Genomic DNA, 57,397 nt, shown 5'->3' with positions numbered 1-57,397 from the left:
GCCGCCGGAGAGGTAGCGGCTCGGGTCCCGCAGGTCGGTCGTCATCACACCGCGCACCGAGCGGTCCAGCTCGTCCTCGCCGCCGAGCAGCAGCAGGCCCAGCGCGTCGGTGTCCAGCAGTGCGCGCAGCCGCATCTCAGTTGCCGCCGTTTCTGTGTCTCGAAACCTACGATGGATCTCCGGAGGGTGACGGGGGAGTGGCCGTTTCCTCGGGAAAACGGAGAGGTTACCGATGTCCTCCGTTCATACGAATCTACAAGATGCTTCCCCTGGCCAGCGAACTCCTTCATGGTTTCAGTGACTGACCCCGTCGGAGCACACGGCGGTGTACTGACTCCACTCCACGTCAACACGACAGGAACGAGCCGGGCCCGCCGCACACGGATTGGCTCAGATCCGCAGAACCCAAGACGAAGAAGAGAGCCGGTTCATGGACTTCCTTCGCCCCGCCAGCTGGGAGGAGGCGCTCGCCGCGAAGGCCGAGCATCCCACCGCTGTGCCGATCGCGGGTGGCACCGATGTGATGGTCGAGATCAACTTCGACCATCGCAGGCCCGAGTACCTGCTCGACCTCAACCGCGTCGGCGATCTCTACGAATGGGAGTCCGGCGCGGACGCCGTGCGGCTGGGCGCCTCCGTGTCCTACAGCACGATCATGGAACAGCTCCGTGCCGAGCTGCCGGGCCTCGCGCTCGCCTCGCACACGGTCGCCTCCCCGCAGATCCGCAACCGCGGCGGCGTCGGCGGCAACCTCGGCACGGCCTCGCCCGCCGGCGACGCCCACCCCGCCCTCCTCGCCGCCGGCGCCGAGGTCGAGGTGGCGTCGGCGGCGCGCGGCACCCGGATGATCCCGATCGACGACTTCTACACCGGCGTCAAGCGCAACGCGCTCCAGCCCGACGAGCTGATCCGCGCCGTCCACGTGCAGAAGGCGGACGGCCCCCAGCAGTACTCCAAGGTCGGCACCCGCAACGCCATGGTCATCGCCGTGTGCGCCTTCGGCCTCGCGCTGCACCCGGGGACCCGCACCGTGCGCACCGGCATCGGCTCGGCCGCGCCCACCCCGGTGCGCGCCAAGGCCGCCGAGGAGTTCCTGAACGCGGCCCTGGAGGAGGGCGGCTTCTGGGACAACGGGAAGATCATCACCCCGTCCGCCGCCAAGCAGTTCGCGGACCTGTGCGCCGCCGCCTGCAACCCGATCGACGACGTACGGGGCACCGCGAGCTACCGCCGGCACGCGGTCGGCGTCATGGCCCGCCGGACGCTGACCTGGACCTGGGAGTCGTACCGCGGCGCCCGCCACACCGAGGGAGCTGCGTGATGCGCGTCAACTTCACCGTCAACGGACGCCCGCAGGAGGCCGACGACGTCTGGGAGGGCGAGTCCCTGCTCTACGTGCTGCGCGAGCGGCTCGGCCTGCCCGGCTCCAAGAACGCCTGCGAACAGGGCGAGTGCGGTTCCTGCACCGTACGGCTCGACGGCGTGCCGGTGTGTTCCTGTCTGGTCGCGGCCGGACAGGCCGAGGGCCGGGACGTGGTGACCGTCGAGGGCCTCGCCGACCACGCGCGGCAGCGTTCCCACGGCGGCTCCGACGGCGTCCCGCTGGACGCGGCCAAGGGCTGGGCGGCCAAGGGCGGCACCGACTCCCAGGCCGGCGAGGGCATCGAACTCGCCCCCGTCCAGCAGGCGTTCATCGACGCCGGCGCCGTCCAGTGCGGCTTCTGCACCCCGGGTCTGCTCGTCGCCTCCGACGAACTCCTGGAGCGCAACCCCAACCCGTCCGACGCCGACATCCGCGAGGCGCTGTCCGGCAACCTGTGCCGCTGCACGGGCTACGAGAAGATCATGGACGCGGTCCGCCTGGCCGCCGCCCGTCAGTCCGAGGGGGTCTGACATGCCGTCTCCCGCATCCGGCGTCGCTCGCGCGAGCGGTGCCCCCACCGGCCTTCCCACGAAGATCACCCAGGGCTCCGGCACCAAGGGCGGCATCGGCGAGTCCACCCTGCGCCCCGACGGCACCCTCAAGGTCACCGGCGAGTTCGCCTACTCCTCGGACATGTGGCACGAGGACATGCTGTGGGGCCAGATCCTGCGCTCCACCGTCGCGCACGCCGAGATCGTCTCCATCGACACCGCCGAGGCCCTCGCCCTGCCGGGCGTGTACGCCGTCATGACGTACGACGACCTGCCCACCGAGGTGAAGCACTACGGCCTGGAGATCCAGGACACCCCGGTCCTCGCGCACGGCAAGGTGCGCCATCACGGGGAGCCGGTCGCGATCGTCGCCGCCGACCACCCGGAGACCGCCCGCCGCGCCGCCGCCAAGATCAAGGTGGAGTACCGCGAACTCCCGGTGATCACCGACGAGAAGTCGGCCCTCGGGCCGGACGCCGTGCTCGTCCACGAGCACCGCGACGACCACCACATCGGGCATGTCGACCACCCGAACATCGTGCACCGCCAGCCGATCCTGCGCGGCGACGCCGCCGCGGCCGCCGCCCGGGCCGATGTGACCGTCAAGGGCGAATACACCTTCGGCATGCAGGACCAGGCGTTCCTCGGCCCGGAGTCCGGGCTCGCGGTGCCCGAGGAGGACGGCGGCGTCCACCTCTACATCGCCACCCAGTGGCTGCACTCCGACCTGCGCCAGATCGCGCCCGTGCTCGGCCTGCCCGAGCGCAAGGTGCGGATGACGCTGTCCGGTGTCGGCGGCGCGTTCGGCGGCCGCGAGGACCTGTCCATGCAGATCCACGCCTGCCTGCTGGCGCTGCGCACCGGCAAGCCCGTCAAGATCGTCTACAACCGGTTCGAGTCCTTCTTCGGGCACGTCCACCGCCACCCGGCCAAGCTGTACTACGAGCACGGCGCCACCCGCGACGGCAAGCTGACCCACGTCAAGTGCCGGATCGTCCTGGACGGCGGCGCCTACGCCTCCGCCTCCCCGGCCGTCGTCGGCAACGCCTCCTCGCTGAGCATCGGGCCGTACGTCGTGGACGACGTCGACATCGAGGCCATCGCGCTCTACACCAACAACCCGCCCTGCGGCGCGATGCGCGGCTTCGGCGCGGTCCAGGCGTGCTTCGCGTACGAGGCCCAGATGGACAAGCTGGCGAAGGAACTCGGTCTGGACCCGGTGAAGTTCAGGCAGCTGAACGCCATGGAGCAGGGCACGATCATGCCCACCGGGCAGCCGGTCGACTCCCCGGCGCCGGTCGCCGAACTGCTGCGCCGCGTCAAGGCGATGCCGCTGCCGCCCGAGCGCCAGTGGGAATCCAGCGAGGGCGCGGACGTACGGCAGCTGCCCGGCGGCCTGTCCAACACCACCCACGGCGAGGGCGTCGTCCGCGGCATCGGCTACGCGGTCGGCATCAAGAACGTCGGCTTCTCCGAGGGCTTCGACGACTACTCCACCGCCAAGGTGCGCATGGAGGTCATCGCGGGCGAGCCCGTCGCCACCGTGCACACCGCGATGGCGGAGGTCGGCCAGGGCGGCGTCACCGTGCACGCCCAGATCGCCCGCAGCGAGCTGGGCGTCGCCCAGGTCACCATCCACCCCGCCGACACCCAGGTGGGCTCGGCCGGTTCGACCTCCGCCTCCCGGCAGACGTACGTCACCGGCGGCGCCGTCAAGAACGCCTGCGAGCTGGTCCGCGAACGGGTCCTGGACATCGGCCGACGCAAGTTCGGCTCCTACCACCCCGCCTGGGCCACCGCGGAACTGCTGCTGGAGGGCGGCAAGGTCGTCACCGACGGCGGCGAGGTGCTCGCCGATCTGGTGGACGTCCTGGAGGGCGAGGCCGTGGAGCTGGAGGAGGAGTGGCGGCACCGGCCGACCGAAGCCTTCGACCTGCGCACCGGGCAGGGCAACGGCCATGTCCAGTACTCCTTCGCCGCGCACCGCGCCGTGGTCGAGGTCGACACCGAACTCGGCCTCGTCAAGGTCATCGAGCTGGCCTGCGCCCAGGACGTCGGCAAGGCGCTCAACCCGCTCTCCGTCGTCGGTCAGATCCAGGGCGGCACCACGCAGGGCCTGGGCGTCGCGGTGATGGAGGAGATCATCGTGGACCCGAAGACCGCGAAGGTCAGGAACCCCTCCTTCACGGACTACCTGATCCCGACCATCCTCGACACGCCGACCATCCCGGTCGACGTCCTCGAACTCGCCGACGAGCACGCCCCGTACGGGCTGCGCGGCATCGGCGAGGCGCCGACCCTGTCCTCCACCCCGGCCGTCCTCGCGGCGATCCGCAACGCGACGGGCCTGGAGCTGGACCGGACGCCGGTACGTCCGGAGCACCTCACGGGCACCGCGTAACGCCCACGCTCGTGTCCCCCCGCCGCCGCGGGCGATCGCGCCTTGCTCAGAGCCTTCAGGGCCTGAGGGGGGCCGACTCCCGGGCGGCGCGGGTGGACGCGGTCACACCTTGACGCCGGGCAACCGCTCGCCCCGGCCCTCACCCCCCATACGTGCCACACCGGGCCGTCCCCCGGGTTATGTGCACATCCCAAATCCCGCTCAGCTCAAAGGAGTTGACCGGGTGCCCCTGTGAACCTTGGGAGACGGCACCATGACCCATCCATCAGTGGAGCCCAGGACCATGGCCGAGGACGCCGGCGACGGCAGCCGCGTCCCGGCCGGCCGGTCCTGGCTCGACCGGTACTTCCACATATCCCGGAGAGGATCCACGGTCGCGCGTGAGGTCCGCGGCGGGGTCACCACCTTCATGGCGATGGCCTACATCCTCCTCCTCAACCCCCTGATCCTGTCCGGCAAGGACGTCCAGGGCGACACGCTCGGCCAGAAGGCCCTGATCACCGCGACCGCGTTCGCCGCGGCCCTCACCACCCTGCTGATGGGCTTCGTCGGCAAGGTGCCCCTCGCGCTCGCCGCCGGCCTCTCGGTCTCCGGCGTCCTGTCCGCGCAGGTCGTGCCCAACATGACCTGGCCGCAGGCGATGGGCATGTGCGTGGTGTACGGCGTCGTCATCATGCTGCTGGTCGTCACCGGCCTGCGCGAGATGATCATGAACGCGATCCCGCTCGCGCTCAAGCACGGCATCACCATGGGCATCGGCCTGTTCATCGCCCTCATCGGCTTCTACAAGTCCGGCTTCGTGCACCAGGGCAAGGGCGCCCCGCTGAGCCTCGGCCCGGTGGGACAGCTCACCGGCTGGCCGGTGCTGCTCTTCGCCGGCACCCTGCTGCTGATCTTCATGCTCCAGGCCCGCAACGTCCCCGGCGCCATCCTCATCGGCATCGTCTCCGGCACGGTCGTCGCCGCCGTCCTCAACGGGCTCGGCGTCATCGACCCCCGCCAGTGGGCGTCCGGCGCCCCCGAACTGCACGGCGGCGCCGTCTCGATGCCGGACTTCTCGCTCTTCGGGCACATCGGCTTCGGCGGCTGGGACAAGGTCGGCGGGATGACCATCGCGGTGATCGTCTTCACCCTGGTGCTCGCCGGGTTCTTCGACGCGATGGCCACCATCATCGGCGTCGGCACGGAGGCCGGGCTCGCCGACGACAAGGGGCGGATGCCGGGGCTGTCCAAGGCGCTGTTCATCGACGGCGCGGGCGGTGCGATCGGCGGCCTGAGCGGCGGCTCCGGCCAGACGGTCTTCATCGAGTCGGCGACCGGCGTCGGCGAGGGCGCCCGCACCGGGCTCGCGTCCGCGGTGACCGGACTGCTCTTCGCGGCCTGTCTGTTCTTCACCCCGGTGACCGCGATCGTCCCGCAGGAGGTGGCCTCCGCGGCGCTGGTCGTCATCGGCGCGATGATGCTGATGAACGCGCGGCACGTGGACTGGGGCGACCGGGCCACCGCGATCCCGGTCTTCCTGACCGTCGTCCTGATGCCCTTCACGTACACGATCACCACCGGCGTCGCCGCCGGTGTCATCTCCTACACGGCCATCAAGGTGGCGCAGGGCAGGGCGCGCGAGATCGGCGCGTTCATGTGGGGGCTGACGGCCATCTTCCTCGTGTACTTCGCGCTGCACCCCGTCGAGGGCTGGCTCGGCGTCCACTAGCGACGCGGCGAACCCCCGTTCCCGGCAACCATCTTGAGGAGACCGACAGATGCTGGACCTCGCCGAGGAGTTGAACCGTTGGGCCCGGCAGGGGCGTGACTTCGCCGTCGCCACCGTCGTCGCCGTCGGCGGCAGCGCGCCCCGGCAGCCCGGCGCCGCGCTCGCGGTGGACGCCGACGGCACCGCGATCGGGTCGGTCTCCGGGGGCTGTGTGGAGGGCGCGGTGTACGAACTGTGCCGACAGGCGCTGAAGGACGGCGACACCGTCCTCGAACGGTTCGGATACAGCGACGAGGACGCCTTCGCCATCGGCCTGACCTGCGGCGGCGTCATCGACATCCTGGTGGTGCCGGTCCGGGCGGACGACCCCGCCCGGCCGGTGCTCACGGTCGCGCTGGCCACCGCCGCCCGGGGGGAGGCGGCGGCGCTGGCACGGATCGTGGAGGGCCCGGCCGGCCTCCCCGGCCGCGCCCTGCTCGTCCGGCCCGACGGCTCGTACGACGGCGGTTACGGCGCCCACCCCGAGCTGGACCGCACCGTCGCCGCCGAGGCCCGCGCCCTGCTGGACGCGGGCCGCACCGGGACCCTGGAGATCGGCGCCCAGGGCTCGCGCTGCGGGGCACCGGTCACCGTCCTGGTGGAGTCCTCCGTGCCCCCGCCCCGCATGATCGTCTTCGGCGCGATCGACTTCGCCTCCGCCCTGGTCCGCGTCGGCAAGTTCCTCGGCTACCACGTCACCGTGTGCGACGCCCGCCCGGTCTTCGCCACCCGGACCCGCTTCCCGGAGGCGGACGAGATCGTGGTCGAGTGGCCGCACACCTACCTGGAACGCACCGGGACCGACGGCCGTACCGTCCTGTGCGTCCTCACCCACGACGCCAAGTTCGACGTCCCGCTCCTGAAGGTGGCGCTGCGCCTGCCGGTCGCCTACGTCGGCGCGATGGGCTCCCGCCGCACCCACCTGGACCGCGCCCGCCGCCTGCGCGAAGTCGGCCTCACCGAGCGGGAGTTGACCCACCTGCGCTCCCCGATCGGCCTCGACCTCGGCGCCCGTACGCCGGAGGAGACGGCCCTGTCGATCGCCGCGGAGATCGTCGCCGCCCGCCGCGGCGGCACCGGCACCACCCTGACCGGCGGCCACACCCCGATCCACCACGAGCCGACGCCCCGCCAACGGATCGACTCGGTGGCCTGAGCGCCACGCATCCCGAGGGCCCGCGTACCGCCCGCCCCCGCCCCGAAAAGCCATTGCCGCCCGCCCCGGCCCCTGTGTTCCATGAGGGCATGGTCCCTCCCGACCGGCTGGTCGCCTTCTCGGTGCTGGCCCTGCTGCTGATCGTGATACCCGGTCCGAGCGTGCTCTTCGTCGTCGGGCGGGCCCTCGCGCACGGCCGACGGGCCGCGCTGACCACGGTCGCCGGGAACACCCTCGGCGCGTACGTCCTCGTCGCCGCCGTGGCCCTCGGCATCGGACCGGTCGTGGAGCGCTCGGTCCTCCTCTTCACCGCGCTCAAGCTCGCGGGCGCCGCGTACCTGGTGTACCTCGGCGTCCGGGCCTGGCGGCAACGCGGCTCGCTGCGGGCCGCGTTCACCGGGTCCGGTCCCCCGGAGCGGGGCGGTCTGCGCACCCTGGGGGAGGGCTTCGCGGTCGGCGTGGCCAATCCCAAGACGATGGTGTTCTTCGCCGCCGTACTGCCCCAGTTCGTGGATCGCGCGCAGGGGCACGTGCCCCTCCAGATGCTGCTGCTCGGCCTGGTCTTCAACGTCATCGCGCTGGTCTCGGACAGCGTCTGGGGCCTGGCCGCCTCCGCCGCCCGCGACTGGTTCGCCCGCTCGCCCCGCCGGCTGTCCGCGGTCGGCGGCGCCGGCGGCCTGGCGATGATCGGCCTGGGCGTGACGGTCGCCGCGACGGGCCGCAAGGACTGAACTCCGCCCGGGAGAGGACCGACCCCCGTCCGGGCGAGGACCGAATCCCGGCCGGGGCGAGGGTCGAATCCCGTCCGAGCCGAGGACCGAATCCCGGCCGGGGCGAGGACCGAATCCCGGCCGGAGTACGGCCGTCCGACCCGCCCGGAGTCGGCTACCGCTCAAGCCCGCCTGAGCAACCGGTTCATCCCGCGCCCGAAGACGGTACGGGCCGTACGCGTCACCACACCGTCGAACGCCCGCGGCAGGAGACGCACCCGCAGCTCCTCCCGCCACACCACCCGGCTGCGGCCCCCCGGACCCGGCCTGACCTCGATCTCCGCCCAGCCGAGGACCACCCGGCCCCGCTTCTCCAGCCGGCACAGCCCGCCCTCGCCGCCCGCGGGCGGGCGCCAGACGGTCACCTCCATGGGGTCGTCCAGGCCGAGCGGACCGAAGCCGGAGCGCGCCGTGAAGCGGGTGCCCACCCGGGTCGGGCCGGGGGTGAGCACCCTGATCCGGGTCAGCGGCACGGTCATCCGGTGGCGGGGCCACTCGGTGATCCGGCGCCACGCCTCGTCCAGCGGGAGCGGCACGGTCCGGGTGAGGGTGAAGGTCGGCACGTGCCGATCGTAGGCAATGGCTCTCGCACGGCCGGGAGTTCCGCACCGGCTCACCCGGTCGGCCCATTCCCCGGTGCTCAGGGCCGGTAGACCTTGCCCGGCTCGGCCCTGCCGGGAGCGAGGAGCTGGGGGACCGTCACGAAGGTGTACCCGCGCTTCTTGAGGGCGTCGATGATGCCCGGCACGGCGGGCACGGTGCCGGCGTAGAGGTCGTGCAGCAGGATGATCCCGTCCCGGTCGGCCTGGTCGAGGACGCGCTTGGTGATGAGCGCCGAGTCGGTGGTCGCGTAGTCCTTGGCGGTCACGCTCCACAGGACCTCCGCCAGCCCCAGCTCCTTGCAGATCTTGTGGATGTTGGCGTCCGTACGGCCCTGCGGCGGGCGCATCAGCGTGGGCTTGCGCCCGGTGATCCGCTTGATCGCGTCGTTCGGCCGCCGCAGCTCGTCGCGCACCTGGTCGTCGGATATGTCCGTGAGGATCTTGTGGTCCCAGGTGTGGCTCGCCACCTCGTGACCCTCGTCCGACATCCGCTTGACCAGCTGCGGGTACTTCTCGATGTGCCGCTTGCCGAGCAGGAAGAACGTCGCGTGGACCTTCTTCTCCTTCAGGATGTCCAGCAGCTTGGGGGAGTTCTCGCTGGGCCCCGCGTCGAAGGTCAGTGCGATGCACTTGGCCTTGCGGCAGTCCACGCCGCCGAGACTCGCCGGCGCCCCCTGCGCCGCCTCCTTGCGCGCGGTGCTCGGCGAGGTGGTGTCGACCTGCGCGCAGCCGCTCAGAACGAGCGCCATGCCGACGGCCGCCGAGACGAGCGCGGCCGGACGGAACCCGCGGTGCCGTTCGCGCATCTTGCCTGGCGCGGACACCGGCGTACGGGATGTCGTGATCGAAGGAAGCATGCCGGGACTATACACACATTTTATAGTTCATTTGTTCGAATATGAGTGAACCTTCACGTCGGGCGGTCACCGTGGGCCGAGGCTGGTACGGGTACGACGACCGACCGACGAGGGGCCGCGCCCCGTGCCTGCTCCCGCCCCTCCCACCCCGAAGAAAACACCCCCGACCGCCCTGATCGTCGCCGCCGGGCGCCCTCGCGCGGACTCCTCGTACCGCCCCGGCGCCCGGGACACCGACGCGTGCGCGTCACCGCACACCGGTAGTTCCGCGCCGGTACAGGGAGTAGCCTCGGCACCATGACGCGCACGGGGGAGCGAGCCGTCAAGTCCCGCTTACGCACGCCGACATGGATCGCCCGCATCGAGGCAGCGGACGGCGAGGTGCTCGGTGCCGGGGTGCTGCTCGCCCCCGACCGGGTACTCACCGCGGGCCATGTCGTCACCCCGGGCACGCGGTACGCCGTACGGCTGGTCGGCGTACCCGGACAGGGCGCGGTCACCGCCACCGTCCGCCCCGACGAACACGTACCGGAGCAGGAGGACGCGTTCGGCGACCGCAGCGGCGACCTCGCCCTGCTGCGGCTCGCCGAACCCCTGCCCGCCGAACACACCACCCGTCTCTTCCGGTTGGCCTCGCCGCACGGACCGGTGAGCATGTACGGCTTCCCGGCCGGCGACGACGGCGGCCGCTGGCACGGCGCCACCCTGGTCGCCGCGCGCGGCCGGGACAGCCGGGTGCAGCTGCGCCCGCTCACCCCCGGCGAACTGGCCGCCCCCGGCTTCAGCGGCGGCGGAGTGGTCGACCACGCCACCGACCAGGTGATCGGCATCGTGCTCAGCGTGGACGAGGGACAGGTCTCCGCCTTCAGCCAGATGAGCCCCACCGAGACCATCCTCGGCCATCTGCCGCAGGCCGCCGCCTGGACGGACGGCGCCTTCGCGGTCGACCCCCGGCTGCGCAGCCGGGCACCGGACGGCGCCGGGCACCTCGACGTGCCCTTCGCCACCGAACTCGCCGGATGGTTCCGGGGCGAGGGCTGGCCGGTGCTCGTCACCGTCGTACCGGCCCGCGGCGACCGCGCCTTCACCCTGGAGCGCGCCGTCACCCTCGCGGACCGCGAACTGCGCACCCGGCACACCACCGGCGCCTTCCGTCACGACCCGCCCGAGACGGTGCCCCCGGCCGGTGCGCACGATCTCGCCCTGGACGTCGAGCGGTTGACGGCCGCGCAGGTCATGGACCGCATCGCCGAACGCCTCGGCATCCGCGACGACCCCCGGCCGGAACGGCTCACCACCCTGCGCGTCCCGCTCGCCGCCGTACTGGTCGGCGTCGACCGGAGCGCCGAACCCGACGCCCTGCTCGCCCTGTCGGACCGGCTCGCCCGGCACGGGGCCCGGCTGCTGCTGGTCCACCGCCGCCAGGGCGACCGCGCCGTCCTGGCCGCCGAGTCCCTGGTGCACCGGCCGCTGCGCGAGCGCTGGTCCCGGCTCGGCACCGAACTCGACCGCATCGTCGACGAGTTGGGGCCCGCGCTCGACGCCCGCCGGGACCGGGTGACGGCCGGGCCGGGCGCCGAGCCGCTGCTGGACCAGGCCGAGGCCGCCGTCGGGCGCAGCCTGATGCTGCGCGCCTGGCTCACCCACAGCTCGGAGCGGGACCGCGAACCCCGGCGCGCCGACCTGCTGTTCACCTTCGAGGACGCCGCCGAACGCCGCGGCCTGCGCCTGGCACAGGCCCTCGGCCTGCTCGACGCCCGGCTGCGCCGCTGGGAGGAACTCCGCGGCCGGGTCACCGCCCAGTGGCCGCTGTGCCGCCGCCGCGCCGAGCGGCAGGGCGACCGGGTCCTGGAGGCGTACCGGCTCTACGAGGCCGCGCTCGGCTCGCTGCGCGAGACACCCTGCGACATCGAACGGGCGGAGGCGGCGGCGGAGCGGTTCATCGGGTTCTGCGCGGGAGCGGCTGGAACGGCGGGAGCGGCCGGGTCGGCCGGGGAAGAGCGTGACGCGGAGCCGGAAGAGGGCCTCGACTCCGGTGTAGAAGCGGGGCGTTCGGGCGGCGGGGCCCCGCACGACCCCGCCGGACCGCACGCCGATGCCGATGCCGATGCCGATGCCGATGCCGACGCCGATCCCGAGCACGCCCGCGCCCCCGACCGGCTCCCGCGTCTTTGCCGCGGCGCCACCGACCCCCGTGAGGAGCGCGGCTCATGACCACCTCCTGTCTCCGCCCCGGATGCGCGGGCCACGTCATGGGGACCGGCTACTGCGACACCTGCGGGCACCGGCACACCGAGCCGCGCGGCGAACCCCGCGGCGCCCCGGCCGCGCCGCCGCCCGCCGTGGTCGAGGAGAGCCCGGGACCGCCGGCCGTGCACGCCGTGGCCGGGTTCGGCGAACTGGACCAGCACGGACTGGTCGTGCTGCCCGAGGTGCCCGAACCCGGCGATGTCCTGCTGGTCGAGGACCCGCGCCCGCCCACCGAGGGGCGCCGCTGCGGCACGGACGGCTGCGGCATGGTCATCGGGGTGGGGTACGGCGGTCAGCCCGCCCGCGCCACCGGCCGCTGCCCCCGCTGCGGCGCGCCGTACTCCTTCCTGCCCCAGCTGGCCCGGGGCGACCTGGTCGCCGGGCACTACCGGGTCCTCGGCTGCCTCGCGCGCGGCGGCCTCGGCTGGATCCATCTCGCCGAGGACACCCGCGCCGAGGGCCACCGCGTCGTCCTCAAGAGCCAGATCGACGCGGGCGGCGCGCTCGCCCGCCGTACCGCCGTCGAGGAGCGCCGCTCCCTCACCGACCTGCACCACCCGGACATCGTGCGGATCATCACGTACGCCGATCACCGTCCCCCGGGCGGGAGTTCCACCGGCTACCTGGTCATGGACTACATCGGCGGCCGCTCCCTGCAACAGCTCTTCGACGCCGATGCCGACGACACCGCGCGCGTCTTCCACGGCCGCCCCCGCCTCGACCACGTCCTCAGCTACGGCTGCAAGATCCTCGGCGCGCTGGACTACATGCACGAACGGGGCCTGCTCTACTGCGACATGAAGCCCGCCAACGTCATCCACTTCGGCCGGGCCGTGAAGGTCATCGACCTCGGCGCGGTCCGCGCGATCGGCGACCGCGCGTCCGCGTACGTCTACACGGCGGCGTTCGCGCCGCCCAAGACGGAGATCGACCGGCGCGGCTGGCACGTCGACAGCGACCTCTACACCGTCGGCATGACCCTCCAGGCCCTGGCCCGCGACACCGAACCGGCCCGCGGGCTCGCCCACGACTCCTTCCGCCGGCTCGTCGAACGCGCCACGCACCCCGAACCCCGGGCCCGGTTCCGGTCGGCCGCCGAGATGTCCCGCCAACTCTGGGAGGTGCTGCGCGAGTTCCGCTCGCTCCAGTTCGGCGAGCAACTGCCCGAGAGCTCCACCCGGTTCCGCGCCACCGGCGCCAGCCTGGACGCCGGGCTCGGCGCGATCCCCGCCCTGGACCACTGGACCGCCCGCCCCGGCGAGCGCCCGGCCGAGCTGGACGTGACCCCGCCCTCGCCCGCCGAGGTCGCCGGCGCCCTGCCGGAACCGGTCCCCGACCCCGCCGACGGCGCCGCCCTGGTCCTGGACACCTTCTCGCCCGACGCCCCCGACCAGGTGGCCCGCCAGTGGCCCCGCGACTCCCGCCTCGGTACCCCGGAGACCGCGCTGTGGCTGTGCCGCGCCTACCTCAGGGGCGGCGACCGGGAGGCGGCGGCCGACTGGCTCACCGAGGCCGAGACCCAGCTCGGCGAGCGCGCCGCCGCCCACGACTGGCGGATCGCCTGGCACCGGGGCGTCCTGCACCTCGGCACGGGCGAGACCGAACTGGCCGGCGCCCGGTTCGAGGCCGTGTACCGGGCGCTGCCCGGCGAGTACGTGCCCAAGCTCGCCCTCGGCCACTGCGCCGAGCACGGCGCCCGCACCGCACGCGCCATGCGCTTCTACGAGGCCGTGTGGCGGCGGGACAGCGCGCACACCGCCGCCGCCTTCGGCCTCGCGCGCGGCCATCTGGCGGGCGGCGACCGGGACGCCGCCGTCCGCGTCCTGGACGACGTACCGGCCACCTCACGCCACCACGACGCCGCCCGGATCGCCGCCGTCCGCATCCGCGCCGGCGTCATCGGCGGACTGCCGCCCACCCCAGCCGACCTGGCCGACGCGGCCCGGCGGCTGCCCAAACTGCGCCTGGACGGCGGCGCCGAGGACGGCGAGTCCCGCGCCCGGCTGGTCGCCGAGGTCCGCGAGAACACCCTGGGCGGCGCTGCTGCGGCCTGGCCGTCCGGGAGCCTGCTCGGACCCGGTGACGAGCGCGGACTGCGCACCCTCCTCGAACACTCCTTCCGCCAGCTGGCCGCGCAGGCCCGCACCGCACCGGAACACGGCCGGCTGCTCGATCTCGCCCATTCAGTACGGCCGCCGACCACCTTCTGAGGACACCCGGGACCCCCGCGGAGAGACGCTCATGACCCTCGCAGAGAGACACCGATGACCGTGGCCGAGGAGATCGAGGTGACGCTGGAGGTCGGTCAGGACAAGGACCTGGCCGCCGAGCCGTATGCCCGAGGAGCGGGCGTGGAACGGGAGATGCACGCCATCCTGGAGATCGGCGTGCGCGGCCACGGCGGTGCGGGGCTCGCCCAGGGACGGACGCCGGGCGGCGGACCCGCGCTCGCCGAGGTGCTGATCGTGGACACCTCCCGCTCCATGCTCTTCCCGCCGGCCAAGCTGCACGCCGCCAAGGACGCCACCGCGGCCGCCGTACGGCTATTGCCCGAGGGCACCGCCTTCGCCGTGCTCCGCGGCCACTTCCACGCCGCCGTCGTCCACCCGGGCCCCGACCAGCCGGGGCTCGCCGTCGCGGGACCGGGCGAACGCGCCGCCGCCGTACGGGCCGTGCGCATCCTCGACGCCGACGGCGGCACCGCCATCGGGACCTGGCTCGACCTCGCCCGCCGGCTGCTGAAGGACCACCCCGCGCCGGTCAAGCACGTCCTGCTGCTCACCGACGGCCGCAACGAGCACGACCACCGGGCCGCCATGACCCTGGAGACCGCGCTGGACGCCTGCGAGGGCCGCTTCGTCTGCGACGCCTGGGGCATCGGCGACGACTGGGACGCCGAACTGCTGCTGCGCATCACCCGGCGGCTGCACGGCCGCGCCGGAGCCGTCCGCGAGGAGACCGAACTGACCCGTGTCTACGAGGAGTTGATGACCGGACTGCTCGGCACGGCGGTCCCCGAACTGCGCATCCGGCTCACCCCCACCCCCGGCACCGTCGTCCGCCGGGTCAAGCAGGTCGTCCCCGGCGAACAGGATCTCCCGCCCGCCGGGGGCACCGGGCGCGGCACCGAGTACGTCACCCGCGCCTGGGGCGAGGAGGTACGGCACTTCCAGGTGGTGCTGGCCGCCGACCCGACCGGCCGGGAGCGCGGCGAGGACCTCCAACTGGCCGCCGTCGAGGTCGTCGTACCCGACTTCGGGCATCCGGTACTGCTGCCCCGGCCCCGCCCCGTCCTGGTGCGCTGGACCGACAGCCCGCTCGACGCCTCCCGCCGCCACCCCGGGGTGCACCGGCAGGACCTGTACCAGCAGGCGAGCGCCGCCGTGGCCCGCGCCTACCGGGCCTGGCTGCGCGGCGCCGACGGGCGCGCCGTCGCGGACCGCGAACTCGCCCGCGCCCTGCGTCTGGCGGGCGACCTCGGCGACCCCCAACTCCTCGACGCGCTGCGGCGGATCGAGGCCACCCCGGGCGGCGGCCGGATTCGCGCCGGCCTCAAGGACGTCGACTGGCAGCACCTGATCCTCTCCAGCGCCCTGACCACCCCGCCGCGCCGTCCGGCCGAGGGACCACCGCCCGCCCCCGACGTCTCCCCGGCCGCCGACGCCCTCGTGGAGTGCCCGGACTGCGGCTGGCTCGGCCCGGCCGACTCGGTCTACTGCGGCGGCGAGTGCGGCCGCCGCCTGAACGGGCCCCCGGCGTGAGCGCGGGCGCGGGCGCCGTCCCGGACGGCGGCGCATCCGCGACGGAGGGCGGTGGACGGCGGGCGCCCGGGGCACGGCCGGGCAGCAGTACGACCGCCCACGACCTGGCCGTCCGCCACCGCCTGCTGCTCGCCCTGTCCGCGCTGCTGACGCTCTCCCTCTTCCTGTCGTACGAGGGGGTGCACGGCGACGCCGATCCGCTGCGCACCGCCAGCGCCCCGGCGGTGCTCTCCCTCGACACCGCCCTGTACGCCCTCGGGCAGGCCGAGGCGGACGCCGGTGCCGCGACCCCCACCAGCGACTTCCAGAAGCAGATCTCGGTCGCCGCGCAGAGCGTCGCGGCCGCCGCCGGCGACGACGTCGGGGGAGCCTCGGGACGGCAGGCGCTCCAGACGGTGGCCGCGCTGATCACCGTCTACGCGGTCAAGGTGCAGCAGGCGCAACTCCAGCCCACCGGGAGCGTGTTGCGCGAGGCGTACCTCAGCTACGCGACGAGCATCCTGTCGGACGCGGGCTCCGGGATACTGCCCCGGCTGAAGGTCCTCCAGGCACAGCGGCGCGCGGCCGTGCACCGGCAGACCTCCTTCGGTCCGCTGCTGTGGTGCGGCTGGGCCGCGACGCTGCTGCTCGCGCTCGCGCTGGTCTGCTGCCTGCTGGAGACCCAGCTGTTCCTGCGCCGCCGCTTGCGGCGCCGCTACAACCGGGGCCTGCTCGGCGCGGGCGCGCTGCTCGCGGCCGGGCTCGCCGTCACGCTGCTGTTCACGGTGTGGACGCACGCGGGGATGGCGGACACCCGGCGGCTGCTCGACCGCCCGCTGTCCGGGCGCGAACTCACCGACGCGGGGCGGGCGACCGCCGCGTACCTGGCGGACACCGGTCTGCGCGCCGCGGCCGCCGGGTGGATTCTGATCGGAGGCATCCTGGTCATGGCACTGGCGGAGACGGGACTGCGGCGCCACCTCGACGAGTACCGGTTCAGGCCCCGGTGAGCGGGCGACCGCGAGGCCGCGCCCGGACGGTCGCCGTGCTGGCGAGCTGCCTCCTCCTGCTGGCGGCGGCCGTCGTGCTGGGCACCCGCGCGCTGGGCCGGGAGCCGACCGTCACCCTGCTGGCGAACTGGACGGGCCCCGACGAGGCGAACCTGCGCCGCGCGGTGATCGAGCCGTTCGAGCGGACGTACCACGTGCACGTGGACTACCAGGGCAGCTCGGCCGAGAGCCAGGTGCTCGGCGCCGATGTCGAGGCCGGGACACCGCCGGACGTGGTGGTGCTGACCGGCCCCGGCGAACTCGCCGGCTACGCGGGCCAGCAGCAGCTCCAGCCGCTCGACGGACTGATCCCCCGGGCGGACTTCGGTGCCTCCTGGGCGACGCCGCTCGCCGACGGGCATGTGTACTGGTTCCCGCTCAAGGCCGACCTCAAGAGCATCGTCTGGTACCCGGCGGACACCGGCGAACGGCAGCGCCGCGCGGCCCGGGACGATCCGGCGCAGTGGTGCGTGGGGATGGGCTCCGGCGCCACCAGCGGCTGGCCGGGCACGGACTGGATCGAGGACATCCTGCTCCAGCAGCACGGCGCACCCGTCTATCAGTCGTGGGCGAGCGGCAAGCTGTCCTGGCGCTCGCCGGAGGTGCGGCGGGCATGGACGACCTGGGGCCGCCTCATGGGCGCGGGCACCTCCGAGAAGCTGCTGCGCCGCACCCTGAAGACGGACTACGCCGAGGCGTCCGCACCGGTCACGGCCGGCCCCCGGGGCTGCACCCTCGAACACCAGGCGTCCTTCATCCGCACCCGGTCCACCGCCTGGAAGCGGGCCGACGGCCGCTACGACCCCTCGGCCGACCTCATCCCGGGCGCCACCGCCAAGGACACCTGGGAGGTCTCCGGCGACCTGGTCGCCCTCCTGCACGCCACCCCGCAGGCGCGGCGGCTGATCCGCTACCTGTCCTCCCCGGCCGCCCAACGCGCCTGGGCGGACGCCGAGTCCGCGTTCTCCGTCGACACCGGGGCCCGGGCCGCCGCCACCGGCCCCGCCTGGCACCGGAGCCTCGCCGATACCCTCCTCTCCCCGGCCGCCACCCACTGCTTCGACGCCTCCGACGCCATGCCGCCCACCGTCCGCGACGCCTTCGCCGAAGCCACCATCGACTACCTGGCCCACCCCGCCCGTCTGACGTCCCTGCTCAGCACGCTGGACACGCTGCGGACGGCACCGGGGCAGACCTGGCTGCCGTCCGTGTGCGACCAAGTGTCCTGACAGGAAGCCCGGTTCCAGGCGGCCGGTCAGCCCGTCGCCCACTCCGGCTTCAGCGTGCGCCCCTGCTCACGGCCCGCCCTCGCCGCCGGTTCGCGGGTCGCCGGGTCCAGCGGGTTGGCGCCGATCGCGGCGGTGGAGGCGTCGTCCGGGCCGATGACGAGGACCTCGGCGCCCTCGGCGCGCAGGGCCGCGACCGTGTCGTCCAGCGCGTGCTCGCTGGGCAGGGGCTCGACGGGACCCAGCGGCACGAGCACCAGGACGCGGGCGGCGCCGGAGGCGAGATCGGCGTTGGCGACCGAGCGGATACCGCCGTCGATGTAGCGGCGCCCGGCGATCGTCACCGGCGGCCACACCCCCGGCACGGCGCAGCTGGCGGCGACCGCGTCGACCAGCGAGACCCCCGAGTCGCGGTCGAAGACACGCGGGTCACCGGTCTCGGCGTCCACCGCGACGACCTTCAACGCCCGCCGGGGCCAGCCGTGTTCGGGCAGCCGGGACTCGATCACCGCGAGCCGCTCCGGCTCGCCGACCGTCCGCGCGGCGAGGGCCACCCGGCCGACCGCGCTGCGCAGCTCGGACGCCGAGGACGCCGTGGCCATCGTGACGCCGATCTCCGCGGCGAACCTCTCGATGTCCATCTCCGCCATGATCTCGCGGGCCTGCAACGAAGGGTCCACCTGCCGCGCGAAGAGCTCCTCCACGCTCAGCCCGCTGCCCAGTTGGGCCGCGACGGTCGCGCCCGCGGAGGTGCCCACCAGCAACCCGGCCCCGGTGACGTCCTGCCCGGCATCGGCGAGCCCCGCGAGCAGCCCGGTCATCCAGGCGATCCCGCCCACCCCGCCGCCGCCCAGCACCAACGCCTCGGTCATCACTGCCCCTCCAGCCTCCTCGACAGCGCACCGGCCGCGCCGGCGCCGGGAGGAACCCTTCCCTCCGCAACCCGCGTCCAAGGTCGGCGGCGGGTAAAGGCCCGGGAAGGATCGGACGGCACGGTGCGCGTGCGGGGCCGCCGGACGTGGAGAGGGGGGCGCTGCGGGCTGCTCGTGGTCGCTCGCAACGCCCCCCTGGCCTTACCCGAGGGGTACTCGGGAGATCTTCCGGGTCACGAGTTCACCTGTGCGGTGACCTGGTCCGAGAAGGTGGCCAGCCGGGTGTAGACACCCGGGTAGCCCGCCTCCGCGCACCCCTCGCCCCAAGAAGTGATCCCTGCCAGGACGCCCCCGATGAGCAGGGGACCGCCGCTGTCGCCCTGGCAGGTGTCTACGCCGCCGGAACTGAGCCCGGCGCACACCATGTCGGACTGCACGTAGTCCGAACCGTAGGCAGAACGGCAGCTCGCGTCGGACACGACCGGTACGGTCGCGGTCCGCAGCTGGTTGGAGGAGCTGCCGTTCTCCGAAGTCGTGCCCCAGCCGAGGATGCGCGCCGTGGTACCGGCCGCGTACACATCGGTCTGGGAGGAGGAGACGTACGACACCGGCTTGTACGGCATCGACGTCGAGAGGGTCAGCACGGACACGTCGTCGCCGTTGGTGGCGTCCGTGTAGTCCGGGTTCACCCAGATCTTGCTGACCTCGCTCACCGTGCCGTCGGTTCCGTTGAGCTTGGTACGGCCGCCGACGACGCGGACGCCGCCGGGGGTCTCGCCGGCCATGCAGTGCGCGGCCGTCACCACCTTGGTGGCGGACACCAGGGTGCCGCCGCAGAACTGGCTGCCGGAGGCGTCCGTGATCTGCATGACGAACGGGTACGCGGTGGTGGTCGTCGTCGTACCGCCGACAATGGGCTGGGGAGCGGCGCTCGCCGTGGGGGAGGCGAGCAGCGCGGTCGTCGCGGCGGCGGCGGTGGCCGTCAGGATCGCGGCGGTGCGTCTGGCACGTGGGGTCCCGAACATGAGTCTCCTCAGTGGGGTTGCACCGGTGGGGGGTTCGCACGGGTAGGGGGGTGTGCACGGTGGTGGGGGGTGGGTCCGACCCCCTGTACCCGGGCGAGCGGTACGCCCATTACGCTAGGTCCGGAACCTTCGGCTCCCAATGAGGGAACCCCCTAGGGGGTCGGGTGAGGGAAAACCCTCGGTCCGGTTCAGTTAACAGGCGCCCTGCTCAGTGCGCGCGCCGACCTGCGGCCAATCGGACGATGTCGACCCGCGACCGTATCCCGAGCTTGCGGTACACCCGGGTGAGCGTGGCCTCGACCGTCTTGACGCTGATGAACAGCCGGGCCGCTATCTCCCGGTTGGTGGCACCCTCCATGACCAGCGCGGCCACCTGACGCTCCATCGCGGCCAGGACGTCCAGCACGTCGAGCGCGTCCAGGGCGGCGGGCGCGGTCCGCGCGGGTTCCGCGTCGAGGGTGGTGAGCGCCTCGTCCACCTGGCGCAGCCAGGGCAGCGCCCGGCAGCGGCGGAACATCCGGGTCGCCTCGTCGAAGGCCGCGGGCCCCGGGCGCCGGCCGCGCAGCCGGGCCAGCGCGAACGCGGCCCGCGCCTCCTCAAGGCCGTAGCCCAGCTTGCCGAGCCGGTCCTGAGCCGACCTCAGCCGGTCGAGCGCCGCCTCGCCCGCGCCCTGCGCGGCCCGCACCAGCGCCTCGGAGCGGTCGAGCACGGCGAGCACGCTCTCCCGGCCGAGCCGCAGCGCGTGCTCCCGCGCGCTGTCGATGACGTCCTGCGCCTCGGCGGGTTCACCGATGCGGACCAGTGCCTCGGCGAGGTCGCCCTGCCAGCGGCCGCGGGCCGGGTCGGTGATGCCGAGCCCCAGCTCCAGGCTGCGCACCCGGCGCAGCGAGCGCACGGTGCCCGCCGGGTCCCCGGCCACCAACTGGGCGTATCCGAGCGCGCCCAGGGCCCGGGAGAGGTACATCTGGTCGCCGTCCCCCTCGGCGTGCTCCACCGCCTCCCGGGCGAGCGTGAGCGCCCGGTCCACGTCCCCGCCGGACGCCTCCGCGAGCGAGGTCAGCATCGCCGAGGCGGTCTCGCCGATCCCGGAGTCCCGGGCCAGCTTGAGACTGTCCCGGGCGAGGTCGAGGGCACGGCCGCAGTGCCCGGCGCGCAGTTCGGTCTCGGCGAGGCCGCGCAGGAAGTGCACCTCGCTCTCCACCGAGCCGCGCCGGCGCACCTCGCGCAGCAGCCCGGTGACGGTGGCCCGGGCCTCGGCCAGCTGGTCGCCCATGACCAGCCAGCGGAACCGGGCGCTGCCCGCCCCGTTGTGATGCCAGGCCACCCGCGGGTCCTGGGGTTCGCGCAGCGCCCGCTTGATGGTGCGCGGCGCCTCCGGATGGCCCATCAGGGTCTCGGTCTGCGCCTGGAAGGCGAGGGCGAGCAGCTCGGTGCGCCGGTCCTTGCTCCGCGCGGCCAGCTCGGCGGCGTGCGCGGCGGCGTCGCGGGCGGCGGTGAAGTCGCCCTCCACGATCAGCGCCCGCCAGCCCAGCTGGTAGTGGACCAGGGCGAGCAGCCGCGGATCGTCGCCGGCGTCGGCGAGGGCCTGCGGGAAGAGGGCGTCGACCTCGGCCATGGTGTGGCCCGCGGTGTCGATGACGATGATCCAGGCACGCACCCGTTCGGCGGGCACGCTCGCCCGTTTGAGCACCTCGCGGGCGATGTCCCGGGCGAGGTCCACCTCGCCCGCGGTGATGGCGTCCTCGGCGGCGCTCAGCCGGCGTTCCTCCGGGCTGGGCACGCTGTCCACCGGGGTGTGCCGGGCGGCCAGCAGCCCCAGCTGGGCGGCGACCGAGGGGGCGCCGCGGTCCCGGGCGAGGGCGGCGGCCTCGGCGAGCCGCGCGGCGACCTCGGGGTCGGCGCCGGTGGTGGCGAGGGCGAGGTGCCGGGCCCGCTCGATGGGGTCGGAGGCGGCCGTGGACAGCGCCGCGTGCGCGGCCCGCCGTTCCTGCGCGGGCGCCTCCGCGTACAGCGCGGCGGAGATGAGGGGATGCGCGAAGCGTACGGCGGGCGCGTCCGACTCCGTTGCCAGCAGCCCGAGTTCGGCGGCCTGGGCGCACTCCGCCTCGGCGTTCTCCCGGCCCGCCGCGTGCAGCAGCGACGGGGTGGGCCGGGCGCCGGCGCTGGCCACCAGCAGGGTGCGGCGGGCCTCCACGGAGAGCATGTCCAGGCGGCTGAGCACCAGGGCGCGCAGCGAGGTGGGCACCGGCAGCGGCTCGCCGGGCCGGGGCGGGGTGCGGCTCTCGGCGAGGGCGCGGCCGAGTTCGAGCGCGAACAGCGGGTTGCCGCCGCTGGTGCGGTGCACCTCGCGGACCGTGGAGCGGGGCAGCCCGCCGTGGCCGCGGTGGCCGAGCAGTTCGGCGATCCGGGCGTGCGAGAGCGGCCCGAGCCGTACGGCGAGGGTGTCCGGCGGGCAGGACCGCAGATGGCCGTCGTACTCCTGGCTGTCCTGGCCCTCCGTCCGTACCGCGCACAGCAGTTGGACCGGGGTGCCGCCGAGCCGGCGGGCGGCGAAGCCGAGCAGTTCGGCGCTCGCGGGGTCCAGCCACTGCAGGTCGTCGGCGACGACCAGGACCGGGCCGCGGACGGCGAGCGCGCGCAGCGCGGACAGCACCGCGAGGCGCAGGGCCAGGCCGTCGCGCTGGAGGCTGGACTCGCCGCGGCCGGTGAGCGCCGATTCCAGCGCGGTGCGCTGGGCGGCGGGCAGCTGCGGGCAGACGTCGTCGAGGACCAGGCCGAGGAGGTCGGCGAGGGCGAGGAAGGGAAGGTGGGATTCGGACTCGGTCGCCGAGCAGCGCAGCACGATGTGCGCACGCGCGGCGTATTCCTCGGCCAATGCCCGCAGGATGGTCGATTTCCCAATTCCGGCCGGTCCGTGGAGCAGCACACTGCCGCCGGAGGCGAGTCGGGCACGGGCGGCGGCGCGCACTTCCTCGCGGCCGATGACCAGGTCCGAGCGGCATCGGGCAGACTCCTGGAAGTCCCGTCGCACGGTCACCGCTCCCCTCGTATGTCGTGTCCGGACCAAATTCTAGGCAACGATCCTTGAAACACGGACGGAAGCCGTGGTGAGGGAAATAACAAACGGTCAAGCATGAGGAAATTCAAAGCATCCGCGCATGAATGGGAAGGTTTCCTTCATGTCTCGGGAGGCTACGGAAGCAGCCCCGCCCTGCGTGCCGCGGTCACCGCCTCCCCCCGCGTGTGTGCGCCCAACTTCCGCATGGCCGAACGCAGATAGCCCTTCACCGTCTCCGGGCGCAGCCCCAGCCGCTCGCCCACCGCGGCGTTGGTCGCCCCCGCCGCCACCCAGGACAGCACGTCCAGTTCACGCGGCGCCAGAGCCGGTCCGTCCGCCGGCCGAGGCGCCGTCAACAGGCCGCAGGCGGCGAGCAGATCGGCCCGCAGGACCGGATCGGCGATCCGGGGCGCGAGCGCCCGCAGCGCCGCGTGCGCCTCCCGCACCTGCTCCCAGGCGCCCGTACCGGCACCGGTCTCGGGGCCCCCGCACGGCCGCGCCGTCGCGCCGTCCAGGGGTACCCGCCCGGTCGCCGTCAGCAGCTCCCACGCCTCGTCCCGCAGGATCAGCGTCCGCTCCACGTCCCGGGCCACCGCCATCGCCGCGCCGAGTGCCCGGTCCCCGAGCGGCTGGGCCGAACGCAGCGCGCCGTAGAGCACCCCGCGCACCCGGCGCCGTACCACCACCGGCACCGCGAGCACCGAGCGGATGCCCTCGGCGGCCACCGGGATGTCGTACTCGTGGCTGATGTGCCGGGAGCTGGAGTAGTCCGTCACCGCGCACGGCCGGGCCAGTGCCACCGCCTTGCCGCCCAGTCCGCTGCCCGAGCTCACCGCGAGCGAGCGCAGCGCGGCCGTCGCCGTGCCGCTCAGCTCGCTGATGCGCACCTGCGGCCGGCCGGGCTCCACCAGCCCGCCGAAGGCGACCGGCAGCCCCGTCGCGCGCCGCAGCCGGAGCAGCGCACCGCGGATCTCCACCACCCTGACGGCCTCTGCTGTCACCTCATCGCTCCTTCGGTGCGGCTGATGTGCGGACCACACCCCCGTGCGCACAGGGACCACACCCCCGTTCGGGGGTAGTGAGACCTGCATCACGGATTAGACGATGCCAGGGAGCCGCCCGGCAATGGTCGGGAACATAGGAGGACGACGGATGACGACGGCGACCGATGCCTTCAGGGACGCACGGGATTTCCTGCTGGCACACCGCGAGGACTATGCCAGCGCCTACGACGGGTTCGCGTGGCCCCGGCCGGAGCACTTCAACTGGGCGCTGGACTGGTTCGACGTGATCGCCGCCGGCAACGACCGCACCGCCCTGCACATCGTGGAGGAGGACGGCCGCGAGGTCCGGCTCTCCTTCGCCGAGCTGGCCGAGCGCTCCGACCGGATCGCGAACTGGCTGCGCGCGCGGGGCGTCGCCGCCGAGGACCGCCTCCTCGTCATGCTCGGCAACCAGGCCGAGCTGTGGGAGGTCATGCTGGCCGCGATGAAGCTGCGCGCGGTCGTCATCCCGGCCACCCCGCTGCTCGGCCCCGCCGACCTGCGCGACCGCGTCGAGCGCGGCCGGGTCCGGCATGTGCTGGTACGGGCCGAGGACGCCGCCAAGTTCGCCGAGGTGCCCGGCGCCTACACCCGGATCGCGGTCGGCGGCACCCCGGCGGACGGCTGGCTGCCGTACGAGGACGCGTACGACGCCCCCGCGGGCTTCACGGCCGACGGGCCCACCCGCTCCGACGACCCGCTGATGCTCTACTTCACCTCGGGCACCACCGCCCGCCCCAAGCTGGTCGAGCACACCCATGTCTCGTATCCCATCGGCCACTTGGCGACCATGTACTGGGTCGGCCTCGAGCCCGGTGACGTCCATCTGAACATCTCCTCGCCCGGCTGGGCCAAGCACGCCTGGTCCAACCTGTTCGCCCCGTGGAACGCCGAGGCGACCGTCTTCATCTTCAACTACACGAGGTTCGACGCGGGCCGGCTGATGGCCGAGATGGACCGCGCCGGGGTCACCACCTTCTGCGCCCCACCGACCGTGTGGCGCATGCTCATCCAAGCCGACCTCGGCCAACTGCGCACGCCGCCACGCGAGGTGGTGGCCGCGGGTGAGCCGCTCAACCCCGAGGTCATCGAACAGGTGCGCAGGGCCTGGGGGTTGACCGTCCGGGACGGCTTCGGCCAGACCGAGACCGCCGTCCAGGTCTCCAACCCCCCGGGCCAGCCGCTGAAGACCGGCTCCATGGGCCGCCCCAGCCCCGGTTACAAGGTGGAGCTGCTCGACCCGGTCACCGGCGCGCCCGGCGCCGCCGAGGGCGAGATCGCGCTCGACCTCGCCGACCCGCCGATCGGCCTGATGGCCGGCTACCACGGCGACCCGGACCGCACCGCCGAGGCCATGGCGGGCGGTTACTACCGCACCGGCGACATCGCCGCCCGCGACGAGGACGGCTACCTCACCTACATCGGCCGCGCCGACGACGTCTTCAAGGCGTCCGACTACAAGATCAGCCCGTTCGAGCTGGAGAGCGCGCTGCTGGAGCACCCGGCGGTGGCCGAGGCCGCGGTGGTGCCCGCGCCGGACGAACTGCGGCTCGCGGTGCCCAAGGCGTACGTCGTCCTCGCCGAGGGCTACGAGCCGGGACCCGACACCGCCAAGGCCGTCTTCGAGCACTCCCGCCAGGTGCTCGCCCCCTACAAGCGAATCCGGCGCCTGGAGTTCGGCGCGCTGCCCAAGACCGTCTCCGGCAAGATCCGCCGGATCGAGCTGCGCGAGGCCACCGCGCAGGGCTCGGCGGACGAGTACCGCGAGGAGGACTTCCGGTGAGCGGGGGACTTCCGGGGGCCGCCCCGCGGCTGTCGTACGCGCACGGGACGGGCACCACCGCGCTGCTCGGCGAGACCATCGGCGCCAACCTCGCCCGTACGGCCGCCACCTGGCCGGACCGCGAGGCCCTGGTCGACGTGGCGGCCGGGCGCCGCTGGACGTACGCCGCCTTCGACGCCGACGTGGACCGGCTCGCCCGCGCCCTGCTGGCGAGCGGTGTCGCCAAGGGCGACCGGGTGGGCATCTGGGCGGTGAACCGCGCCGAGTGGGTGCTCGTGCAGTACGCCACCGCACGCGTCGGCGCCGTCATGGTCAACATCAACCCGGCCTACCGCACCCACGAGGTGCGCTTCGTCCTGCGCCAGGCGGGCGTACGGCTGCTGTTCGCCTCCCTCGGCCACAAGAGCAGCGACTACCGGGCCATGGTCGAGGAGGTCCGCGGCGACTGCCGCGAACTGCGCGAGGTCGTCTACCTCGGGGACCCGGGCTGGGAGGCGTTCACCGCGCGCGGCGAGACCGGTGACCGCGGCGAACTGGCGGCCCGGGAAGCGGAGTTGTCCTGCGACGACCCGATCAACATCCAGTACACCTCGGGCACCACCGGCTTCCCCAAGGGCGCCACCCTCTCCCACCACAACATCCTCAACAACGGCTATTTCGTGGGTGAGTTGGTCAAGTACTCGGAGCAGGACCGGATCTGCGTCCCGGTCCCCTTCTACCACTGCTTCGGCATGGTGATGGCCAACCTGGCGGCCACCTCGCACGGCGCCTGCCTGGTGATCCCGGCCCCGTCCTTCGAACCGAGGGCCAGCCTGGAGGCGGTGCAGCGGGAGCGGTGCACGTCCCTGTACGGCGTCCCGACCATGTTCATCGCCGAGCTGAACCTCCCGGACTTCGCGTCGTACGACCTCTCCACCCTGCGCACCGGCATCATGGCGGGCTCGCCCTGCCCGGTGGAGGTGATGAAGCGGGTCGTCGCCGAGATGCACATGGCCGAGGTGGCCATCTGCTACGGCATGACCGAGACCTCGCCGGTGTCCCTGCAGACCCGCACCGACGACGACCTGGAGCACCGCACCGCGACCGTCGGCCGCGTCCTGCCCCACCTGGAGGTCAAGGTCGTCGACCCGGCCACCGGGGTCACCCAACCGCGCGGCAGGACGGGCGAGTTGTGCACCCGCGGCTACAGCGTCATGCTCGGCTACTGGGACGAGCCGGAGAAGACCGCCGAGGTCGTCGACGCGGGCCGCTGGATGCACACCGGCGACCTCGCGGTGATGCGCGAGGACGGGTACGTGGAGATCGTCGGCCGCATCAAGGACATGATCATCCGGGGCGGCGAGAACATCTACCCGCGCGAGATCGAGGAGTTCCTCTACGCCCACCCGAAGATCAGGGACGTCCAGGTCGTCGGGGTGCCGGACGAGAAGTACGGCGAGGAGGTGCTGGCCTGCGTGATCCCGCAGGACGAGGGCGACCCGCTGACCCTGGAGGAACTGCACGCCTTCTGCCGGGGCCGGCTCGCGCACTACAAGGTGCCGAGCAGGCTCGGCATCCTCGACGCCTTCCCCATGACGGTGTCGGGGAAGGTGCGGAAGATCGAGCTGCGGGAGCGGTACCGGGGCTGAGCCTCCCGGTCAGCCCCGACGCGCGCGGCGTCCCGTCTCCGGGGCGCCGTCGGTGTTCAGGGTGTCGGCGGGGTCGTTCACCGGCTGCGGGACGCCCGCGAGGTCGAGCACGAACAGCGGTACGCCGAGCGAGTCCGCGCAGGCGCGGGCGGCGTCGCCGTACCCGGCGAGGGAGAAGTACACGCAGTCGGCGGACTCCGTCATCGCGGTGAGCCACAGGCACTCCACGTCCCGGGGCGCGGCGGGCCGTACCGTCGGGTCCACCTGGGCGAGCAGCCCCCGGGCGGCGAGCCCGATGCCGTGCACCGGCCGCTGGTCGGCGCGCCGGATGTCCCCGTACCCGAGCCAGCGCAGATACAGCGCGGTCGCGGTGACGGCGTCCCGGGCGGTGCGGACGGCGTGCGGCTGGAAGGCACGGCGGGACGGGGCGGCCCCGGCCGGTTCCGGCCGGGCGGCGTCGGGCTCGGCGAGGGCGGGGGACGGTTCGGCGCGGGCGGGGGAGGGTTCGGTGTAGGCGGGGGACGGTTCGGCGTGCGCGGGGGACGGCTGGGCGCGGGGCCCCGCGCCCAGGTCCAGGCCCGGGGCCGTCTCCAGCGCCGGAATCCACAGCACCGTGCCGCAGGGGCAGCCCAGTTCCGGGCGCGGCCAGTGGTTGAGCCGCCCGCAGACGGCGCACACGGCACCGATCCACTCGTCGTCCCAGGACCGGTCCCCGGCCACCACCGGCGCGGCGACGCGGTCCAGCCGCACGACGGCCGGGGTTCCGCAGGCGCAGGGATACGCCGGCGCGGTGTACACATGCGCACGCCGACAGGCCGGGCAGCGCACCGGCACGCTCTCGGGCATGGCCCACTCACTCTCGCACGACACCTCGGGACAGCGCTCCCATGGTGCTCCCGCCGTACCGCCTCTGTCCGGCGTTCCCCCACCACTTGCCGGTGTTTTTGTGTCTCTTGGTGTCTCTTGACGAGGCCCGTACTCACCCCTACATTGCTTCCAGATAGTAGAATTTAAATTCCACGATACGGAATTAACTGTGTCGGGGTTCACCACAGACCCTCTGGAGACAGTGCTCACCGCGGGGCGCGACGGGAGTACGCATCCGACACCGAGGCAGGAGTACTCGATGGCTCGTATGACCGCTGCCCGCGCGGCAGTTGAGATCCTCAAGCGCGAGGGCGTCAGTGACGCCTTCGGTGTGCCGGGCGCCGCGATCAACCCGTTCTACAAGGCCCTCAAGGAGGGCGGCGGCATCCAGCACACCCTCGCCCGCCATGTCGAGGGCGCCTCGCACATGGCCGAGGGCTACACCCGGACGCACCCCGGCAACATCGGCGTGTGCGTCGGCACGTCGGGGCCGGCCGGCACCGACATGATCACCGGCCTGTACTCGGCGTCCGGCGACTCGATCCCGATCCTGTGCATCACCGGGCAGGCGCCCACGCACGTGATCCACAAGGAGGACTTCCAGGCCGTCGACATCGCCGCGATCGCGGGCCCGGTCACCAAGATGGCGGTGACCGTCCTGGAGGCGGCCCAGGTCCCCGGCGTCTTCCAGCAGGCGTTCCACCTGATGCGCTCCGGCCGGCCGGGCCCGGTGCTCATCGACCTGCCCATCGACGTCCAGCTCACGGAGATCGAGTTCGACCCGGAGACGTACGAGCCGCTGCCGGTGTACAAGCCGGCCGCGACCCGCGCGCAGATCGAGAAGGCGATGTCGTACCTGCTCGCCGCCGAGCGGCCCGTCCTCGTGGCGGGCGGCGGCGTCATCGGCGCCGACGCGTGCGAGCTGCTCACCGAGTTCGCCGAGCTGACCGGCACCCCCGTCATCCCGACCCTGATGGGCTGGGGCGCGCTGCCCGACGACCACGAGCTGAACGCGGGCATGGTCGGCGTGCAGACCGCGCACCGCTACGGCAACGCCACCTTCCTGGAGTCCGACTTCGTCCTCGGCATCGGCAACCGGTGGGCGAACCGGCACACCGGCTACAAGCTGGACGTCTACCGCGAGGGCCGCACCTTCGTGCACGTGGACATCGAGCCCACGCAGATCGGCCGGATCTTCCCGCCCGACTACGGTGTGGTGTCCGACGCGCGGGCGGCACTGGAGCTGTTCGTGCGGGTGGCGCGGGAACTGAAGGAGGCGGGCCGGCTCCCCGACCGCGCGGACTGGATCGCCTCCTGCCAGGAGCGCAAGGCCACGCTGCTGCGCCGTACCCACTTCGACGACGTGCCGATGAAGCCGCAGCGGGTGTACGAGGAGATGAACCGGGCCTTCGGCCCCGAGACGCGGTACGTCACCACGATCGGCCTCTCCCAGATCGCCGGCGCCCAGATGCTGCACGTCTACAAGCCCCGGCACTGGATCAACTGCGGCCAGGCGGGCCCGCTCGGCTGGACGATCCCGGCCGCGATCGGCGTCGCCAAGGCCGACCCGGAGGCGGCGGTGGTCGCGCTGTCCGGCGACTACGACTTCCAGTTCCTGATCGAGGAACTCGCGGTCGCCGCCCAGCACCGCATCCCCTATGTGCACGTCCTGGTCAACAACGCCTACCTGGGCCTGATCCGCCAGGCGCAGCTCGGCCTGGACATCGACTTCCAGGTCAACCTGGAGTTCGAGAACATCAACACGCCGGAGATCGGTGTCTACGGCGTGGACCACGTCAAGGTCGCCGAGGGCCTGGGCTGCAAGGCCCTGCGGGTCACCGAGCCGGACCAGCTGGGCCCCGCCTTCGAGGAGGCGAAGAAGCTGGCCGCCCGGTACCGGGTGCCGGTCGTGGTCGAGGCGATCCTGGAGCGGGTCACGAACATCTCGATGAGCCGCACGATGGACATCAGCGACGTCACCGAGTTCGAACCCCTCGCCACCGAGGCGTCCCACGCGCCGACGGCGATCGGCGCGCTGAAGCGCTGACGCGTTCCGCGAAAGGGGCGGCCCGTTCGCGGGCCGCCCCTTCTTCCGTACGCGCTCCTACACCTCGTGCTCCGAGAGCCCCGGCCAGTCCTCCGGGCCGCCGCCCTGCCACTCGATGAGGTCGTCCTCCTCCACCTCGACCCGGTCCAGATCGGCCAGCCGCAGGATCTCCACGACATCGTCCAGATGCGAGGCCAGCCCCAGCGTCACCTCCCCCTCGGTGACACGCCGGGAGCCGTCCAGGGCGGGCGCGTGGACGACGATGTGCGGGTGCCGAGCCGGATGTCCCATGGGTTCAGCGTGCGGCGGCCGGGGCATGAGCGCACCTCGGAACGGCCGCTGTCAGTGGCGCCCGCCACACTGGCGGACATGGGCGTGCGAAGTGACATGACGCTGGAGTGGCAGCTGCGCAAGGTGTGCGAGGAGACCGGCGACGAGGGCGTGGAAGCGGCACTGTCGGCGGTCTTCACCTATCTGCGCAGTGGAAGCGCGGGGAGACGCAGACAGACCAAGGAGCTGGTGCGGCTGCTGGAGGACGCGCGGGGCCTCGCGGCGGGTGTGGGGGAGTGGCACGTCGTACGGCTGCTCCAGGACTCGCTGGACTACGCGGAGGGGCGCATCCTTCAGCCGGACTTCGACGAGCGGTACCGGCTCTTCCAGGACGGTGCGCGCAAGGAGCGCAACCGCGATTTCGTGGCGTCCTCCCTGCGGACCATGCACGAGTGGTTGGTCGCGGTGAGCGAGGCGTATCTGCGGGACCATCCCGGCGCGAGCGCGCGGGACGTGCTCGCCCACTTCGAGGCCCAGCGCGCCGACACCGGCTTCCTCCGCGCCCCGGACGACCGGCCGGGGCGCTATGTGATCCCGCGCGGCATGTCGGAGATCTCCCTATGGCTGGAGCGCCTGCTGCGTAGCGACCGGATCGAGATCGAGGACCCCGCGGCGGAGGCCCGCCGTCTCGCCGGCTCGCCGCAGGCGCTCGCGCTGCTCGCCGCCGACCAGGACGGGCGGCTGATCCTCCGGGCCGCCGAACTCCAGCGCCGTACCGCCGGCCTCCGGGAGCTGCGGGCCGTCGTGGACGATCCCACCGCCACCGAAGCGGACCTCCAGCGCGCCCTGCAAGGCAATCACTGGATCTTCGGCGGCCGGTACGTCGGTGAGGCCGCCCGGCGCCGGCTGGTGCCCGGTGACGAGGTGGACATCCCGCTGATACGCGCGGACGGCGCCCTGCACATCGTGGAGCTGAAGCGGGCCATGGGGCTCAAGCGGCCCCTGATCAGGCGGCACCGCAACGCCTGGGTGCCGGCCGACGCCGTGCACGAGGCCGTCGGGCAGGCCGTCAACTACCTCGTCGGGCTGGACGAGAACCGGGCCCGTATCCGCGAGGAGTTCGGCATCGAGACCCGCCGGGCCGGCGCCCTCGTGCTCCTCGGCCACCCCGCCCTGCACGCCGACGTGCCGGAGGAGGAGGTCGGCGAGACGCTGCGGACGTTCAACGCGCATGTCACCCGCGTCGAGGTCCTCACCTACAAGGAACTCCTCGACAACGCCGAACGCTCCCTCGCCGGGGGCGTCGGCCCGGCGTAGGGAGCGTGGTGCTGGTGCCGTCCGGCGGCGCGGCGCTGGGCGCGACAGGTAGGTCGCGCCGCCGGACGGGGTCGGGGGTGGGTGGGACCGCGGGGGTGTGAGGGAGACGGAGGCCCTTCACTCTGGTCGAGAAGAGCCCCGGCTCCTTGACCACCGCACTGGCTCGCACGCCGCCGCGGTCCTCGCCCTGCCCGCGTCCGCCCCGGACGGCCACCCCTCATACCGGGCCGTCCGGTGCGGCGCGGGCCGCGTGCGCGGGTATGACCTCCCGTCAGACCCCGCACGCCGCCTGCTGACCGGTCGGGCGCTCAGTCCTCGCGCAGGGCCTCGACCGCTTCGCGCACGCGCTTGCCGTACTCCGGGTCAGCCGCCTGGAAGTGCGCGAGGTTCTTCTCGATCACCTCGTCGCGGGAGACCTGCGCGAGGCCCCCGGCGATGTTCGCGACCAGGCGCCGCTTCTCCTCGTCGGACATCAGCCGGTAGAGCTCGCCCGCCTGGTAGAAGTCGTCGTCCTTGGTGTGCAGCGGCGCGGCGTGGGTGCCGCTGTGGCCGGAGACGGGCAGCGGCGCCGCGAGCGGGCGGCCGGTCTCGGCGGGGCCGTCGTAGGAGTTCGGCTCGTAGTTCTTGGCGTACCGGCCCTGGGAGTTGGCCGCCATCAGACCGTCGCGTCCGTAGTTGTCCGCGCTCGTCGCCCGCGGCGCGTTCACGGCGAGCTGGGTGTGGTTGACGCCCAGGCGGTACCGGTGGGCGTCCGCGTACGCGAACAGCCGGCCCTGGAGCATCTTGTCCGCCGAGGGACCGATGCCCGGCACGAAGTTGTTCGGGGAGAACGCGGCCTGCTCGACCTCGGCGAACACGTTGTCCGGGTTGCGGTCCAGGACCAGGCGGCCCACGCGCTGGAGCGGGTAGTCCCGGTGCGGCCAGATCTTCGTCAGGTCGAACGGGTTGAAGCGGTAGTCCGCCGCGTCCGCCGCCGGCATGACCTGCACGTACAGCGTCCACGACGGGTGCACGCCCCGCTCGATCGCCTGGAGCAGGTCCGTCTGGTGGGAGTTGGGGTCCTTGCCCGCCAGCTCCTGCGCCTGCTCGGTGGACAGGCAGCGGACGCCCTGGTTGGTCTTGAAGTGGTACTTGACGAAGAAGCCCTCGCCGGCGGCGTTCGTCCACTGGTAGGTGTGCGAGCCGTAGCCGTTCATGTGCCGGTACGACGCCGGGATGCCGCGGTCGCCCATCAGCCAGGTCACCTGGTGCGTGGCCTCGGGAGCGTGCCCCCAGAAGTCCCAGACGTTGTCCGGCTCCTGCTTGCCGGTGAACGGGTCCCGCTTCTGCGAGTGGATGAAGTCGGGGAACTTCAGCGGGTCCTTGATGAAGAACACCGGGGTGTTGTTGCCGACGAGGTCGTAATTGCCCTCCTCGGTGTAGAACTTGAGCGCGAAGCCGCGCGGGTCGCGTACCGCGTCCGCGCCGCCGAGGTTGTCGGCGACCGTGGAGAACCGCGCGAACACCTCGGTGCGCTTGCCGACCTCGCCGAGGAAGGCGGCGTGAGTGAAACCGGTGACGTCGTCGGTCACCTCGAAGTGGCCGTACGCGCCGGAGCCCCGGGCGTGCACCACCCGCTCCGGGATCCGCTCGCGGTTGAAGCGCGCGAGCTTCTCCAGGAGGTGCTGGTCCTGGAGCAGGAGCGGGCCGCCGACGCCGGCGGTGGCGGAGTTCTGGTTGTCGGCGACCGGGGCGCCGGACTCTGTCGTGAGCACGCGCTGCGACATCGTGGACCTTCCATGCGGGTGGCAGCGGAAATCGTCTTCCGCTTTGTGGAGCCTAGAAGTCTGCGTGGAGCCTAGGAGCGGGGTGAACAGGGCGTCAACAGTTTGTTGAATCTGGTTCCGGGCCGCGGCGTCGCTTGGGCGCGACGGGACAGGTGTCGACGACGCCGCGACCCGGAAGTTTTCCGAGCGGTGCCCGGAGGCCGGCTCCGGCGGGTGTCAGACCTGGGCGCCCGAGAGCCGCTCCACCGACCGCAGCAGGGCCGAGTGGTCCAGACCGCCGTCGCCCTGCGCGCGCAGGGACGCCACCAGCTGGGCGACCACGGCGCCGACCGGCAGGGCCGCGCCGACGCTGCGGGCGGCCTCGGTCACGATGCCCATGTCCTTGTGGTGCAGATCGATCCGGAACCCCGGCGCGAAGTCGCGGTTCAGGAAGTTGTCCTTCTTGCGCGTCAGCACCGTCGAGCCCGCGAGGCCCCCGTTCAGCACGTCGAGCGCGGCCGCGAGGTCCACCCCCGACTTCTCCAGGAAGACCACGGCCTCCGCGCACGCCTGGATGTTGACGGCGACGATCAGCTGATTGGCCGCCTTCACGGTCTGGCCCGAGCCGTGCGGTCCGCACAGCACGATGGTCTTGCCCAGGGCGTCGAAGAGGGGCTTCGCCTCGTCGAAGTCGGCCTGCTCGCCGCCGACCATGATGGACAGCACCGCCTCGACGGCCCCGGCCTCGCCGCCGGACACCGGGGCGTCCAGCACCCGGATGCCCTTCTCCTTCGCGGCGGCGGCCAGCTCGATCGAGGTCCCCGGCGTGATCGAGGACATGTCGATCAGCAGGGTGCCGGGGCGGACGTTCTCCAGGATGCCGTCCGGGCCGTAGGCGATGGCCTCCACCTGCGGGGACGCGGGCACCATCGTGATCACCACATCGGCGTCGCGCACGGCCTCGGCGATCGAGGAGGCCGCGGTGCCGCCGGCGGCGGCCAGCCGGTCCAGCTTCGCCTGTTCCAGGGTGTGGCCGGTGACGTCGTAACCCGCCTTGACCAGGTTCTCGGACATGGGGGAGCCCATGATGCCGAGGCCGATCCAGGCGATCTTCGGAAGCGTTGTGCTCATGTTCGGGGTGCCTCTCTCAACTGCCGTTCAAAGTCGGGGGAGTTCAGCGCGCCGCGCGCGCCTCGCGCGGGAGCCAGTCGAATGCCTCGGCGCTCGGGCGGTCGCCCGGCTTGTACTCCAGGCCCACCCAGCCCTCGTAACCGGCCTTCCGCAGCCGGCCGAGCAGCTCGGCCAGCGGGAGCGAGCCCGTGCCGGGGGCGCCGCGGCCCGGACTGTCGGCGATCTGGACGTGGCCGGTCTTCGCGGTGAACCGGTCGATCACCGCGGGCAGGTCCTCGCCGTTCATGGCCAGGTGGTACAGGTCCATGAGGAACGACGCGTTCTGGAGGCCCGTCGCCGCGTTGACCCGGTCGACGACCTCGACCGCGCTCGGCGCCGACACCAGCGGGTAGCGCGGCGACTCGGGCGCGTTCAGCGCCTCGATCAGCAGCGTCGCGCCGATCCGGTCGGCGGCGCGGGCCGCGAGGACCAGGTTCTCCAGGGCGAGCGCGTCCTGCTCGGCCGGGTCCACGCCGTCCACGCGGTTGCCGTAGAGGGCGTTGAGCGCCGTGCAGCCGAGGGACGCGGCGAAGTCCGCGGTCACGTCGATGTTGGCGCGGAACCGCTCGGACTCCTCGCCGGGGACGGACAGGGCGCCGCGGTCCGGGCCCGGCAGCTGTCCGGCGTAGAAGTTCAGCCCGGTCAGCTGGACGCCCGCCTCCTCGATCGCCCGTTTCAGGGCGTCCAGGCGGGACTTCTCGGGGGTGGGCGAGTCGACCCAGGGCCACCACAGCTCGACCGCGGTGAAGCCCGCCGCGGCGGCGGCCGCGGGGCGCTCCAGGAGCGGGAGTTCCGTGAAGAGGATCGACAGGTTGACGTTGAAGCGCTGGTCTGCGGCGGTGCCCCAGTCAAGACCTGGCATGTCGGGCCGCGCTCCCTTCCGTGGTAGTAATTCCGCATTACGGAAGTTCGTTTCTGCGTATTGGAAGATTGCCGCCGTGTGTCGGTGCTTGTCAAGGGGGTCCGCCGGCTGGTTCCCGCCGGGACGCCCCGGGGCGCGCACCGCGCGTTAGGTTGTGCGCGTGCGATTGAGAGTGGAGTTCACGACCGAACCCTTCGACCTGGAAGAGGCCCCCGCGCACGCCCTGGCGGCGCGCGAGGTCATCGAGACCGCGGCCCTGGACGCCGTGGACGTCGGCCCGTTCGGCAACACCGCCGAGGGCGGCGCCGAGCGGGTGCTCGTCGCGGTGGACGCGCTGCTGCGCCGGAGCCTCGAAGCCGGCGCCACCCGGATCTCGCTCCAGGTCAACGTGCTGGGCGACGAGGGCGGTCATGGCGGCGGGGGCGGCCACGGCGACGGCGGCGGCCTCGGCGACGGCGGCGGGGAGGGTGATAGATGACCGGGGAGGAGCCCTTCATCGCGGCCGTGAAGCCGCTGGTCGACGCCATGGGCGGGACGATGGTGCCGCCCGACGAGGCCGGCCCCGAGGACGTCGTGCTCGCATGGGCGGGCACGGACGTCGTCGCCGTACGGCTGCCCCAGCTCGCCGACTCGCTCGATCACATCCTCGCCGCGATGGAGCGCAGGGAGGGGCGGCCGCTGTCCGACCTGGACCGCAGGGCCAAACAGGAGGTCGTGCGGATACTGGAGGCGCGGGGCGCCTTCGCCGTGCGGCATGGGGTGGAGACCGTGGCGAGCGCGCTGGGTGTCAGCCGCTTCACCGTCTACAACTACCTCAACCGGGAGAAGGGTGTCTGAAGCCCCCGGGGGGTGTCCTCACCTGTAACGCCTCGTTACGCGGATTTTTCAACAAAGTGTTGACGTGACGTTTCCGGGGGCGTTAGCTATCGGCAGCCCGTTCAGCACGAAGGCCGAATCCGGCCACGGAGGCTCCCGTGACGTCGACTTCCACGCCCCCGGGTCTGGCCCGGTTCAACGATCTGGAGGAGCGGGCGGCCTTCGCCGCCCTCCACGAGGCGTGCGCCTCCACGACGTGGGTACGACGGCTGACCGCCGCCCGCCCCTACGCCACCGCCGACGAGCTCTACGCGGCGAGCGATGCCGCCCTGGCCGAACTGACCGCCGCCGACCTGGCGGAGGCGATGGCCGGGCATCCGCCGATCGGGCGGCCCCGGCCGGGCGATCCGGCCTCGGCCCGCGAACAGCGCGGCATGGCCGGCGCGTCCGAGGAACTCAAGGCCCGGATGCTCGAACTCAACCTGGCCTACCAGGAGAGGTTCGGGCATGTCTTCCTGATCTGCGCCACCGGTCTGACCGGCGAGCGGATGCGGGACGCGGTCGAGGAGCGGATCGGCAACGCGCCGGAGCGGGAGCGGGAGATCGTCCGCACCGAACTGGGGAAGATCAACCGCATCCGACTGGCCCGACTCGTCGAAGAGGACGCCTGACCCATGAGCACCAGCACCACCGCCTCCGTGTCCACGCACATCCTGGACACCTCGATCGGCCGCCCCGCCGAGGGCGTCGCCGTCCGCCTCTTCGCCCGCCCGGGCGGGGACGCCGACTGGGTGGCGCTCGGCGGCTCCGCGACCGACGCCGACGGCCGGTGCAAGGATCTGCCGGCGCCACCGGCGGGTACCACCCAGGTACGGCTCGACTTCGCGGTGGAGCCGTATTTCCGAGAGCAATCAGCGAACCAGCAAGCCGATGCGCAGCAGGACGCCCCCGCGAATCGGGACAGCGGACCGGCCGTGTTCTTCCCGGAGGTGGCGATCACCTTCGCCGTCGTACCGGGCGAGCACTACCACGTACCGCTGCTGCTCAACCCGTTCGGCTACTCCGTTTACCGAGGGAGCTAGCTACATGACCGTCAATTCCCGCCCTGGCCGCCCTGTGATCCTGGGCCAGAACCAGTACGGCAAGGCCGAGAACCGAGTCGTCAAGATCACGCGGGACGGCGCCACCCACCACATCAAGGACCTCAACGTCTCGGTGGCGCTGAGCGGTGACATGGAGGACGTCCACTACTCGGGCTCCAACGCCAATGTACTGCCGACCGACACCACCAAGAACACGGTGTTCGCGTTCGCCAAGGAGCACGGCATCGAGTCCGCCGAGCAGTTCGGCATCCATCTCGCCCGCCACTTCGTCACCTCGCAGGAGCCGATCCAGCGCGCCCGGATCCGGATCGAGGAGTACGCCTGGGAGCGGATCGCCACCTCCGAGGCGAACTCCCAGTTCATCGGCGCCGACGAGGTCAAGCACTCCTTCGTCCGCAAGGGCCAGGAGACCCGGCTCACCCAGATCACCTACGACGGCTCGTCCTGGGAGGTCGTCTCCGGCCTGAAGGACCTGACCGTCATGAACTCGACCAACTCCGAGTTCTGGGGCTACGTCAAGGACAAGTACACGACGCTCCAGGAGGCCCACGACCGCATCCTGGCGACCTCCGTCTCCGGCCGCTGGCGGTTCAACTGGACCGACGACGAGCAGAAGATGCCGCACTGGGAGAAGTCGTACGAGCAGGTCAAGAAGCACATGCTCCAGGCGTTCGCGGAGACCTACTCGCTCTCCTTGCAGCAGACGATGTACCAGATGGGCGCGCGCATCATCAACCACCGGAGCGAGATCGACGAGGTCCGCTTCTCCCTGCCCAACAAGCACCACTTCCTGGTCGACCTGGAGCCGTTCGGGCTCAAGAACGACAACGAGGTCTACTTCGCCGCCGACCGGCCCTACGGCCTGATCGAGGCGACGATCCTGCGGGACGGCTGCGAACCGCGGATCCCGGTGGACCTCACCAACCTCTGATCCGCCCCCGCACCCGATCGACCTCCTTTTCGGCACCCGCGGCCGGGGTACCACCCCCACCGGAGCCCGGCCGCGGCACTCAAATCTCCCCAGGGTCCTGCCGTGCCCTCCCCACAGAAGTCCGCTGAGCGAGAAGGACGAAACATGGCAGCAGCCCAGCGCATCGTCATCGAGAACTGTTCGATCGCGACCGTCGACGCCGACGACACCGAGTACGCCTCCGGGTACCTGGTCCTCGCCGGCAACCGCATCGAGGCGCTCGGCGCGGGGTCCGCACCCCAGGGCCTTGAGAACGTGGTCCGCCGGATCGACGCCACCGGACATCTGGCGACCCCCGGCCTGGTCAACACCCACCACCACTTCTACCAGTGGCTCACCCGGGGCCTGGCCACGGACCACAACCTGTTCGACTGGCTGGTCGCGCTCTACCCGGTCTGGGCGCGCATCGACGAGTCCATGGCCTACACGGCGGCCCAGGGCTCGCTCGCCATGATGGCCCGCGGCGGGGTCACCACGGCCATGGACCACCACTACGTCTTCCCGCGCGGCACCGGCGACCTGTCCGGCGCGATCATCCGCGCCGCCCGCGAGACGGGCGTCCGCTTCACCCTCGCCCGCGGCTCCATGGACCGCGGCGAGTCGGACGGCGGACTGCCCCCGGACTTCGCCGTGGAGAGCCTGGACGACGCGCTCGCCGCGACCGAGGCCACCGTCCAGGAGCACCACGACCCCTCCTTCGACGCCATGACCCAGGTCGCCGTGGCACCCTGCTCCCCCTTCTCCGTCTCCACCGAACTCATGCGCGACGGCGCCGAGTTGGCCCGCCGGCTCGGCGTGCGGCTGCACACGCACGGCTCGGAGACGGTGGAGGAGGAGAAGTTCTGCCACGAGCTGTTCGGCATGGGCCCGACCGACTACTTCGAGTCCACCGGCTGGCTGGGCGAGGACGTGTGGATGGCGCACTGCGTCCACATGAACGACTCCGACATCGCCGCCTTCGCCCGCACCGGGACCGGCGTCGCGCACTGCCCCTCGTCCAACGCCCGGCTCGCCGCGGGCATCGCCCGGGTCCCCGACATGCTCGCCGCCGGCGTCCCGGTCGGCCTCGGCGTCGACGGCACCGCCTCCAACGAGTCCGGCGAACTCCACACCGAGCTGCGCAACGCCCTGCTCATCAACCGGCTCGGCGCCCACAGGGAGGCCGCGCTCAACGCCCGCCAGGCCCTGCGGCTCGGCACCCACGGGGGCGCCCGGGTGCTCGGCCGCGCCGCCGAGACCGGTTCGCTCCAGGCGGGCAAGCTGGCCGACGTGGTGCTGTGGAAGCTGGACACGCTGGCCCACGCCTCCATCGCCGACCCGGTGACCGCCCTGGTCTTCGGCGCGGCCGCCCCGGTCACCGCGTCGTTCGTGAACGGCCGGCAGATCGTCGCGGACGGCCGGCTGCTGACCGTCGACGAGGACGCCATCGCGCGCTCCACGCGCGACGAGGCCCGGCGCCTGGCGCAGCTCGCCGCGCGGCGCTGACCCCCCGACTCCGGCCGGGAGGGACGGCTCCCGGCCGGCAGCCGTGGACCCGAGCGGGGCCCACGGCGGCCGGCTCCGGGGCGCGCGCGAGCGTGCGCGCCCCGGAACGGTTCCCCTGACGATCCCCACGGTTTCCTTTACGAGCCCTACGGGTCTCCGTCCACGACCCCCACGGGTCCCCGTCCACGACCCCTACGGGTCCCCGGTCCCGCACGACCGTCGCGCACCACCTCCCTGAAACCCACGTCCACAGCAGACGTGTCTTAACCGACCGGAGGAGCCCGCCGTGTCCGCCCAATCCGCCGAAGCAGCGCCAGTCCCCGTCCATCCGGTGGACGAGAAGCTCCCCGCCCTGAAGATGGCGACCAGCGGCCTCCAGCATGTGGCCGCCATGTACGCGGGCGTCGTCGCCCCGCCCCTGATCGTCGGCGCGGCCGCCGGTCTGTCCGGCACCGACCTCACCTTCCTCACCGGCGCCTGTCTGTTCACCGCGGGCCTCGCCACGTTCCTCCAGACCCTCGGCTTCTGGAAGATCGGCGCCCGGCTGCCCTTCGTCAACGGCGTCACCTTCGCCGGTGTCGCCCCCATGACGGCGATCATCGCCTCGGCCAAGGACAAGTCCGACGCCCTGCCGATGATCTTCGGCGCGGTCATGGTCGCCGGTCTCCTCGGCTTCCTCGCCGCCCCGGTGTTCTGCAAGGCCGTCCGCTTCTTCCCGCCCGTCGTCACCGGGACGGTCATCACCCTGATCGGCATCTCCCTGCTCCCGGTCGCCTTCGGCTGGGCCCAGGGCCCCGACCCGTCGGCCCACGACTACGGCTCGACCACCAACCTCACCCTGGCCGGCATCACCCTCGTCATCGTCCTGCTGCTGCGCCGCTTCACCCGCGGGTTCGTCAAGCAGATCGCGGTGCTGCTCGGACTGGTCGCCGGCACGCTGATCGCGATCCCGTTCGGGGCCACCGACTTCTCCCCGGTCGCCGCGGCCGACCTGGTCGGCTTCCCGGCCCCCTTCCACTTCGGCGCCCCGCAGTTCCACATCGCCGCGATCCTGTCGATGTGCGTGGTGATGGTGGTCTCGATGACCGAGTCCACCGCCGACATGCTGGCCCTCGGCGAGATCGTCGAACGGCCCTCCGACGAACGGACCATCGCGGCCGGCCTGCGCGCCGACACCCTGGGCTCCGCCCTCAGCCCGTTCTTCAACGGCTTCATGTGCAGCGCGTTCGCCCAGAACATCGGCCTGGTCGCCATGACCCGCATCCGCAGCCGCTTCGTCGTCGCCTTCGGCGGCGGCTTCCTCGTCCTGATGGGCCTGTGCCCGGCGGCCGCGTCCCTGATCGCCGTCGTCCCCCGCCCGGTCCTCGGCGGCGCGGGTGTGGTCCTCTTCGGCTCGGTCGCCGCGAGCGGCATCCAGACCCTGGTACGGGCCGGCCTGGACAAGGACAACAACGTCCTCATCGTGGCGGTCTCCCTGGCCATCGGCATCGTGCCGATCACGGCCCCGGACTTCTACCACGCGTTCCCGGACACCGCGCGGATCGTCCTGGACTCGGGCATCTCCACGGGCTGCGTCACGGCGGTCCTGCTCAACCTGGTCTTCAACCACCTCGGCCGGGGCCGGGACGCACAGGACGTCACGCATCCGATGGAGGCGGGGGAGGAACTGGCGCCGGTGCAGTGAGGGCGGGGCCGGGGGCGGGGTCGCGCATGCGGCACCCCGGGGTTCCCGCCCCGGCGACGCGCCGGTCACCGGGGATGTGTCCCGGGTGCTGGGCCGGCCCGCCACCGCCCCCGTCCGGTCACAGCCCGAACAGGGCCGGTTCGGAAGCGAGTTCCGTGAAGATCTTCGCCGGGTCGGCGACCAGCTTGCGCTCCTTCAGGTCCAGCAGGCCCCCGACGCCGGTGAGTTCGGCGGCCACGGTGCCGTCGGTCTTGCGCATCTCCTGGTGGATCTTGAAGGTCTTGCCGGAGCTCCACTCGAAGGCGCAGCTCACGTCCACCTCGTCACCGGCGAGGAGTTCGCGCAGATAGCGGATGGTCGTCTCCAGGACCACCGGGCCGACGCCGGTGCGCACCAGGCCGGTCTGGCCGATGCCGGCGGCCTGGAGCAGCGACCAGCGGGCGTGCTCGGCGTACTGGAGGTACACGGCCTGGTTCAGATGGCCCTGCACATCGGTCTCGTACCCGCGGACGGTGACGCGGACGGAAAACGGTTCGCTCACGGCTTCCCCTCGTGTTCGGAAAAGACGGCTGCCCCGGTACGGCGGCGCCGCCCACCCGGTGATCCTTCCACGCGGGGCGGGCCGGGCGCCCCCGGGTCAGGTACGGCGCGGGGACGCCAGCAGATAGCGGGTGCGGGTGCGCGGCTCGGTGTACTCGCCCGGCTGCCACCCCGCCCGCTCCAGCGTGTCCGCGCAGGCCGCCAGGACCGCCGCGTCCGGCGCGTACACGGCGACCGCCTCCGGCTGCGGGGTCGCGCGCACCCGGTAGCCGGGGGTGGCCGCCGTCTGCGGCCGGTGTCCGGCCGCCTCCAGGGCGAGGGCGGCGGCCCGCACCAGATGACCGCGCTCCCAGGCGCACGGACGGTCCACCGAGCCGTCCGGGCTGGTCATCCGGCGCAGCTCCAGCAGGCCCTGCCAGGCACCGCGCACCTCCCGCAGACGCCCGGCCTCCGAGGACGGGACCGCCTCCTCCGCGCCGCCGACGCGCGCGACGAAGACACCGGGGGAGGGAGCCGGTTGCCCGGATCGCTCCGGTGTCCCGGGTGTCCCCTCGCGTACGCGCTGCCCGGCCGGGGTCAGGAAGTGGTCGTGCGGCGGGCGCGGGTGCCGGAAGGCGAGACCCCGCCGCACCAGCGCCGCGAGCTGCGCCTGCGTACCGCGCAGCCGGCCGGTGTCCGGGTCGGCCGCGTCGATCACCCGCCGCTGGGCGGCGGTCGGCTCTCGGCTCACGATGCGCTCCCCTCCGGGTGTCGCCGGGCAGGGCCGTCGGTTCGGCGACCCGGAAAGAAGCGTAGGACGAGGGTCTGACAAGGGGACGCGGTACGAGGCCCCGACCGTGGAGGCCGTGGGTGCCCTTCCCCGGTTCCCCGTCTTGGCCGAAGAGGCTCTTGACTCTCCGGAGGCGACGGCCGAAGCTCGTGCGTCTCGACAGGTCCATAGCGCCTCCACCAGCCGCGACGGCGCCGACACGACAGGCCGATCATGACCAGTTCGCCCGACCGCCACCGTCCCCCAAAAGCGCCCGATCCGCGCCCCCTGGCGGTGCTCCTGCACTCCCGCCAGCCCCTCACCACCGACCCGGCGGCCACCTTCGACCCGGCGCGCTGGGAGACCGTCGTCCTCACCGACGCCGACGGCGGGGCCGACGTGGTGATGCGCGAGGACGCGCCGGGCGAGGCCCCGGCCGTCCACCGTGCGCCGCGGGACGCCTGGGCCGCCGAGATCCGGCGCCTCGCCGGGGACCGGGCGGTGCAGGTCGTCACCAACGACGAGTACTGCCTCATCGATTGCGCCGACCTGCGCGCCGAGTTCGGGCTGCCCGCACGGCACCCGGCCGTGCCCGCGCACTACATCGACAAGGTGCTGATGAAGGAGCGCCTGGCCGCCGCCGGGGTGCGTGTGCCGCGCTTCCTCGCCCTCGCCGAGGGCGTGCCGGAACCGGTGGCCGGCCCCGCCCTCGTCACCGGGGCCGTCGGCCTGCCCGCCGTCGCCAAGCCCCGCCGGGAGGCCAACTCCCGGGGTGTCGCCGTCCTGCGCACGCAGCCCGAACTGCGCGACTGGCTCGCGGCGCACCAGGGTGAACAGGGCTGGCAGATCGAGGAGTTCCTCGACGGCACCTTCCACCACGTCAACAGCCTGGTCCGCGACGGGGTGCCCACCCCCGTCCAGACCGGCACCTATCTCGGCCCGCTGCTCGACCTGCCCGACGGCCGCAGGCTCGGCGGCTGGACCGTCCCGTACGACAGCGAACTCTCCCGGCGCGCCCATGAGCTGAACCGCGCCGTGGTCGCCGCCCTCGGTGCCGAGGGGGCCTTCGTCGTCCACACGGAGTTCGCCGTCGACGGCGCGGGCGAGCTGATCGTGGTGGAGGTCGCGGGGCGGGCACCCGGCGCCCTGGTGTCCGAACTGTCCGACCTGCACGCGGGGTTGAACCTGGAGGAGGCCAATCTCGCCCTCCAGGCCGGTCTGCCCGTCCCGGAGCCGCGGCCCACGGGCACCCAGGCGGCGTGGGTGTGGATCCCCGTCATGCCGGGCGAGCGGTACCGGCACACCCCCGAGGCGAGCAGTAAGCGGCTCGTGCACGTCCGCCGGGCCGCCCGGCGGACCCACACCGGCACCTCGGGCGCCCTCGGCGTCTCGGTACTGCTGTGGCACACCGACCCGGACGTCCTGGCCGCCGACGTGCGGACCGCGGCCACGGCGGAGTGGTGCGGCGCGTGAACCGCGCGTACCGGCGCCGCTGACACCCGCGGCCGGGGCCGGTGCGGCGGATGCGCCCCCGGCCCCGCGCCGCTACTGCCGATACCCCCGAGGAACCGCCCGATCCGCCCGATCGCCGCCTCCAGGTCGTCGGCCTGGGGCAGGGTGAGGATGCGGAAGTGGTCGGGGGAGGGCCAGTTGAAGCCGGTGCCCTGCACGACCTGGATCTTCTCGCGCAGCAGCAGGTCCAGGACGAACTTCTCGTCGTCGTGGATGCGGTGCACCTTGGGGTCCAGGCGCGGGAAGGCGTAAAGCGCGCCCTTGGGCTTGACGCAGGAGACGCCCGGGATCTCGTTGAGCCGCTCCCAGGCCACGGTGCGCTGCTCGTACAACCGTCCGCCGGGCACGGTGAGTTCGCGGATGGACTGGCGGCCGCCCAGCGCGGCCTGGATGGCGTACTGCGCGGGCGCGTTGGCGCACAGCCGCATGGAGGCGAGCATGGTCAGCCCCTCCAGGTAGTCCTTCGCGTGCTGCCGGGGGCCGGTGACGACCAGCCAGCCGGAGCGGAAGCCCGCCACGCGGTACGTCTTGGACAGCCCGCAGAAGGTGAGGACGACCAGGTCGGGGGCGAGGGCGGCGGCCGAGTGGTGCACGGCGTCGTCGTACAGGATCTGGTCGTAGATCTCGTCGGCGAACACCATCAGGCCGTGCCGGCGGGCGAGGTCCAGGATGCCCTCCACGACCTCCTTCGGATACACCGCGCCCGTCGGGTTGTTGGGGTTGATGATGACCACGGCCTTGGTGCGGTCCGTGATCTTCGAGGCCATGTCGGCGAGGTCCGGGTTCCAGTCGGCCCCCTCGTCGCACAGGTAGTGCACGGCCTTGCCGCCTGCCAGCGTGGTGACCGCGGTCCAGAGCGGGAAGTCCGGGGCGGGGATGAGGATCTCGTCGCCGTCCTCGATCAGCGCCTGTACGGCCATGGAGACCAGCTCCGAGACGCCGTTGCCCAAGTAGACGTCGTCCACGTCGACTTCGAGGCCCAGGGTCTGGTAGCGCTGGGCGACGGCGCGGCGGGCGGAGAGCACGCCCCGGGAGTCCGTGTAGCCATGGGCCCGGGGCAGCATCCGGATCATGTCCTGGAGGATCTCCTCCGGTGCCTCGAAGCCGAAGGCCGCGGGGTTGCCGGTGTTCAGGCGCAGCACGCTGTGGCCCGCCTCCTCCAGCGCGTCCGCGTGCTCGATCACCGGGCCGCGGATCTCGTAACAGACCTCGCTGAGCTTGTTCGACTGCCGGAACTCCATGCGTCCCTCCGGGAACTCGTGTTACTTGGTTTTACCAAGCGGGAGCTTGGAAAGTCCAACAACGCGTCTAGACTGCGTCGCATGCCACCTCGCCGAAGCTACGACCAGTACTGCTCCGCGGCCCGTGCGCTCGACCTCGTCGGGGACCGCTGGACCCTGCTGATCGTCCGGGAACTGCTCGCCGGCCCGCGTCGCTACACCGATCTGCACGCGGACCTGCCCGGCGTGAGCACCGACGTCCTCGCCTCCCGGCTCAAGGACATGGAGCGCGACGGTCTGGCCACCCGGCGCCGGCTGCCGCCCCCCGGCCCGGCCACGGTCTACGAACTCACCGAGCGCGGGCGCGGGTTGCTGCCCGTCCTCCAGGCGTTCGGCGCCTGGGGCGAGGCCGAACTCGGCGAGCGCCGCCCGACGGACGCGGTCCGCGCCCACTGGTTCGCCCTGCCGCTGCTGCGCGCGCTGGAGGGACTCGGCGCGCGGGGACTGGTCGAAGTCCGGTTGGAGGAGGGCGACTTCCACGTCCACGCGGGCAAGGAGGCGGCGGACACGGCACCGGTGTACGGCGACGGGCCCGCCCCCGCCCCCGCGGACGCGCGCCTGACCCTGACGACCCCGGTCTCCGAGGCCGTGGCCCGCGGCACCCTCTCCCTCGCGGCGGCCCTGCGCGCCGGGGACATCGGGGTGGAGGGCGAAGGGCCGGTGGCGAAGGCGCTGCGCAAGGGATGACGGAGCGCCCGAAGTGACAGTCCGGAGCGGCTGGTTCAGGAGGACGCCGACAGGCTCCATTCGCCCGAGTGGCCGGGCGGCAGCCCGAGGTCGTGCCGGACGGCCGCGTAGTACGCCTCCCGCGCGGCCCGCTGCCGGGACATCATGGCCCCCCAGGTCCCGGGCTCGTGGGGCCCGTCGCGCAGGAAGCGCTCCATGTCCATCACCGCGACGACCCACTCGCGGGCCCGGTCCACCACGGCGGTGCTGCCGAGCATCAGCAGCGCCTCTCCGGCGGGATCGCGGGCGTCGGTCGCCTCGGCCAGCTGGGGGCGGCCTCCTCGGGGGACAGCGGGTGCGGATGGGGGTCGACGCCCAGATGGGCGGCGATCCGGTAGGTCAGGGTGACGGACTGCTTGAGCGCCCTCGCGTACTCGGCGTAGATCGCCAGCCGCCGCTCCTCCCAGCGGGCCGCCCGCTCGCGGTGGAAGCGGATCCGATCGCCGCGGGCGATCGCCAGGTACGAGCCGATGGCGCCGATGACGACCCCGACCAGCGCCGGAAGCTGTTGTATGAACGCGGACATGGCGCCAAGCTATCGGCTGCCGCGCCCGGCCGGGGCCGGAAAAAAAGGGCCCGCCACACGGGCGGGCCCTTCTCCACGGCGAGGTCAGACGGTCGGCGGCCGCCCGTGTCCCCGCGTCAGCGCGTATCCGCCGATGCCGGCCAGCGCGGCGAGCACCGCGCCGATGCCCGTCCACACCCAGCGGTCGGACCACCAGCCGGAGGACCAGCCGTCACGCGAGCCGAAGCTGGAGAGCACGGCGGTCTTGGAATCGTCGCCCTGTGCCTCGGACTTGACCGCGATACCGGGGACGAGCGGCTTGCCCAGCGAGCCGTCGACGGCCGAGGGGCCGCCGATGTCCTTGGAGTCCACCTGGACCTCGGCGTTCACCGGCTGGCCGAGGTCGGAGGCGCCCATGTCCACGACCGTCAGCCGGACGTAGTACGTGCCGGGCAGCGGGTCGTTGGCCCACGGCTCGGCCCAGCCGCGCACCGTCCGCAGCACACAGGCCAACTCGACCGAGGCCGAGCCCTGTTCGGTGGTGCGGGTGGCGGCGCCGTACTGGCAGGACTGGCGGCGGCGCAGTCCGTCGAACACATCGAGCTGCCAGGTCTCGGGGCCGTGGGTCCGGGGCAGCTTCACGCTCGCCGTCACCGTCGGCCGCTGCCCGGTGTCCGCCGGGAACGACCAGTACAGGTAGTCACCGGTGGACCCGGAGGCCGTGGCGCGCTGCCCCTGCTGGAGCTCCGTCGCCGTACGGAAGGACGTGCCCGCCTGCGTGGGCGCCGAAGTGGCGGAGCCGTCGGAGGCGCTGGGGGAGGGCGAGGAGTCGGCGGCGGCCGGACCCGCGGCGAGACCGAGGGTGAGCAGCGTCGCACCCAGAGCGCTCAGAACTCGTACGGCACGCATCAGTTGGTCCTCCAGATCGCGACGCGCCAGCGCGACAGCCAGCCCCACAGCACTCCCGCGAGGAAGCCGACGAGCACCAGCGTGCCCAGCAGCCACCAGCCGCGGCCGAGTCCGAACGAGGCCACGTCGTGCGCCTGGTGGGGACCGTTCACCACGTCCACGGTCAGCTCCAGCGGCAGACCCGGCGTGCTCTTCACGCCCGCGGGCGCCGAGAAGGAGTGCGCGACCTCCAGGCACACCGTCTCCGCCGGCGCGTTGTCGTCGTCGCTCGCCGGCTTCGGGTAGCGCAGCCCGGTGGAAATCATGTCGGTGCGCCCGGTACCGGCCGCCTCACCGCGGACGATCTCCCGCCCCTTGGCGGTCACCGCCCGCAGCAACACCCCGTAGGAGGGGTTCACGGCCCGGTCGTCCGCGACGCTCACCGAGGCCCGCAGCTCCTGGCCGGGCTTGACGTCGACCTTGTACCAGCGCTGCTGCCCGAAGGCCGCGCGGTCGGTGTACAGACCGGACTTCAGCGCTGGCGCGCTCGTGCACTGCCCGGCACCCGAGGTGGCCACCGGCGTCACCACCGGATCGGCCGCCCGGTGCACCAACTGGCCGACACGGTCGGTCAGTTCCTCCTTGTGCTGCACGGAGGTGTAGGTGCCGCCGGTCGCGTCCGCGATGCAGCTGAGCTGGTCACGGGTCTTGGAGTCGGGCACCAGGCCGAGCGTGTCGATGGTCAGGCCGATGCCCTTCGCGGCTATCTCCCGGGCCACCTCGCACGGGTCCAGCGGCTGGCAGGTGTCCTCGCCGTCGCTGATCAGCACGATCCGGCGGGTACCGGAACCACCGTCGAGATCGCCCGCAGCCTTCAGCAGCGCGGGCCCGATCGGCGTCCAGCCGGTCGGCTGCAGCGTCGCCACCGCGGTCTTCGCGTCGGTCCGGTCCAGCGGGCCGACCGGGTACAGCTGCGCGGTGTCCTTGCAGCCCTCCTTGCGGTCGTTGCCGGGGTAGTTGGCGCCGAGCGTGCGGATACCCAGTTCCACGTCCTGCGGGGTCGCGTCGAGCACATCGTCGAACGCCTGCTTCGCCGCCGCCATCCGGGTGCCGCCGTCGATGTCCCGGGTCCGCATGGATCCGCTGACGTCCAGCACCAGTTCGACCTTCGGAGCGGCCTGCGCCGTCTCGTCGGCGGCCGCCGCTGTCGGGAACGTGAGCCCGGCGGTCAGCGCGGCGAGCAGGGCGCACACCCCTACCGCCAGCCGTTGTCTTCTGATCATCGACGGATCCTATTGATCAACCGTGCCGGGCTCCAAAACGAGCGGGTGGGGCAGCTCGGTCCACTGGTCGCCCGGTGTCCCCGGCGAGAGCCGCATCAGCGTCAGCGCCTTCGCGGGCACCGGGCCCCGGCGCAGCACCGCGAGATCGGACGTGTCCGCGAGGTTTGGCACGACCGCCGCCAGCGCCGCCCCGAGCGCCGGTCCGGAGCCCGCCACCGCGGCCAGCGCGCCCGCCACCAGCGAGCCGAACAGCTTGCGGCGCAGGGCGGTTTCGTCGTCCGTGACCAGCCGCCCGGCGAGCGCGGGCCGGGTGATGCCGTGCCGGGCGAGGCGGGCCGGGCTGATCCGGATGTCGGCCAGATCGCGGTAGACCAGCCGCAGCGGGCTCCCGTCGGCGGCCAGCACCACCAGGAGGTTCTGCCCGTGCGCCTCCAGGGCCACCCCGAGATCGAGCAGCCGCAGTCCCACGGTGAGCGCGAGCCGGGTGAACGCGGCCAGCCACCCGGGATCCCCGGGCAGTTGCGTGGTGGCGAGCGCGGCGACCGGCAGCACCCGTTCGCCCGGCCCCGCACACCGCTCGGGCGACTCCCGCAGCAGCGCGGCCAGCTCGGAGGTGCCCGCGGTGACCGCGCCCAGGGTGCGGGTGACGTCCAGCAACCCGCCGGTACGCCCCGCGAGTTCGGCCGCGAAGTCGGACAGCACCGCCGCCGCCTCGACCGAGTACGGCGAGATGTCCCGCACCGAGGAGGTCAGCCGCGAGCTCAGCGCCGTCTTCACGTGGGGCCCGCCGGGCACGGCCAGCGTCCGCAGGGACATCAGCGGGTGGGCCTCGCGCCAGTCGTCGTACGACCGCTTCAGCACATGCGCCGCCTGCCACGGGTGCACCGGCACCAACAGCCGCTCCCCGTGCCGCAGTTCGTCCGGCCACTCCCCGGTCACCCGGCACTCGACGGCCGGCACCGGCAGCGTCCCGAGCCGTACCACGGGCCGGTGCTCCGGGGCGTACGCCAGCTGGTCCGCGACCGAGAACCCGGGCCGGGAACGGCAGTTGGGGTGGAAGGGATGCCCGTCGACCACCCGCTGCTCCCACTCCCAGTCCGCTCCCGGCCACTCCTTTGAGCGGTCGGCGGCGGCGCGGGACAGCGCCAGGGAGGCCACGCTGTGCCCCAGCTCCGCCGCGAACCCCTCGGCCCCCGGCCCCACCCCGGCACCGGCCGCCAGCTCCGCCGTCAGCCGGGCCGGATCGTCGTACCGCTGCCGGTCCAGGCGTACGGCGGTGACGTAGGCGTGCGTGGCGTACGGGTCGGCGTGCGGGCCGTGCAGCCTCCGGCCGTCGGCCAGCCGCAGGGTCAGGCCGTGCGCCCCGCGCTCCCGGCCGGTGATCCAGGGCAGCGGCTCATGGGCGAGCCCCCGCCACAGCCGGGTCAGCACGGCCGCGCGGGCGCCGGGCAGCTCGGCGTCGTACCGGGGCAGCAGCGCGGGGCGTACGGTCCGCAGCTCCGCGGCGACCTCGGCCTCGGCGGTGGGGGAGTGGGGCACGGTCGGCTCCTCGGTCGCGGCCGGTACGGGGCACGATGGTCGGGTACGGAAGACAACACCATGGTCGGATACGAAGCCATACTGATCGCTTCCGGGTCCCGTGCGAAGAACGCGCCCACCGGGGTGCGACGCTCGAAGACGTACGGCTCGGAGAAGAACGCCACCGAAGAACGAATGGATCGCGTGGACCTCAAGCCTCCCGCAGCCGCCGTCGGCCGGCTCGCCGACGCCTATGCGGCCGCCCCCTGCTCAACTGCCTGCTCCGGGAGGTGGCCGAGCCGCTGCCCGGTGCCCCTGGACCACCGTCGGTGCACCGGCTGCCCGGCACCGGACGGCTGCTGCGGGTGCGCCCCGGCCGCCGCCCCGCCGACCCCGAGGTGTTCGCGGCCGGCGCCTGGCACCGCGTCGGCCATCCCGAACTGGTCAAACTCGTCGCCGAGGAACTGCGCCGGCACACCGGGCTGCCCGGCGGCGACCTGCCCGCCGAGATGATCGACAGCCGGGAGGCCCTCGCCGCGCTGCTCGCCGCCCGCGCCCGCGCGACCCCGCCCGACGACCCCTATCTGCGCTCCGAGCAGTCCCTGCTCACCGGCCACCCCTACCACCCGGCGCCCAAGGCGCGCGGCGGCGGCCCGGCCGCGTCCTGGCTGCCGTACGCCCCCGAGGCGCACGCCCGCTTCCCGCTGGTGCTGCTCGGGGTGCGCGAGGACCAGGTGGCCGAGGAGGGCGACACCCGCGCCCTGGACGCCCTGGGCAGCGCCCCGCCCGGCTACCGGCTGCTGCCCGCCCACCCCTGGCAGCTCGACCTGGTCGCCGACACCCTCGCCCCCGCCTTCGCCGACGGCCGCCTCGTCCGGCTCGGCCCGACCCCCTTCGACATCTGGCCGACGGCCGCGATCCGCACGGTGTACGAGCCGGGGGCCGACCTGTTCCTGAAGTTCAGCCTGGACGTGCGGATCACCAACGACATCCGCCGGCTCTGGCGCCACGACCTGCGCCGGCTGCGCCGCACCGACACCGCCGCGGGGCGCGCCTTCGCCGCGATGAGGGGGCTCGCGGCGCCGGGAGCGTCCGCTGTCGCGGGGGCGTCCGCTACGACGGGCATGTCCGCCGCCTGGCTCGCCGACCGCGGCCACCGGACGGCGTCCTTCGCGTACGAGGAGCTGGCCGTGGTGGTCCGCGACGGGCTGCGCGGCCATCTGCTGCCGGGCGCCGTCCCGCTGCTGGCCGCCGGTCTGGCCGAGGGCTTCGACGGCAGCCCGCTCGCCGCGACGGCCGACCCCGGGGCCTGGTGGGAGGCGTATCTCGGGCAGGTCGTGCCGCCCGCGCTGACCGCGTTCGACACGCACGGGGTCGTCCTGGAGGCGCACCTGCAGAACACCCTGGTCGCGGTGGACGCCTCCGGTATGCCGGTACAGGCGCTGTTCCGGGACGCCGAGGGCGTCAAGCTGCTGCCGGACGTCCCGCGCGCCGCGGGCTGGGAGCGGCTGGTCTACTGCCTGCTCGTCAACCACCTCATGGAGATCGCCGGCGCCCTCGCGGAGCGGCATCGCGGGTACGACCCCTGGCCCGCCGTGCGCCGGTCGCTCGCCCGGCACGACCTTCCGGAGATCCCCGCCCTGCTGGGCTCGCCGACCCTGCCGGGCAAGACCAACCTGCTGCTGCGGTGGACGGGCGCGGACGGGGCGGACGCGCGGTATCTGCCGCTGCGCAACCCGCTCGCCGACCGCTGACCCGTCCTCCGCACGACTCGCCGGAGGCCGTAGACGGCTACCGGGCCGTGCCGAAGTCCTGCGTCCAGTAGCTGCCGGGCTGGGCGAGACCGACCCCGATCTCCTGGTAGCCGCAGTTCAGGATGTTGGCCCGGTGGCCGGGGCTGGACATCCAGCCCGCCATCACCTCGGCGGCGGTCGAGTAGCCGTACGCGACGTTCTCGCCGTACGCGCTCCAGGCGTACCCGGCCTGGGTGATGCGGGTGCCCGGGTCCGAGCCGTCGGAGCCGGTGTGCGACATGTTCTGGTGGGCCGCCATGTCCGCGCTGTGCGCCTGCGCGGCCTTGGTCAGCTTCGCGTCGAGGGTGAGCGGCCGGCAACCCGCCTTCGCGCGCTCGGCGTTGACCAGCCGCACGATCTGTGCGGTGACGCCGGACGCGGTGGTGGCGGACGGCGTGGCCGCCGCCGGGGTGCTCGACGCCGGGGTGCTCGACGCGGTGGGGGCGGCCGCCGGGGCGTCGCTCTGCGCGGGCGCGGCGGCCGGGGGCGTGCCGCCCGGCTGCGCGGCGGCCGCCTGGGACGCGGTCGGCGCGGCGGTGGTGAGCGGGGCGCTCGGAGCCTTCGAGTGGTGGCGCGGGTGAGGGTGATGCGCCCGCTGCTTCGGTATCGCCCAGGATGTGCCCGGCTGCTGGGGTATCGCCGTCTCCTTGGCCGCGGCCGTCGCCGGGTCCGTGGGCGCGGGCGTGTCCGCCGACGCGAGAGGGGTGGTGCCGGTGGCGGCGGTGCTCTGGTCCGTCGTACCGGACGGCCAATTCGTACAGGCCAGCGCGACGGACGGCACGCCCACCGTGCCGACCGCGACGGCGCCGATGACCATCCGTCGGAAATGCTGCGTCTTGCGATGCTTGCCCATGGTGTGACCCTCGCTCGGTGATCGCCGAGCGCCCAGTCTCAGCACGGGCCGGAGAGGACCGCAACGCGCCCCGCTACTATCCGGCCTCGTAGCCGCGCGGGCCTCTTGTCAGGCGCCCGTGAAGGTGTCGACTTCGCGATCGCGACGTTCACCGTCACCCGGTGAGCCGTCAGGAGGGCGCCGATGGGGACGAGTAGGGAGAGGTGCCCCGCGTTCCGGGAGCGGTCGCTTCCGGAACGGCTCGGGTCGATGCCAAGACGGACAAATCCCATATGTCAGCGGACGGCCGCCTACTAACCTGGATGCTTAGTGGCCGATTTCGTGTGAGGGTTGTCACGCGGCCGGCCGGCTGCCCGGCGCTCTCACCCTCGCGCCCGGGGCGGCGGCTGATCCCGCTCGCGAACGGGTCCGGGCTATCCGGCGTCCGCGCCCGCCATCCGCGCCGCGTCGTTGGACCTGACCACCGCGACACCGGTGGCCATGACGGCGGCGCGCACCGAGCCCAGGGCCTCGCGCAGCAGTTGCCCGCGGTCGGGCTGGCCGGGGGACGGGGTGACCGCGCCCGCGCGGGTCAGCATCAGTCCGGCTTCCAGCACCGCGACCTGGGCCTCCACCAGCGGGTCGCGGCGTTCGGCGGTGGTCAGCAGGGCGTCCAGGGCCTCCTCGACGAGGGTGGCGGGACTGCCGTTCGGGGGGACGATCGCTGTCATGTCGTGATCCTCGGGTAGGGGTCGTGGGACCGGAGGGCGAGGTGCGGCGGCCCGGGCCGGATCGGTCACCGCCGGTCCGGCCCGTCGGGGGCGGCTCTCAGGCGACGGCGAAATCCGCGACCACCCAGGTGGCGATCTCCTTCCACAGCTCGACGCCGCGGACGTGGTCGGGGTGGGTCAGATAGCGGTCGACCGCTCCCCGGTCGGCGAACGTGCCGATCAGGGCGAAGTCGTAGGCGACGGGCCGCTCGGTCATGTTGCGCCCGAACTCCCAGCCGAGGATCTCCTCGATGTGGTCCGGGTGGCCCGCGGTGGCCTCCTCGGCGGCCCGGGCGCGCGCGTCGGACCAGTCGACCTCGGGCCGGAAGCGGAAGAGGACGGTATGGCGGATCATCGGTGCCTCCTCAGAGCAGGACGGGGGTGGTGTGGACCGGCGTCAGCCAGCCGTGGTCGTCATGGGGGTCCCGGCCGCGGACGGACCGGTCGTAGGCGTCCATGACCGTGCGGGTGAGGGGGCCCGGGACGCCGGAGCCCACCGGGCGGCCGTCCAGGGCGGTGACGGGGACGATCTCGCAGCCGGTGCCGGTCAGGAAGATCTCGTCCGCCGTGTACAGCTCGGACCGCAGGACCGTGCGCCGCTCGACCTCGACGCCCGCCCGACGGCGCAGCAGCGAGATCACCGAGTCCCTGGTGATGCCCTCCAGGATGTCGGAGTCCTGGGCCGGGGTGGCGACCTGCCCGGCCCGGACCAGGAAGAGGTTGGCCGTGCTGGCCTCGGCGACATGGCCGGCCTGGTTGAGGAAGATCGCGTCGTCGTAGCCCGCGGCCGTCGCCTCGTCGGTGGCGAGCGCGTTGTTGGCGTACGCGCCGGTGATCTTCGCCCGGGCCGGGAGCGAACTGTCCGGGATACGCCGCCAGGAGGAGATCCCGCAGCTGATCCCGTCCCTGGACGTGTAACGGCCCATGGGCAGGCTGACGATGGTCAGCGTGGAGGACACCCCCTGGAGCCGCACCCCGAACGGCACCCCCGGTTGCAGGGCCGTCTTGTAGGCGAGCGGTCTGAGGTAGGCGTCGCCGGAGTGGCCGTTGCGCCGCAGCAACTCGGCCGATATCTCGACCAGTTGGTCGGCGTCGTGATCGATCGCGATGCGCAGCAGGCGCGCCGAGCCGATCATCCGGGTGAAGTGGTCGTGGGCCCGGTAGAGGTGGCTGTCGCCCGAGCCGGTCGCGTAGGCGCGGATGCCCTCGAAGACGCCGGTGCCGTACTGGAGCGCCTGAAGGCTGGGGCCGAGCCGTACGTCGGCGGCGGGCACGAAGTCGCCGTCGTGGAAGACCCACTGGCCGGCGGCCGGGGCGGCGGTGCGGCCGGCGCTCATCGTGCGTCCCGGCGGCGGGCGATGGCCAGGGCCGCCTCGTGCTCGGGGTCCGACGCCGTGCGCAGGTCCCGCACCCGGGCCGCCTTCCAGCTGACCATGGCTCCCGTCGTGGTGATCGCGCCCAGGCTGGTGTGCCGGACGGTCAGCGGGCAGCCCCAGGCGTCCGCGGCCGCCGCGACGAGCGAGGCGTGGGCGTCCCGCGCGGCGGCCGTGTCGGGCATGTCGAGGTCGACGGCGAGCACGTCGGTGTCCGCCTCCCGGTCGATGGTGATGTGGTAGTCGCGGCAGCCCGGTGTCCGGGACAGCACGAGGTCCTCCAGCTCGTAGGCCGTGACGGTGTGGCCGTTGAGGTCGATGCGGTCGCGCACCCGGCCCAGCGGCGTCAGGACCTGGGCGGGGGACCCGTCGTCGGCGGCCGGTGCCAGTCGCACCAGGTCGCCGGTGCGGTAGCGCACCAGCGGCTTGGCGCCCTGGTACAGATGGGTGATGACCAGCTCGCCCGTCCGCACCCGCCGCGCGTCCGGCGCCACGAGCTGTCCGGTGGCCGGGTCGACGACCTCGTAGTAGACGTTCAGCGGCACGGTCCGCAGCCGGCCGTCGGCGTGCGCGGTGGCGATGATGGACGACTCCTGCGAGGCGTACATGCAGCTGTACGCGCGGGCGTTCCAGAGGGAGCCGAGGTTCTCCAGCAGCGTCGGGGTGACCAGCTCGCCCACGAACATCAGCAGCCGCAGACCGAAGTCGGCCGCCGGGTCGAGCCCCGCCTTGCGGGCCTCCTTGGCCAGCGACATCGCCATGCCGGGCGTGCAGAAGACGGCCGTGACGCGCAGCTCGCGGAGCATGTGCAGGGCCCGCTCGAATCCCACGACGGGGGAGTGCGGCCACATCTTGACGACCGTGTGCCCGAGGTTGCGGCAGACGTCGCCGAACGTGTCGCCCGTGGAGTGCAGTTCGGTCGGGCCCAGCACGGCCACCACGTGGTGGTCGCCGTGCTGCTCGAAGATGTCCCGGTAGGCCACCGTGAGGGCGGTGTTGTTGACGATGGAGTCGGTGTTGTCGCGGGGGCACGGGGTGGCGGGCCCGGTGGTGCCGGTGGTCTCGTAGAACACCCAGGACTCGCTGACTGGCCTGGAGAGCATGTCGTAGCCCTGGTCCCGGAGGTCCTGCTTGGTGGTGAAGGGCACGGCGCGGGCGAACTCCGCGGCGTCCAGGACCTCGATCCCCGCCTCCGTCAGGTCCGCCAGCCGCTCGGCGTAGAAGGGGGAGCGTTTGCGCACATAGCGCAGGCTCTCCCGGAGGTTCTCCCACTGGTGGGCCGACAGGCGCTCCCCGTCCCACGACCCGGCGTGGAATTCCCGCTGCCGGGCGACCGTACGGCGGGCGAGGGCGTCGAGCTCGTCGTCGAAGATGGTGAACACGTGAGGTGAAACCTTCCTGAATCCCTGCGTGGACAAGCCGGATCGACAGTCGTTCGTCGTCAGTCGCCGCTTTCGAGGAGGACCAGCTCGGTCCGCACGCTGCCGGTGCGCAGCGCGGCGATCTCCTGGTACTCGGGGGACCCGAGCCAGGCGCGGACGGCGGCGCCGTCCGGGAACTCCATGAGGGTGAGGTGGACCGGGAGCCAGTCGCCCTCCACGACGTCCACCTTCCCCCCTCTGACCAGGAAGCGCCCGCCGTACCGGACCACCGTGGCGCCCACCCGGCGGCGGTACTCGGCGAGTTCGTCGCTGGTCTCCAGCGTGGTGACGTTCCCTATGACGTACGCGGGCATGCTCTGTCCTCCGCTTCCTTCCCTGCCGGCTACGGGATCGACGCGCCGGCCGTGATCGTCACAGCGGTGCCGCCCAGCAGCACGTGGTCGTCCAGGACGGTGACGTGGACCGTGCCGCCGCGCCGGGACATCTGGTAGCCCCACAGCTCCGTGCGCCCCAGCCGGCCGGCCCAGTACGGGCCCAGGCAGCAGTGGGCGGAACCGGTGACCGGGTCCTCGTCGACGCCGTACGCCGGTGCGAAGAACCGGGAGACGAAGTCGAACTCGGAGTGGGAGCCGCCCGGCGCGGTGACCATCACCCCGCGGGTCGGGACGCCCGCGAGGGCGGCGAAGTCGGGCTTGAGGTCGGCCACCACCTCCGCGTCGGCGACCTCGACCAGGTAGTCGAACCGGTTGCGGCCGGTCCACACCGGCGCCACGCCCAGCGCCTCGCA

General features: G+C 73.0%; 48 protein-coding genes and 3 pseudogenes (2 of these 51 cut by a window edge). 25 read left to right on the top strand and 26 right to left on the bottom strand.

The features are described from left to right. Window positions 1-135 carry the 5' end (the start) of a PucR family transcriptional regulator ligand-binding domain-containing protein gene (locus GHR20_RS07940; RefSeq protein WP_153812755.1) on the bottom strand. It extends 1,548 nt beyond the left edge of the window, so 135 of the gene's 1,683 nt are visible here — the first part of the coding sequence; the start codon lies at window positions 133-135; its stop codon lies off the left edge, out of view. 295 nt (window positions 136-430) lie between these two features. On the opposite strand from GHR20_RS07940, the gene GHR20_RS07935 reads away from it, so the two are divergent. From GHR20_RS07935 to GHR20_RS07910, 6 genes are all read left to right on the top strand, one after another. Then, window positions 431-1,321 (top strand): FAD binding domain-containing protein, encoded by an 891-nt coding sequence (locus tag GHR20_RS07935; protein ID WP_153812754.1) that lies wholly within the window; start codon window positions 431-433, stop codon window positions 1,319-1,321. Then, entirely contained in the window at window positions 1,321-1,893 is a 573-nt protein-coding gene (locus tag GHR20_RS07930; protein ID WP_153812753.1) for a (2Fe-2S)-binding protein, read from the top strand. The genes GHR20_RS07935 and GHR20_RS07930 overlap by 1 nt, the downstream gene beginning before the upstream one ends. Window position 1,894: 1 nt before the next feature. Continuing rightward, complete coding sequence (locus tag GHR20_RS07925) at window positions 1,895-4,315, top strand: molybdopterin cofactor-binding domain-containing protein (RefSeq protein WP_153812752.1); 2,421 nt, start codon at window positions 1,895-1,897, stop codon at window positions 4,313-4,315. Window positions 4,316-4,568: 253 nt separating this feature from the next. After that, window positions 4,569-6,026: an NCS2 family permease gene (locus tag GHR20_RS07920; protein ID WP_111581369.1), complete on the top strand. Its 1,458-nt coding sequence runs from the start codon at window positions 4,569-4,571 to the stop codon at window positions 6,024-6,026. A gap of 49 nt (window positions 6,027-6,075) precedes the next feature. Beyond that, entirely contained in the window at window positions 6,076-7,221 is a 1,146-nt protein-coding gene (locus GHR20_RS07915; RefSeq protein ID WP_153812751.1) for an XdhC/CoxI family protein, read from the top strand. 89 nt (window positions 7,222-7,310) lie between these two features. Next, the gene (locus GHR20_RS07910) at window positions 7,311-7,952 is read left to right on the top strand and encodes a LysE family translocator (protein WP_153812750.1); all 642 of its coding nucleotides are present in this window, start codon (window positions 7,311-7,313) and stop codon (window positions 7,950-7,952) included. 161 nt (window positions 7,953-8,113) lie between these two features. Here the strand turns inward: GHR20_RS07910 and GHR20_RS07905 are convergent, their stop codons facing one another. Further along, entirely contained in the window at window positions 8,114-8,554 is a 441-nt protein-coding gene (locus tag GHR20_RS07905; RefSeq protein WP_111581125.1) for an SRPBCC family protein, read from the bottom strand. Between the two features lie 77 nt (window positions 8,555-8,631). After that, window positions 8,632-9,399: a polysaccharide deacetylase family protein gene (locus tag GHR20_RS07900; RefSeq protein ID WP_194859108.1), complete on the bottom strand. Its 768-nt coding sequence runs from the start codon at window positions 9,397-9,399 to the stop codon at window positions 8,632-8,634. Between the two features lie 348 nt (window positions 9,400-9,747). On the opposite strand from GHR20_RS07900, the gene GHR20_RS07895 reads away from it, so the two are divergent. Genes GHR20_RS07895 through GHR20_RS38115 form a run of 5 tightly spaced genes read left to right on the top strand, consistent with a single transcriptional unit; the run spans window position 9,748 to window position 17,718 of the window. Beyond that, window positions 9,748-11,664 (top strand): serine protease, encoded by a 1,917-nt coding sequence (locus tag GHR20_RS07895; RefSeq protein WP_194858837.1) that lies wholly within the window; start codon window positions 9,748-9,750, stop codon window positions 11,662-11,664. Continuing rightward, on the top strand, window positions 11,661-13,910 hold the full coding sequence (locus GHR20_RS07890) for a tetratricopeptide repeat protein (protein ID WP_153812748.1): 2,250 nt from the start codon (window positions 11,661-11,663) through the stop codon (window positions 13,908-13,910). The genes GHR20_RS07895 and GHR20_RS07890 overlap by 4 nt, the downstream gene beginning before the upstream one ends. Window positions 13,911-13,964: 54 nt before the next feature. Then, the gene (locus GHR20_RS07885) at window positions 13,965-15,461 is read left to right on the top strand and encodes a VWA domain-containing protein (protein ID WP_153812747.1); all 1,497 of its coding nucleotides are present in this window, start codon (window positions 13,965-13,967) and stop codon (window positions 15,459-15,461) included. Next, on the top strand, window positions 15,458-16,450 hold the full coding sequence (locus GHR20_RS07880; protein ID WP_243877976.1) for a hypothetical protein: 993 nt from the start codon (window positions 15,458-15,460) through the stop codon (window positions 16,448-16,450). The genes GHR20_RS07885 and GHR20_RS07880 overlap by 4 nt, the downstream gene beginning before the upstream one ends. Beyond that, window positions 16,447-17,718, top strand: a complete 1,272-nt coding sequence (locus GHR20_RS38115) for an extracellular solute-binding protein (protein WP_153812746.1) — start codon at window positions 16,447-16,449, stop codon at window positions 17,716-17,718. Before GHR20_RS07880 ends, GHR20_RS38115 begins: the two co-directional genes overlap by 4 nt. A 26-nt stretch (window positions 17,719-17,744) precedes the next feature. On the opposite strand, the gene GHR20_RS07870 is transcribed toward GHR20_RS38115, so the two are convergent. From GHR20_RS07870 to GHR20_RS07855, 4 genes are all read right to left on the bottom strand, one after another. Continuing rightward, a complete protein-coding gene (locus GHR20_RS07870; protein ID WP_153812745.1) occupies window positions 17,745-18,587 on the bottom strand; it encodes a patatin-like phospholipase family protein in 843 nt (280 codons plus the stop codon). A gap of 233 nt (window positions 18,588-18,820) precedes the next feature. Continuing rightward, the gene (locus GHR20_RS07865) at window positions 18,821-19,612 is read right to left on the bottom strand and encodes a serine protease (protein WP_153812744.1); all 792 of its coding nucleotides are present in this window, start codon (window positions 19,610-19,612) and stop codon (window positions 18,821-18,823) included. A 208-nt stretch (window positions 19,613-19,820) separates the two neighbouring features. Continuing rightward, the gene (locus GHR20_RS07860) at window positions 19,821-22,649 is read right to left on the bottom strand and encodes a LuxR family transcriptional regulator (RefSeq protein WP_153812743.1); all 2,829 of its coding nucleotides are present in this window, start codon (window positions 22,647-22,649) and stop codon (window positions 19,821-19,823) included. 155 nt (window positions 22,650-22,804) lie between these two features. Further along, window positions 22,805-23,761: a helix-turn-helix transcriptional regulator gene (locus GHR20_RS07855; RefSeq protein ID WP_153815896.1), complete on the bottom strand. Its 957-nt coding sequence runs from the start codon at window positions 23,759-23,761 to the stop codon at window positions 22,805-22,807. 61 nt (window positions 23,762-23,822) lie between these two features. Between GHR20_RS07855 and GHR20_RS07850 the strand changes: the two genes are divergently transcribed. Both GHR20_RS07850 and GHR20_RS07845 read left to right on the top strand, forming a co-directional pair. Beyond that, window positions 23,823-25,496, top strand: a complete 1,674-nt coding sequence (locus tag GHR20_RS07850; RefSeq protein WP_153812742.1) for an AMP-binding protein — start codon at window positions 23,823-23,825, stop codon at window positions 25,494-25,496. Continuing rightward, window positions 25,493-27,124 (top strand): AMP-binding protein, encoded by a 1,632-nt coding sequence (locus GHR20_RS07845; protein WP_194858836.1) that lies wholly within the window; start codon window positions 25,493-25,495, stop codon window positions 27,122-27,124. The genes GHR20_RS07850 and GHR20_RS07845 overlap by 4 nt, the downstream gene beginning before the upstream one ends. A gap of 9 nt (window positions 27,125-27,133) precedes the next feature. Here GHR20_RS07845 and GHR20_RS07840 read toward each other — a convergent pair whose 3' ends face one another. Then, the gene (locus tag GHR20_RS07840) at window positions 27,134-27,970 is read right to left on the bottom strand and encodes a hypothetical protein (RefSeq protein WP_243877974.1); all 837 of its coding nucleotides are present in this window, start codon (window positions 27,968-27,970) and stop codon (window positions 27,134-27,136) included. A 280-nt stretch (window positions 27,971-28,250) separates the two neighbouring features. Here GHR20_RS07840 and gcl point away from each other — a divergent pair, with 280 nt between their 5' ends. Beyond that, window positions 28,251-30,038, top strand: a complete 1,788-nt coding sequence (gene gcl, locus GHR20_RS07835; protein ID WP_111581135.1) for a glyoxylate carboligase — start codon at window positions 28,251-28,253, stop codon at window positions 30,036-30,038. Between the two features lie 57 nt (window positions 30,039-30,095). On the opposite strand, the gene GHR20_RS07830 is transcribed toward gcl, so the two are convergent. Further along, window positions 30,096-30,329 carry a hypothetical protein gene (locus tag GHR20_RS07830; protein ID WP_153812741.1) on the bottom strand — a complete coding sequence of 78 codons (234 nt, stop codon included), beginning with the start codon at window positions 30,327-30,329 and terminating at the stop codon, window positions 30,096-30,098. A gap of 78 nt (window positions 30,330-30,407) precedes the next feature. Between GHR20_RS07830 and GHR20_RS07825 the strand changes: the two genes are divergently transcribed. After that, on the top strand, window positions 30,408-31,625 hold the full coding sequence (locus GHR20_RS07825) for a Shedu anti-phage system protein SduA domain-containing protein (protein WP_243877973.1): 1,218 nt from the start codon (window positions 30,408-30,410) through the stop codon (window positions 31,623-31,625). Window positions 31,626-31,933: 308 nt separating this feature from the next. On the opposite strand, the gene GHR20_RS07820 is transcribed toward GHR20_RS07825, so the two are convergent. The 3 genes from GHR20_RS07820 to GHR20_RS07810 form a co-directional block, all read right to left on the bottom strand. After that, complete coding sequence (locus tag GHR20_RS07820; protein WP_153812740.1) at window positions 31,934-33,391, bottom strand: catalase; 1,458 nt, start codon at window positions 33,389-33,391, stop codon at window positions 31,934-31,936. Between the two features lie 216 nt (window positions 33,392-33,607). Further along, entirely contained in the window at window positions 33,608-34,501 is an 894-nt protein-coding gene (locus GHR20_RS07815) for a 2-hydroxy-3-oxopropionate reductase (RefSeq protein ID WP_111581139.1), read from the bottom strand. 43 nt (window positions 34,502-34,544) lie between these two features. Further along, window positions 34,545-35,402: a TIM barrel protein gene (locus tag GHR20_RS07810; RefSeq protein ID WP_153812739.1), complete on the bottom strand. Its 858-nt coding sequence runs from the start codon at window positions 35,400-35,402 to the stop codon at window positions 34,545-34,547. Between the two features lie 160 nt (window positions 35,403-35,562). On the opposite strand from GHR20_RS07810, the gene GHR20_RS07805 reads away from it, so the two are divergent. The 7 genes from GHR20_RS07805 (at window position 35,563) to GHR20_RS07775 (ending at window position 41,460) form a co-directional block, all read left to right on the top strand. Continuing rightward, window positions 35,563-35,880, top strand: coding sequence for a hypothetical protein (locus tag GHR20_RS07805; RefSeq protein ID WP_243877972.1), 318 nt, complete (start codon window positions 35,563-35,565; stop codon window positions 35,878-35,880). Continuing rightward, entirely contained in the window at window positions 35,877-36,239 is a 363-nt protein-coding gene (locus GHR20_RS07800; protein ID WP_111581142.1) for a helix-turn-helix domain-containing protein, read from the top strand. The genes GHR20_RS07805 and GHR20_RS07800 overlap by 4 nt, the downstream gene beginning before the upstream one ends. 137 nt (window positions 36,240-36,376) lie before the next feature. After that, complete coding sequence (uraD, locus tag GHR20_RS07795) at window positions 36,377-36,889, top strand: 2-oxo-4-hydroxy-4-carboxy-5-ureidoimidazoline decarboxylase (RefSeq protein WP_111581143.1); 513 nt, start codon at window positions 36,377-36,379, stop codon at window positions 36,887-36,889. Window positions 36,890-36,892: 3 nt separating this feature from the next. Further along, window positions 36,893-37,300: a hydroxyisourate hydrolase gene (gene uraH, locus GHR20_RS07790; RefSeq protein WP_148023116.1), complete on the top strand. Its 408-nt coding sequence runs from the start codon at window positions 36,893-36,895 to the stop codon at window positions 37,298-37,300. Between the two features lie 4 nt (window positions 37,301-37,304). After that, window positions 37,305-38,252: a factor-independent urate hydroxylase gene (pucL, locus tag GHR20_RS07785; RefSeq protein WP_111581145.1), complete on the top strand. Its 948-nt coding sequence runs from the start codon at window positions 37,305-37,307 to the stop codon at window positions 38,250-38,252. A 144-nt stretch (window positions 38,253-38,396) separates the two neighbouring features. Next, window positions 38,397-39,776 carry an 8-oxoguanine deaminase gene (locus GHR20_RS07780; protein ID WP_153812738.1) on the top strand — a complete coding sequence of 460 codons (1,380 nt, stop codon included), beginning with the start codon at window positions 38,397-38,399 and terminating at the stop codon, window positions 39,774-39,776. A gap of 286 nt (window positions 39,777-40,062) precedes the next feature. Beyond that, window positions 40,063-41,460 (top strand): nucleobase:cation symporter-2 family protein, encoded by a 1,398-nt coding sequence (locus GHR20_RS07775; RefSeq protein WP_275549619.1) that lies wholly within the window; start codon window positions 40,063-40,065, stop codon window positions 41,458-41,460. A 118-nt stretch (window positions 41,461-41,578) separates the two neighbouring features. Here the strand turns inward: GHR20_RS07775 and GHR20_RS07770 are convergent, their stop codons facing one another. Then, window positions 41,579-42,001 (bottom strand): acyl-CoA thioesterase, encoded by a 423-nt coding sequence (locus tag GHR20_RS07770; protein WP_111581147.1) that lies wholly within the window; start codon window positions 41,999-42,001, stop codon window positions 41,579-41,581. 96 nt (window positions 42,002-42,097) lie between these two features. Beyond that, the gene (locus GHR20_RS07765) at window positions 42,098-42,730 is read right to left on the bottom strand and encodes a hypothetical protein (RefSeq protein ID WP_153812737.1); all 633 of its coding nucleotides are present in this window, start codon (window positions 42,728-42,730) and stop codon (window positions 42,098-42,100) included. Window positions 42,731-42,982: 252 nt separating this feature from the next. Between GHR20_RS07765 and GHR20_RS07760 the strand changes: the two genes are divergently transcribed. Then, the gene (locus GHR20_RS07760) at window positions 42,983-44,221 is read left to right on the top strand and encodes a hypothetical protein (RefSeq protein ID WP_153812736.1); all 1,239 of its coding nucleotides are present in this window, start codon (window positions 42,983-42,985) and stop codon (window positions 44,219-44,221) included. An 89-nt stretch (window positions 44,222-44,310) separates the two neighbouring features. Here the strand turns inward: GHR20_RS07760 and GHR20_RS07755 are convergent. After that, window positions 44,311-45,501 (bottom strand): annotated as a pseudogene (locus tag GHR20_RS07755) (pyridoxal phosphate-dependent aminotransferase); the annotation flags it as partial. An 81-nt stretch (window positions 45,502-45,582) separates the two neighbouring features. Between GHR20_RS07755 and GHR20_RS07750 the strand changes: the two are divergent. Beyond that, window positions 45,583-46,227: a winged helix-turn-helix transcriptional regulator gene (locus GHR20_RS07750; protein WP_153812735.1), complete on the top strand. Its 645-nt coding sequence runs from the start codon at window positions 45,583-45,585 to the stop codon at window positions 46,225-46,227. A 35-nt stretch (window positions 46,228-46,262) separates the two neighbouring features. On the opposite strand, the pseudogene GHR20_RS07745 reads toward GHR20_RS07750, so the two are convergent. From GHR20_RS07745 to GHR20_RS07730, 4 genes and pseudogenes are all read right to left on the bottom strand, one after another. Next, window positions 46,263-46,792 (bottom strand): annotated as a pseudogene (locus GHR20_RS07745) (hypothetical protein). Window positions 46,793-46,876: 84 nt separating this feature from the next. Further along, window positions 46,877-47,680 (bottom strand): hypothetical protein, encoded by an 804-nt coding sequence (locus tag GHR20_RS07740; RefSeq protein WP_153812734.1) that lies wholly within the window; start codon window positions 47,678-47,680, stop codon window positions 46,877-46,879. After that, complete coding sequence (locus tag GHR20_RS07735; RefSeq protein WP_153812733.1) at window positions 47,680-48,942, bottom strand: VWA domain-containing protein; 1,263 nt, start codon at window positions 48,940-48,942, stop codon at window positions 47,680-47,682. The genes GHR20_RS07740 and GHR20_RS07735 overlap by 1 nt, the downstream gene beginning before the upstream one ends. 9 nt (window positions 48,943-48,951) lie before the next feature. Then, window positions 48,952-50,481 (bottom strand): IucA/IucC family siderophore biosynthesis protein, encoded by a 1,530-nt coding sequence (locus GHR20_RS07730; RefSeq protein WP_153812732.1) that lies wholly within the window; start codon window positions 50,479-50,481, stop codon window positions 48,952-48,954. 174 nt (window positions 50,482-50,655) lie between these two features. Between GHR20_RS07730 and GHR20_RS07725 the strand changes: the two are divergent. Continuing rightward, window positions 50,656-52,214 (top strand): annotated as a pseudogene (locus GHR20_RS07725) (IucA/IucC family protein). A gap of 37 nt (window positions 52,215-52,251) precedes the next feature. Here the strand turns inward: GHR20_RS07725 and GHR20_RS07720 are convergent. The 7 genes from GHR20_RS07720 to GHR20_RS07690 all read right to left on the bottom strand — a co-directional run. Then, the gene (locus GHR20_RS07720; RefSeq protein WP_153812731.1) at window positions 52,252-53,106 is read right to left on the bottom strand and encodes a CAP domain-containing protein; all 855 of its coding nucleotides are present in this window, start codon (window positions 53,104-53,106) and stop codon (window positions 52,252-52,254) included. Between the two features lie 413 nt (window positions 53,107-53,519). After that, window positions 53,520-53,816, bottom strand: a complete 297-nt coding sequence (locus GHR20_RS07715; RefSeq protein WP_111581156.1) for a hypothetical protein — start codon at window positions 53,814-53,816, stop codon at window positions 53,520-53,522. 97 nt (window positions 53,817-53,913) lie between these two features. After that, window positions 53,914-54,210, bottom strand: a complete 297-nt coding sequence (locus tag GHR20_RS07710; protein WP_086808806.1) for a Dabb family protein — start codon at window positions 54,208-54,210, stop codon at window positions 53,914-53,916. Between the two features lie 10 nt (window positions 54,211-54,220). Beyond that, a complete protein-coding gene (locus tag GHR20_RS07705; RefSeq protein ID WP_153812730.1) occupies window positions 54,221-55,192 on the bottom strand; it encodes a branched-chain amino acid transaminase in 972 nt (323 codons plus the stop codon). Continuing rightward, complete coding sequence (locus GHR20_RS07700) at window positions 55,189-56,610, bottom strand: AMP-binding protein (protein ID WP_153812729.1); 1,422 nt, start codon at window positions 56,608-56,610, stop codon at window positions 55,189-55,191. The genes GHR20_RS07705 and GHR20_RS07700 overlap by 4 nt, the downstream gene beginning before the upstream one ends. Before the next feature lie 59 nt (window positions 56,611-56,669). Further along, complete coding sequence (locus GHR20_RS07695) at window positions 56,670-56,963, bottom strand: DUF1330 domain-containing protein (protein ID WP_148023128.1); 294 nt, start codon at window positions 56,961-56,963, stop codon at window positions 56,670-56,672. 29 nt (window positions 56,964-56,992) lie between these two features. Next, window positions 56,993-57,397 carry the 3' portion of a PhzF family phenazine biosynthesis protein gene (locus GHR20_RS07690; RefSeq protein ID WP_243877971.1) on the bottom strand. The gene runs 417 nt beyond the window's last position, so only the last 405 of its 822 coding nucleotides appear in the window; the start codon falls outside the window, past its right edge; the stop codon is at window positions 56,993-56,995.

The organism is Streptomyces sp. SUK 48 (assembly GCF_009650765.1).
Lineage (GTDB): Bacteria > Actinomycetota > Actinomycetes > Streptomycetales > Streptomycetaceae > Streptomyces.
The sequence above is the reverse complement of the archived record's forward strand: the minus strand, read 5'-3'. Positions and strand labels throughout refer to the sequence as shown.

Bases quoted from the DNA above. Each gene is read 5' to 3' on its own strand.
- GHR20_RS07935 (WP_153812754.1), top strand. From the start codon at position 431: ATGGACTTCCTTCGCCCCGCCAGCTGGGAGGAGGCGCTCGCCGCGAAG.
- GHR20_RS07930 (WP_153812753.1), top strand. From the start codon at position 1,321: ATGCGCGTCAACTTCACCGTCAACGGACGCCCGCAGGAGGCCGACGAC.
- GHR20_RS07925 (WP_153812752.1), top strand. From the start codon at position 1,895: ATGCCGTCTCCCGCATCCGGCGTCGCTCGCGCGAGCGGTGCCCCCACC.
- GHR20_RS07920 (WP_111581369.1), top strand. From the start codon at position 4,569: ATGACCCATCCATCAGTGGAGCCCAGGACCATGGCCGAGGACGCCGGC.
- GHR20_RS07915 (WP_153812751.1), top strand. From the start codon at position 6,076: ATGCTGGACCTCGCCGAGGAGTTGAACCGTTGGGCCCGGCAGGGGCGT.
- GHR20_RS07910 (WP_153812750.1), top strand. From the start codon at position 7,311: ATGGTCCCTCCCGACCGGCTGGTCGCCTTCTCGGTGCTGGCCCTGCTG.
- GHR20_RS07900 (WP_194859108.1), bottom strand. From the start codon at position 9,399: ATGCGCGAACGGCACCGCGGGTTCCGTCCGGCCGCGCTCGTCTCGGCG.
- GHR20_RS07895 (WP_194858837.1), top strand. From the start codon at position 9,748: ATGACGCGCACGGGGGAGCGAGCCGTCAAGTCCCGCTTACGCACGCCG.
- GHR20_RS07890 (WP_153812748.1), top strand. From the start codon at position 11,661: ATGACCACCTCCTGTCTCCGCCCCGGATGCGCGGGCCACGTCATGGGG.
- GHR20_RS07885 (WP_153812747.1), top strand. From the start codon at position 13,965: ATGACCGTGGCCGAGGAGATCGAGGTGACGCTGGAGGTCGGTCAGGAC.
- GHR20_RS07870 (WP_153812745.1), bottom strand. From the start codon at position 18,587: ATGACCGAGGCGTTGGTGCTGGGCGGCGGCGGGGTGGGCGGGATCGCC.
- GHR20_RS07865 (WP_153812744.1), bottom strand. From the start codon at position 19,612: ATGTTCGGGACCCCACGTGCCAGACGCACCGCCGCGATCCTGACGGCC.
- GHR20_RS07855 (WP_153815896.1), bottom strand. From the start codon at position 23,761: ATGCAGGTCTCACTACCCCCGAACGGGGGTGTGGTCCCTGTGCGCACG.
- GHR20_RS07850 (WP_153812742.1), top strand. From the start codon at position 23,823: ATGACGACGGCGACCGATGCCTTCAGGGACGCACGGGATTTCCTGCTG.
- GHR20_RS07840 (WP_243877974.1), bottom strand. From the start codon at position 27,970: ATGCCCGAGAGCGTGCCGGTGCGCTGCCCGGCCTGTCGGCGTGCGCAT.
- gcl (WP_111581135.1), top strand. From the start codon at position 28,251: ATGGCTCGTATGACCGCTGCCCGCGCGGCAGTTGAGATCCTCAAGCGC.
- GHR20_RS07830 (WP_153812741.1), bottom strand. From the start codon at position 30,329: ATGGGACATCCGGCTCGGCACCCGCACATCGTCGTCCACGCGCCCGCC.
- GHR20_RS07825 (WP_243877973.1), top strand. From the start codon at position 30,408: ATGGGCGTGCGAAGTGACATGACGCTGGAGTGGCAGCTGCGCAAGGTG.
- GHR20_RS07820 (WP_153812740.1), bottom strand. From the start codon at position 33,391: ATGTCGCAGCGCGTGCTCACGACAGAGTCCGGCGCCCCGGTCGCCGAC.
- GHR20_RS07815 (WP_111581139.1), bottom strand. From the start codon at position 34,501: ATGAGCACAACGCTTCCGAAGATCGCCTGGATCGGCCTCGGCATCATG.
- GHR20_RS07810 (WP_153812739.1), bottom strand. From the start codon at position 35,402: ATGCCAGGTCTTGACTGGGGCACCGCCGCAGACCAGCGCTTCAACGTC.
- GHR20_RS07800 (WP_111581142.1), top strand. From the start codon at position 35,877: ATGACCGGGGAGGAGCCCTTCATCGCGGCCGTGAAGCCGCTGGTCGAC.
- uraH (WP_148023116.1), top strand. From the start codon at position 36,893: ATGAGCACCAGCACCACCGCCTCCGTGTCCACGCACATCCTGGACACC.
- pucL (WP_111581145.1), top strand. From the start codon at position 37,305: ATGACCGTCAATTCCCGCCCTGGCCGCCCTGTGATCCTGGGCCAGAAC.
- GHR20_RS07780 (WP_153812738.1), top strand. From the start codon at position 38,397: ATGGCAGCAGCCCAGCGCATCGTCATCGAGAACTGTTCGATCGCGACC.
- GHR20_RS07760 (WP_153812736.1), top strand. From the start codon at position 42,983: ATGACCAGTTCGCCCGACCGCCACCGTCCCCCAAAAGCGCCCGATCCG.
- GHR20_RS07750 (WP_153812735.1), top strand. From the start codon at position 45,583: ATGCCACCTCGCCGAAGCTACGACCAGTACTGCTCCGCGGCCCGTGCG.
- GHR20_RS07740 (WP_153812734.1), bottom strand. From the start codon at position 47,680: ATGCGTGCCGTACGAGTTCTGAGCGCTCTGGGTGCGACGCTGCTCACC.
- GHR20_RS07735 (WP_153812733.1), bottom strand. From the start codon at position 48,942: ATGATCAGAAGACAACGGCTGGCGGTAGGGGTGTGCGCCCTGCTCGCC.
- GHR20_RS07720 (WP_153812731.1), bottom strand. From the start codon at position 53,106: ATGGGCAAGCATCGCAAGACGCAGCATTTCCGACGGATGGTCATCGGC.
- GHR20_RS07715 (WP_111581156.1), bottom strand. From the start codon at position 53,816: ATGACAGCGATCGTCCCCCCGAACGGCAGTCCCGCCACCCTCGTCGAG.
- GHR20_RS07710 (WP_086808806.1), bottom strand. From the start codon at position 54,210: ATGATCCGCCATACCGTCCTCTTCCGCTTCCGGCCCGAGGTCGACTGG.
- GHR20_RS07705 (WP_153812730.1), bottom strand. From the start codon at position 55,192: ATGAGCGCCGGCCGCACCGCCGCCCCGGCCGCCGGCCAGTGGGTCTTC.
- GHR20_RS07695 (WP_148023128.1), bottom strand. From the start codon at position 56,963: ATGCCCGCGTACGTCATAGGGAACGTCACCACGCTGGAGACCAGCGAC.